The sequence below is a fragment of the Streptococcus equinus ATCC 9812 genome (assembly GCF_000187265.1).
Classification (GTDB): Bacteria; Bacillota; Bacilli; order Lactobacillales; family Streptococcaceae; genus Streptococcus; species Streptococcus equinus.
Genome location: NZ_GL698429.1, coordinates 1,203,698 through 1,261,368 on the forward strand (window position 1 = coordinate 1,203,698; position 57,671 = coordinate 1,261,368).

General features: G+C 38.4%; 54 protein-coding genes, 1 other RNA gene and 3 pseudogenes (1 of these 58 cut by a window edge). 10 read left to right on the top strand and 48 right to left on the bottom strand.

What is annotated here, in order from left to right:
• Positions 1–39: 39 nt before the first annotated feature.
• From rsmA to HMPREF0819_RS05765, 3 genes are all read right to left on the bottom strand, one after another.
• Positions 40–912, bottom strand: a complete 873-nt coding sequence (rsmA, locus tag HMPREF0819_RS05755; protein WP_004233302.1) for a 16S rRNA (adenine(1518)-N(6)/adenine(1519)-N(6))-dimethyltransferase RsmA — start codon at positions 910–912, stop codon at positions 40–42.
• Between the two features lie 110 nt (positions 913–1,022).
• On the bottom strand, positions 1,023–1,592 hold the full coding sequence (rnmV, locus tag HMPREF0819_RS05760) for a ribonuclease M5 (protein ID WP_044023427.1): 570 nt from the start codon (positions 1,590–1,592) through the stop codon (positions 1,023–1,025).
• Positions 1,585–2,355 carry a TatD family hydrolase gene (locus tag HMPREF0819_RS05765; protein WP_004233306.1) on the bottom strand — a complete coding sequence of 257 codons (771 nt, stop codon included), beginning with the start codon at positions 2,353–2,355 and terminating at the stop codon, positions 1,585–1,587. Before HMPREF0819_RS05765 ends, rnmV begins: the two co-directional genes overlap by 8 nt.
• A gap of 170 nt (positions 2,356–2,525) precedes the next feature.
• Between HMPREF0819_RS05765 and HMPREF0819_RS05770 the strand changes: the two genes are divergently transcribed.
• Positions 2,526–4,040 carry an ATP-binding cassette domain-containing protein gene (locus HMPREF0819_RS05770; protein ID WP_255308691.1) on the top strand — a complete coding sequence of 505 codons (1,515 nt, stop codon included), beginning with the start codon at positions 2,526–2,528 and terminating at the stop codon, positions 4,038–4,040.
• Between the two features lie 138 nt (positions 4,041–4,178).
• On the top strand, positions 4,179–5,384 hold the full coding sequence (locus HMPREF0819_RS05775) for an L-lactate MFS transporter (protein WP_004233309.1): 1,206 nt from the start codon (positions 4,179–4,181) through the stop codon (positions 5,382–5,384).
• 121 nt (positions 5,385–5,505) lie between these two features.
• Here the strand turns inward: HMPREF0819_RS05775 and HMPREF0819_RS05780 are convergent, their stop codons facing one another.
• Positions 5,506–6,777: a 2-hydroxycarboxylate transporter family protein gene (locus HMPREF0819_RS05780; protein WP_004233311.1), complete on the bottom strand. Its 1,272-nt coding sequence runs from the start codon at positions 6,775–6,777 to the stop codon at positions 5,506–5,508.
• A gap of 21 nt (positions 6,778–6,798) precedes the next feature.
• Positions 6,799–8,421: a malolactic enzyme gene (locus HMPREF0819_RS05785; RefSeq protein ID WP_004233312.1), complete on the bottom strand. Its 1,623-nt coding sequence runs from the start codon at positions 8,419–8,421 to the stop codon at positions 6,799–6,801.
• A gap of 157 nt (positions 8,422–8,578) precedes the next feature.
• On the opposite strand from HMPREF0819_RS05785, the gene HMPREF0819_RS05790 reads away from it, so the two are divergent.
• Positions 8,579–9,460, top strand: coding sequence for a LysR family transcriptional regulator (locus HMPREF0819_RS05790; RefSeq protein WP_004233313.1), 882 nt, complete (start codon positions 8,579–8,581; stop codon positions 9,458–9,460).
• Positions 9,461–9,503: 43 nt separating this feature from the next.
• Here HMPREF0819_RS05790 and dltD read toward each other — a convergent pair.
• A pseudogene (gene dltD / locus HMPREF0819_RS05795) lies at positions 9,504–10,121 on the bottom strand (D-alanyl-lipoteichoic acid biosynthesis protein DltD); the annotation flags it as partial.
• A 14-nt stretch (positions 10,122–10,135) separates the two neighbouring features.
• Between dltD and HMPREF0819_RS05800 the strand changes: the two are divergent.
• The 3 genes and pseudogenes from HMPREF0819_RS05800 to HMPREF0819_RS09410 all read left to right on the top strand — a co-directional run bounded on the left by HMPREF0819_RS05800 (position 10,136) and on the right by HMPREF0819_RS09410 (position 13,850).
• On the top strand, positions 10,136–11,419 hold the full coding sequence (locus HMPREF0819_RS05800; protein WP_004233315.1) for a GH36-type glycosyl hydrolase domain-containing protein: 1,284 nt from the start codon (positions 10,136–10,138) through the stop codon (positions 11,417–11,419).
• A gap of 128 nt (positions 11,420–11,547) precedes the next feature.
• A pseudogene (locus tag HMPREF0819_RS09460) lies at positions 11,548–11,808 on the top strand (GH36-type glycosyl hydrolase domain-containing protein); the annotation flags it as partial.
• Positions 11,809–11,864: 56 nt separating this feature from the next.
• Positions 11,865–13,850 (top strand): GH36-type glycosyl hydrolase domain-containing protein, encoded by a 1,986-nt coding sequence (locus tag HMPREF0819_RS09410; RefSeq protein ID WP_255308692.1) that lies wholly within the window; start codon positions 11,865–11,867, stop codon positions 13,848–13,850.
• Between the two features lie 198 nt (positions 13,851–14,048).
• Here the strand turns inward: HMPREF0819_RS09410 and bglS are convergent, their stop codons facing one another.
• From bglS to HMPREF0819_RS05900, 20 genes and pseudogenes are all read right to left on the bottom strand, one after another.
• Positions 14,049–14,639, bottom strand: coding sequence for a beta-glucanase (gene bglS, locus HMPREF0819_RS05810; protein WP_004233329.1), 591 nt, complete (start codon positions 14,637–14,639; stop codon positions 14,049–14,051).
• 280 nt (positions 14,640–14,919) lie between these two features.
• The gene (locus tag HMPREF0819_RS09075) at positions 14,920–15,093 is read right to left on the bottom strand and encodes a hypothetical protein (RefSeq protein ID WP_169308677.1); all 174 of its coding nucleotides are present in this window, start codon (positions 15,091–15,093) and stop codon (positions 14,920–14,922) included.
• Between the two features lie 158 nt (positions 15,094–15,251).
• Complete coding sequence (locus HMPREF0819_RS05815; protein WP_004233335.1) at positions 15,252–15,461, bottom strand: CsbD family protein; 210 nt, start codon at positions 15,459–15,461, stop codon at positions 15,252–15,254.
• Between the two features lie 125 nt (positions 15,462–15,586).
• A complete protein-coding gene (gene rpmH / locus HMPREF0819_RS05820) occupies positions 15,587–15,721 on the bottom strand; it encodes a 50S ribosomal protein L34 (protein WP_002885866.1) in 135 nt (44 codons plus the stop codon).
• Positions 15,722–15,827: 106 nt separating this feature from the next.
• On the bottom strand, positions 15,828–16,151 hold the full coding sequence (locus tag HMPREF0819_RS05825; protein WP_237393049.1) for a DUF3021 family protein: 324 nt from the start codon (positions 16,149–16,151) through the stop codon (positions 15,828–15,830).
• An 83-nt stretch (positions 16,152–16,234) separates the two neighbouring features.
• Entirely contained in the window at positions 16,235–16,660 is a 426-nt protein-coding gene (locus tag HMPREF0819_RS05830; RefSeq protein ID WP_004233337.1) for a LytTR family DNA-binding domain-containing protein, read from the bottom strand.
• Positions 16,661–16,703: 43 nt separating this feature from the next.
• Complete coding sequence (locus HMPREF0819_RS05835; RefSeq protein ID WP_004233338.1) at positions 16,704–17,543, bottom strand: ABC transporter permease; 840 nt, start codon at positions 17,541–17,543, stop codon at positions 16,704–16,706.
• Position 17,544: 1 nt separating this feature from the next.
• Positions 17,545–18,396 carry an ABC transporter ATP-binding protein gene (locus tag HMPREF0819_RS05840; RefSeq protein ID WP_044023376.1) on the bottom strand — a complete coding sequence of 284 codons (852 nt, stop codon included), beginning with the start codon at positions 18,394–18,396 and terminating at the stop codon, positions 17,545–17,547.
• 118 nt (positions 18,397–18,514) lie between these two features.
• The gene (jag, locus tag HMPREF0819_RS05845) at positions 18,515–19,525 is read right to left on the bottom strand and encodes an RNA-binding cell elongation regulator Jag/EloR (RefSeq protein WP_004233340.1); all 1,011 of its coding nucleotides are present in this window, start codon (positions 19,523–19,525) and stop codon (positions 18,515–18,517) included.
• Positions 19,526–19,537: 12 nt separating this feature from the next.
• Positions 19,538–20,353 (bottom strand): YidC/Oxa1 family membrane protein insertase, encoded by an 816-nt coding sequence (locus HMPREF0819_RS05850; protein WP_004233341.1) that lies wholly within the window; start codon positions 20,351–20,353, stop codon positions 19,538–19,540.
• The gene (gene rnpA / locus HMPREF0819_RS05855; protein ID WP_004233343.1) at positions 20,337–20,696 is read right to left on the bottom strand and encodes a ribonuclease P protein component; all 360 of its coding nucleotides are present in this window, start codon (positions 20,694–20,696) and stop codon (positions 20,337–20,339) included. The genes HMPREF0819_RS05850 and rnpA overlap by 17 nt, the downstream gene beginning before the upstream one ends.
• Positions 20,697–20,847: 151 nt before the next feature.
• Positions 20,848–22,230 carry an argininosuccinate lyase gene (argH, locus tag HMPREF0819_RS05860; protein WP_004233345.1) on the bottom strand — a complete coding sequence of 461 codons (1,383 nt, stop codon included), beginning with the start codon at positions 22,228–22,230 and terminating at the stop codon, positions 20,848–20,850.
• A 349-nt stretch (positions 22,231–22,579) separates the two neighbouring features.
• Complete coding sequence (locus HMPREF0819_RS05865; RefSeq protein WP_004233348.1) at positions 22,580–23,770, bottom strand: argininosuccinate synthase; 1,191 nt, start codon at positions 23,768–23,770, stop codon at positions 22,580–22,582.
• A gap of 217 nt (positions 23,771–23,987) precedes the next feature.
• The gene (locus tag HMPREF0819_RS05870) at positions 23,988–25,154 is read right to left on the bottom strand and encodes a CynX/NimT family MFS transporter (RefSeq protein WP_004233350.1); all 1,167 of its coding nucleotides are present in this window, start codon (positions 25,152–25,154) and stop codon (positions 23,988–23,990) included.
• A 202-nt stretch (positions 25,155–25,356) separates the two neighbouring features.
• Positions 25,357–26,814 (bottom strand): glutamate--tRNA ligase, encoded by a 1,458-nt coding sequence (gltX, locus tag HMPREF0819_RS05875; protein WP_004233353.1) that lies wholly within the window; start codon positions 26,812–26,814, stop codon positions 25,357–25,359.
• A 178-nt stretch (positions 26,815–26,992) separates the two neighbouring features.
• A pseudogene (locus tag HMPREF0819_RS05880) lies at positions 26,993–27,918 on the bottom strand (aldo/keto reductase).
• Between the two features lie 28 nt (positions 27,919–27,946).
• Entirely contained in the window at positions 27,947–28,444 is a 498-nt protein-coding gene (locus HMPREF0819_RS05885; protein ID WP_004233355.1) for a beta-class carbonic anhydrase, read from the bottom strand.
• 115 nt (positions 28,445–28,559) lie between these two features.
• Entirely contained in the window at positions 28,560–29,921 is a 1,362-nt protein-coding gene (gene radA / locus HMPREF0819_RS05890) for a DNA repair protein RadA (RefSeq protein WP_044023377.1), read from the bottom strand.
• Positions 29,922–29,956: 35 nt separating this feature from the next.
• Positions 29,957–30,403 (bottom strand): dUTP diphosphatase, encoded by a 447-nt coding sequence (locus HMPREF0819_RS05895; protein WP_004233358.1) that lies wholly within the window; start codon positions 30,401–30,403, stop codon positions 29,957–29,959.
• A gap of 26 nt (positions 30,404–30,429) precedes the next feature.
• Entirely contained in the window at positions 30,430–31,197 is a 768-nt protein-coding gene (locus tag HMPREF0819_RS05900; RefSeq protein WP_044023378.1) for an epoxyqueuosine reductase QueH, read from the bottom strand.
• Positions 31,198–31,397: 200 nt separating this feature from the next.
• On the opposite strand from HMPREF0819_RS05900, the gene HMPREF0819_RS05905 reads away from it, so the two are divergent.
• Both HMPREF0819_RS05905 and galU read left to right on the top strand, forming a co-directional pair.
• On the top strand, positions 31,398–32,414 hold the full coding sequence (locus HMPREF0819_RS05905; RefSeq protein WP_004233362.1) for an NAD(P)H-dependent glycerol-3-phosphate dehydrogenase: 1,017 nt from the start codon (positions 31,398–31,400) through the stop codon (positions 32,412–32,414).
• A 65-nt stretch (positions 32,415–32,479) separates the two neighbouring features.
• Positions 32,480–33,394 (top strand): UTP--glucose-1-phosphate uridylyltransferase GalU, encoded by a 915-nt coding sequence (galU, locus tag HMPREF0819_RS05910; protein WP_044023430.1) that lies wholly within the window; start codon positions 32,480–32,482, stop codon positions 33,392–33,394.
• Between the two features lie 49 nt (positions 33,395–33,443).
• Here the strand turns inward: galU and HMPREF0819_RS05915 are convergent, their stop codons facing one another.
• From HMPREF0819_RS05915 to tgt, 15 genes are all read right to left on the bottom strand, one after another.
• On the bottom strand, positions 33,444–34,115 hold the full coding sequence (locus tag HMPREF0819_RS05915; RefSeq protein WP_004233369.1) for a rhomboid family intramembrane serine protease: 672 nt from the start codon (positions 34,113–34,115) through the stop codon (positions 33,444–33,446).
• Entirely contained in the window at positions 34,112–34,639 is a 528-nt protein-coding gene (locus tag HMPREF0819_RS05920; protein WP_004233371.1) for a 5-formyltetrahydrofolate cyclo-ligase, read from the bottom strand. The genes HMPREF0819_RS05915 and HMPREF0819_RS05920 overlap by 4 nt, the downstream gene beginning before the upstream one ends.
• 280 nt (positions 34,640–34,919) lie before the next feature.
• Positions 34,920–36,053, bottom strand: coding sequence for an N-acetyldiaminopimelate deacetylase (locus HMPREF0819_RS05925; RefSeq protein ID WP_004233372.1), 1,134 nt, complete (start codon positions 36,051–36,053; stop codon positions 34,920–34,922).
• Positions 36,054–36,110: 57 nt separating this feature from the next.
• Positions 36,111–36,809, bottom strand: coding sequence for a 2,3,4,5-tetrahydropyridine-2,6-dicarboxylate N-acetyltransferase (gene dapD, locus HMPREF0819_RS05930; protein WP_004233376.1), 699 nt, complete (start codon positions 36,807–36,809; stop codon positions 36,111–36,113).
• A 279-nt stretch (positions 36,810–37,088) separates the two neighbouring features.
• Positions 37,089–38,042, bottom strand: coding sequence for a hypothetical protein (locus tag HMPREF0819_RS05935; RefSeq protein WP_004233378.1), 954 nt, complete (start codon positions 38,040–38,042; stop codon positions 37,089–37,091).
• Between the two features lie 31 nt (positions 38,043–38,073).
• On the bottom strand, positions 38,074–38,466 hold the full coding sequence (locus HMPREF0819_RS05940; RefSeq protein ID WP_004233381.1) for a hypothetical protein: 393 nt from the start codon (positions 38,464–38,466) through the stop codon (positions 38,074–38,076).
• A 39-nt stretch (positions 38,467–38,505) separates the two neighbouring features.
• Complete coding sequence (locus tag HMPREF0819_RS05945; RefSeq protein ID WP_004233383.1) at positions 38,506–38,964, bottom strand: hypothetical protein; 459 nt, start codon at positions 38,962–38,964, stop codon at positions 38,506–38,508.
• Positions 38,965–38,978: 14 nt separating this feature from the next.
• A complete protein-coding gene (locus HMPREF0819_RS05950) occupies positions 38,979–39,473 on the bottom strand; it encodes a hypothetical protein (protein WP_004233384.1) in 495 nt (164 codons plus the stop codon).
• Positions 39,474–39,617: 144 nt separating this feature from the next.
• Positions 39,618–40,967 (bottom strand): glucose-6-phosphate isomerase, encoded by a 1,350-nt coding sequence (locus tag HMPREF0819_RS05955; RefSeq protein WP_004233386.1) that lies wholly within the window; start codon positions 40,965–40,967, stop codon positions 39,618–39,620.
• 324 nt (positions 40,968–41,291) lie between these two features.
• Positions 41,292–41,377, bottom strand: an RNA gene (ffs, locus tag HMPREF0819_RS08550) — signal recognition particle sRNA small type.
• A gap of 31 nt (positions 41,378–41,408) precedes the next feature.
• Entirely contained in the window at positions 41,409–41,915 is a 507-nt protein-coding gene (gene tadA, locus HMPREF0819_RS05960; RefSeq protein WP_004233394.1) for a tRNA adenosine(34) deaminase TadA, read from the bottom strand.
• On the bottom strand, positions 41,915–42,691 hold the full coding sequence (locus HMPREF0819_RS05965) for an MBL fold metallo-hydrolase (RefSeq protein WP_004233397.1): 777 nt from the start codon (positions 42,689–42,691) through the stop codon (positions 41,915–41,917). Before HMPREF0819_RS05965 ends, tadA begins: the two co-directional genes overlap by 1 nt.
• A 75-nt stretch (positions 42,692–42,766) precedes the next feature.
• Positions 42,767–43,309 (bottom strand): biotin transporter BioY, encoded by a 543-nt coding sequence (locus HMPREF0819_RS05970; protein WP_004233400.1) that lies wholly within the window; start codon positions 43,307–43,309, stop codon positions 42,767–42,769.
• Positions 43,310–43,312: 3 nt separating this feature from the next.
• Positions 43,313–43,618, bottom strand: coding sequence for a CHY zinc finger protein (locus tag HMPREF0819_RS08765; RefSeq protein ID WP_004233402.1), 306 nt, complete (start codon positions 43,616–43,618; stop codon positions 43,313–43,315).
• Between the two features lie 138 nt (positions 43,619–43,756).
• A complete protein-coding gene (gene tgt, locus HMPREF0819_RS05975) occupies positions 43,757–44,899 on the bottom strand; it encodes a tRNA guanosine(34) transglycosylase Tgt (protein WP_004233405.1) in 1,143 nt (380 codons plus the stop codon).
• A 264-nt stretch (positions 44,900–45,163) separates the two neighbouring features.
• Here tgt and HMPREF0819_RS05980 point away from each other — a divergent pair, with 264 nt between their 5' ends.
• The gene (locus tag HMPREF0819_RS05980) at positions 45,164–45,916 is read left to right on the top strand and encodes a DUF975 family protein (protein WP_044023379.1); all 753 of its coding nucleotides are present in this window, start codon (positions 45,164–45,166) and stop codon (positions 45,914–45,916) included.
• A gap of 68 nt (positions 45,917–45,984) precedes the next feature.
• On the opposite strand, the gene perR is transcribed toward HMPREF0819_RS05980, so the two are convergent.
• From perR to HMPREF0819_RS06010, 6 genes are all read right to left on the bottom strand, one after another.
• Positions 45,985–46,482 (bottom strand): peroxide-responsive transcriptional repressor PerR, encoded by a 498-nt coding sequence (gene perR / locus HMPREF0819_RS05985; protein ID WP_004233409.1) that lies wholly within the window; start codon positions 46,480–46,482, stop codon positions 45,985–45,987.
• 218 nt (positions 46,483–46,700) lie between these two features.
• Complete coding sequence (locus HMPREF0819_RS05990) at positions 46,701–47,123, bottom strand: CoA-binding protein (protein WP_044023380.1); 423 nt, start codon at positions 47,121–47,123, stop codon at positions 46,701–46,703.
• A 76-nt stretch (positions 47,124–47,199) separates the two neighbouring features.
• Entirely contained in the window at positions 47,200–49,836 is a 2,637-nt protein-coding gene (gene polA, locus HMPREF0819_RS05995) for a DNA polymerase I (RefSeq protein WP_004233414.1), read from the bottom strand.
• A gap of 260 nt (positions 49,837–50,096) precedes the next feature.
• On the bottom strand, positions 50,097–51,041 hold the full coding sequence (locus HMPREF0819_RS06000) for an AEC family transporter (RefSeq protein WP_004233417.1): 945 nt from the start codon (positions 51,039–51,041) through the stop codon (positions 50,097–50,099).
• 134 nt (positions 51,042–51,175) lie between these two features.
• Complete coding sequence (locus tag HMPREF0819_RS06005) at positions 51,176–52,423, bottom strand: YkvI family membrane protein (protein WP_004233420.1); 1,248 nt, start codon at positions 52,421–52,423, stop codon at positions 51,176–51,178.
• A 195-nt stretch (positions 52,424–52,618) separates the two neighbouring features.
• A complete protein-coding gene (locus tag HMPREF0819_RS06010) occupies positions 52,619–53,911 on the bottom strand; it encodes an adenylosuccinate synthase (protein WP_004233422.1) in 1,293 nt (430 codons plus the stop codon).
• A 403-nt stretch (positions 53,912–54,314) separates the two neighbouring features.
• Here HMPREF0819_RS06010 and gshAB point away from each other — a divergent pair, with 403 nt between their 5' ends.
• Positions 54,315–56,564, top strand: a complete 2,250-nt coding sequence (gene gshAB / locus HMPREF0819_RS06015) for a bifunctional glutamate--cysteine ligase GshA/glutathione synthetase GshB (RefSeq protein ID WP_004233424.1) — start codon at positions 54,315–54,317, stop codon at positions 56,562–56,564.
• A 71-nt stretch (positions 56,565–56,635) separates the two neighbouring features.
• Here gshAB and HMPREF0819_RS06020 read toward each other — a convergent pair whose 3' ends face one another.
• On the bottom strand, positions 56,636–57,671 hold the 3' portion of the coding sequence (locus tag HMPREF0819_RS06020) for an AAA family ATPase (RefSeq protein WP_004233427.1). 83 nt of this gene lie beyond the right edge of the window; only the last 1,036 of its 1,119 coding nucleotides appear in the window; the start codon falls outside the window, past its right edge; its stop codon occupies positions 56,636–56,638.

The window sequence follows — 57,671 nt, forward strand, 5'->3', positions numbered from 1 at the left end:
AACTTTTGGGGTGCAGTTCAATATGAGCTGGTTTTTGATTTATAATCCGACTTCTTTTAAAGCGTCAGCTAATTTTGCAAAGTCTGCAATTGAAAGAGCTTCGCCTCGAATAGATGGCTTGATTTCTGCAATTTCAAGTGCCTTTTCAAGTTTGGCTTTTGTTTCCTCTGCTTTTCCGAAGTGACTTATCAAATTGTTCCAAAGTGTTTTACGACGGTGAACAAAACTGATTTTCGCAACGCGGAAGAAGAAGTCTTCGTCTTTGACTTTAACAAGTGGTTCTTCACGGCGAGTCATTTTCAAAATAGCTGAGTCAACATTTGGTGCTGGCACAAATACTGTACGTGGCACGATGAAAGCAACTTTTGCTGTCATGTAATATTGCACAGCAATTGATAGTGAACCGTAAGCTTTAGTGTTTGGCTCTGCTGAAATGCGGTCTGCCACTTCTTTTTGCATCATCACGACAAATTCCGCAAATGGGATTTTTGATTCAATCAAGTGCATCAAGATTGGTGTTGTGATGTAGTATGGCAAATTTGCTACGACCTTGATTGGAAGGTCTGGATTAGCAAATTCTTTGATACGGCTTTGTAGGTCTGATTTCAAGATGTCTTCGTTAATCACTTTGACATTATCAAAATCGCGGAGCGTATCAGCCAAAATCGGAATCAAACGATCGTCGATTTCAAATGCCATGACTTCGGCAGCATTTTCAGCCAAAAATTCTGTCAATGCACCGATACCAGGACCGATTTCAATAACATTGACGTTTTTGTCAATTTCAGCAGTATCTACAATCTTTTGAAGAATGTTAGTGTCTGTCAAAAAGTTCTGTCCAAATGATTTTTTAAAAGTAAAGCCATGACGCTCAAGGACAGCACGCGTCACGCTGTAATCTGCAATTCTCATAGTATTCTTCCTTATCCACAGGTTATCCCCAGAATAAAGATTTCTTTCCTTTCGTTTCTATCAATGCAAGTTAATATTGTATCACATCTGAGTTAAGTGCGAAATGTGAATTATGCTTGGTATTTCTCCATCACTTCTTCGACTTCAGCCAGAGTGACGCCAAAGAGTTCTAAGCGTTTAAGGAGTTGTTTGCCGTTGCTGTAGCCAATACGGAGTTCTTCTCCGAGGTATTCACGACGTTTACGGCTGTCGCCACCCATCAAAAGTCCTAAGCGCATCAAATCAGCTCTTGTGATGTCGAATTGATTGTCATCATCAAAGTTTCCTAAAACACCTTTGAGCGCTTTTTGCAAATCTTCGAAGTTTGCGTGTTCTACTCCTAGCGAGCGACCTTTGCTTTTTGATTTTGGAACGGCTTCGCCTCGATTTAGAAAAGCGTGTTTCACATTTGGAATAGCATTCATGATAATTTTACGAATGCGTTCGCCATTATAATCAGGGTCTGTAAAGACGATAACGCCACGAAGGTCATTTAGTTTTTCAATGCGTTCAAGGTCATCATCATTGATAGCAGAGCCTCGTGTTTCGTAAGTGTCCACGTCGTAAAAGCGGCGCAAATTTGCAGTATCGTCTTTCCCTTCAACGACTAATACTTCTTGAATTTTAATTTTTTCAGTCACAGTTAAATAACCTCTTTGCATTGTCTGATGTTGCTTTTGCTACTTCCTCGCTTGTTAATCCACGAAGTTCAGCAATTTTATCCACTACATAGCGTGTGTAAGCTGTGCGATTTTCACGACCTCGTTTTGGAACTGGGGCAAGATAAGGCGCATCTGTCTCAACCAAAATCTTATCAAGCGGTAATTTTTGCGCAGCTTCTTGAACATCAAGAGCTTTTTTAAATGTGACAACACCTGAAAATGAAATCATCATGCCAAGCTCGACAAAGCGCTCTGCCATTTCTAAAGAACCAGAAAATGAGTGAATAATCCCACCACGTGGTCCAACGCCGACCTCTTTGATAACTTTGTAAGTATCTTCCATAGCATCACGAGTGTGCACAATAAAAGGCAGATTGTGCTCTTTAGAAAGTTGAATTTGACGTTTGAAAACCTCAATTTGAACGTCTTCTGGGTCTTCCATCCAATAATAATCAAGACCAATCTCACCAAGACCAACCACTTTTGGGTGTGAGAGATTTGAAACAATCATGTCCTCAATTTCTTGATTATAAGAACCTGCTTCAGTTGGATGCCAACCGATTGTAGCGTAAATTTCAGGGTATTCTTCAGCTAACTCAATAGCTCGTTTAATAGTTGGTGCATCAAATCCGACAACATTGTGTCGAGTGACGCCCATTTCTTTAGCGAGGGCTAATTCTTCTGCTTCACGACCAGCAAAATCATCAGCGTTAAGATGCGTGTGTGTATCGAAAATTTCCATGCTTTTATTATAACACACACCACAAAAGACACCAAAGCAAGTGCCAGGAAAATCAGGGAAAATTAGATATAATATTCAACAAAAATATTCTTATACAATCGTTTTCTTTATAGCGATATTTCTTTATAATAAAGGTATATTTAACAAAAGGAAATCTTATTTTAATCACTATTATCATTCTTTGGGTTGCAACTAATGTTATGAGTTCACTGTCTTTAACATGGATGCTTGATACCTTAATAAAAAGCAATTGGAACCAATTTATTTTTTGGTCTTGCATTGATGTTCTTTGTTGGGCTGGCTACAGTCTCCTACAAATTTGGAAAGATAGTCTGAAAGAAAAACTCTGCCAAAAAGAAGTGAATTTCATACGAGATGATTTACTAAATTCCTTAATTGTTAACACTTATTCTGGCAATAACCATCACACCAAATCTGAATACAACTCATGGTTGATTAATGATATGAATCTTTTAAAAGATAATGGATTCAAACAATTTTATGATGCTATTGAAAGTATTGTAACAGTCGCTTTAAATGCTTTTGCCATTATCTATTTCCACTGGTTATTACTCATCATCAGTATTATAATGACAACCTTCGTTTATTTTATTCCTAAAGATTTTGAGGGAAAAATCGCTCTAAGAACCGAAGAAGTATCCAATACCTCTAATCAAGCATTAAATAGAACAAGTGACTACCTAGAGGGCTTTGAAATCTTCTATCACAATAATCAAACCGACTTTTTTAAAAATCGTATTTTAACTGATTTTAGTAAACTTATCAAATCTAAAGTCACGCTAACTAGAGAATCAAGTAGCGCTAATTCCCTTTCCATGATGTCAAGTATTATCGCACAAGTTATAATCTTCATTGCAACAGGTTATTTAGTTATCAAGGGTGAAATCACTACGGGGGTTATCTTTTCAATTGCTAATCTAACTAGCTGCCTATTTAATTACACTAGAGGAGCTGCATACAATATCGTCACATATAAAGCAACTGCTAAACTAATTGATAAATACCCTAAAACAATTTCAACCAAAAGAACTATTAGTCTAACAGATTTTAACCAAAACATCACTTGTCATCGGTTAAGTCTCCGTTTCGATAATGGAAAACAAATTACCTTTCCCGACTTTACAATTTCAAAAGGCGAAAAAGTTGCCCTTATTGGCAGCTCAGGTGCAGGGAAGTCAACACTCATTCGTATTTTAACTGGAGAATTAACAGATTATGACGGTGACATTTATTTAGATAGCCATAACTATCAAGAAATATCACTAGAAAGTTTACAAAATATTTTTGCTTTAATTCCGCAGAAAGCTCATCTTTTTAAAGATACATTACGTACTAACCTCACGCTTGGTCGTTCTGTGGGTAAGAATTTTTTTAAAGAGGTTTTAACTTTTGCACATGTGGATAATTTTATCGGCAAAGGCTTAGATACTACTTTCCAAGATGATTTATCTGGAGGTCAAGCTGCCAGAATTGCTATTGCTAGAGAATTACTCGGTAATAAGCCAATTGTCATTATGGACGAAGCGGTATCTAATCTTGATAAGCTAACTGCTATTGATATCGAAAGAAAGCTACTACAAACAAACGAACTCACTGTCATCATGATTACTCACCACTTATACAATGAAAATAGAGCTTTATTTGATCAAATTATAAAACTCTGAACATTCTTAGTTACATCCTTTTTGTTATTCGTTTTTTATGTAAAAAATACTATTTTACTTATTTTGAAAAATAAGATACAATAATATCCTAACATTTATAAAAATTAATTGGTTTAACATTCGTAAAAAGGAGAAAACATGTCAACCAAAAATCGTTACCTCATCGCAAGCTGCGGTGTTATCTTGCATTTAATGTTGGGATCTACCTATGCTTGGAGTGTTTATCGTAATCCTATTATCGCTGAAACTGGCTGGAATCAATCGTCAATTGCTTTTGCCTTCTCACTTGCGATTTTCTGTCTTGGCATGTCTGCTGCCTTTATGGGACAAGTTGTTGAGAAATTTGGTCCTAGGGTGACTGGAACCATCTCAGCTATCTTGTACGCATCTGGAAATATCTTAACTGGAGTAGCACTTGCTAATCATAGTCTTTTACTACTTTATCTAGGCTATGGTGTTCTTGGCGGTATCGGGCTGGGTACTGGCTACGTGACACCAGTCTCAATGATTATCAAATGGTTCCCTGATAAGCGTGGACTGGCAACTGGATTGGCAATTATGGGATTTGGCTTTGCCTCTCTTCTAACAAGTCCAGTCGCACATTTCTTAATCACCAAATATGATGTTATCAACACCTTTTACCTGTTGGGGGGAGCTTATTTTCTGGTCATGCTTGTCGTCTCACAGTTTCTCAAATTTCCATCCTACAGTGAACAGGATGCTGACGACAGTCATAAGCAATTAAGTCAAGGTATTGGAGCTAAAAAAGCCTTAAAAACAGTTGAATTTTACCTGCTCTGGCTAATTCTCTTCATCAACATTTCTTGTGGACTTGCCTTAATCTCTGTCGTCTCACCGATGGCGCAAGATTTAGCTGGCATGTCTGCTAACCAAGCTGCGATTATCGTTGGGCTTATGGGAATTTTCAATGGCTTTGGCAGATTGCTCTGGGCTAGTTTATCAGACTACATCGGACGTCCCTTAACTTTCTTGATTTTATTTGTCGTTAATATCCTCATGACGGTATCTCTCATCTTCTTCCATGCTCCAGCATTATTTACTTTTGCTATGGCTGTTCTCATGACCTGCTATGGCGCTGGTTTTTCACTGATTCCACCTTATCTGAGCGATATTTTTGGTGCCAAGGAACTAGCAACCATGCATGGTTATATTTTGACCGCTTGGGCAATGGCTGCGCTAGCTGGTCCGATGCTATTAGCTGTAACCTTCTCAGCAACCCAATCATACAAGACAACTCTTATTCTCTTCATTGTCCTATACCTTGTTGCCTTAGCTATTATGCTCTGGTTGAAACAACAAAAAGCCAATAAATACCTGGATTAACCAAACAGAACCCCTTAACCTATTCTTAGGTTAAGGGGTTCTGTTTTGTCTAGTTTTTTTCAGAGTTGATAAAATTTTAAAAGTTATCCAAACACATTTTTAAGGAGTAAAGATTGTTGAATCAATGTAAGAATTGGATCAAGATTCCACCTAGAATGAGGACAATAGCCCCACCTAGTCGATTCGCCATCTGAGCAAAGGCAATCATTTCCATGCGGTTTGCGGCTGAAAGTACAGCAATATTTCCGGTACCACCCATAGAATTATTAATCATACCAGCACCAATAGCTGTTTCAACTGGATACATACCTAGAACCTTACCAAAAATCCAGCTAGCAAGTCCCATTGAAACAACAGATGTTAGACTGATAAGAACAAATTGCCATGTCATAGCTTGCGCAAGAGACGTTAAATCAATCATGGCAAGACCAATACCAGCAAGAACGGCATGCGTAAGATTTGTCATGATAACTCGGTTAAACATCACAACTGTTTCTTCCAACTCTTTTGGCACAATATCAAGGGCTTTGAGGATAAACACAATGATAATCATAAAGGCATAGCTGTGCACTTTTGGCACAAAGGCATTGAGGATGACACCGACAAGGAAAAGGGCAAAAGCAATCATCATCCCAACACCAATTTTGGTAGGGTCAAGTGTTACAGTTGATTTTTTCAAATCGTCTTTATCCACAGGGATAAGCACACCGTGTCCATTGAATTTTGTATTGGCAAAGCCACGCGCAAGCACAATAGCACCGATAATAGCAAAAATGTTACCAAGTGTTGTTGCTGGCGCTAATTGTGACAAGATGCTTGAAGCATCTGTGTGAAGTCCTGCTGCGTAGATTTTTGATAAAGGAACAATACCTGCTCCCATTCCACCTGCCATTTGTGCAAAGGAGACATACATGACAGAGTGACCAAAGCCCTGACCAAGAAGGGCACCTACAGCACCTGTTGCAAAGAATCCGACAACCATAGATAAAAGAGCAACAGGAATGAATTTAGCAGAAGCTTTCACCAAAAGTTTGCGGTTCATTCCCAAAATAGAACCACAGATTAAAGCAGCAATGTAAAAATCTAAGAATCCCCAGTCACTCATAAAGCTTGATGTTGCTTCAACAACAGATTTTGGTACAAGACCTGTTGCAGCAAGCACTGCTGCTAGGAGTAGGGTAAATACTGAGCCACCACCAAGGTAAGTATTCCAAAACGGCAATCTCTCACCAAGGAAATAAAAAAGGTGACCTAAAACAACTAACATAAAGGTAATTCCCACCATGTTCAGTGGCAATTTTCCCATAGCAATAACAACAGCTAAAATGATAACCAGAGCCGTATAAAGCGGTAGAGAAAGACCTGCAATTTTAATATCTTTTAATTTTTTCATACGAATGGTTATCCTCCTAAATTAATATTTTGGATACCATTTAAGGTCGCGAACAGCTTTAGCCATATCTTTTTCTTCAGCTTGAGCCAAACCTTGTTCTTGAGCCTTTTTAGCAACTGCTTCTGCAACTTTGATAGAAACTTCAGCAACGTATTGGAATGGTGGAAGAACAGGTGCACCTGGTTGACCTGGATCTACAAGACCGCTAAGTGAGTGAGCAGCCGCACCAATCATTTCATCTGTAAGAAGTGAAGCTTCAGACGCCAACATACCAAGACCAAGACCTGGGTAGATCAAAGCGTTGTTTGCTTGACCGATTTGGTAATCAACACCTTTGTAGCTTACTGTACCTGAAGGCACACCAGTTGCAACGAATGCTTTACCGTCTGACCATTCAATAACTTGCTCTGCTGTAGCTTCTAATTTCTTAGTTGGGTTAGAAATTGGGAAGATAACTGGGCGTTCAGTGTTTTCACACATTGCTTCAACCACTTCTTTAGTGAAGGCACCAGCATCAGTTGATGTACCAACCAAGATTGTTGGTTTAACTGTTTTAATAACGTTAAGAAGGCTAGTCATGTCACCGCAGTCAGCGAAGTCTTCACGTTTTTTAGCAAATGGTTTTTGAGCAGGTGTCAAATCTTCCATGTCATCGAAAAGAAGACCTTGTTTGTCAATCATGAAGAAGTGTTTGTAAGCTTCTTCTGGAGTCAAACCTTCTGAAACCATTTCAGCGTGAACGCGGTCAGCAATACCAGCACCAGCAGAACCACCACCGTAGCAAAGGTAAACTTGGTCAGTTAGTTTTTCACCAGTGATGTCCATAGCACCGAAGATACCACCAAGAACAACGATACCAGTACCTTGGATGTCATCGTTAAATGTTGGAATTTCTTTTTTGTATTTGTTAAGAATGTTAGCAGCATTTGAACGACCGAAATCTTCCCAGTGAAGGTACAATTTAGGGAACATGTTTTCTGCTGTTTGAACAAATTTGTCGATAAATTCGTAGTATTGGTCACCAGTGACACGTTCGTGGCGGTTACCAAGATACATTGGATTTTCCAAAAGTTCTTTACGGTTTGTACCAGCATCAATAACAAGTGGCATAACTGAAGCAGGGTCGATACCAGCTGCAGCTGTGTAGATCATCAATTTACCAACAGAGATATCCACACCTTGGACACCCCAGTCACCAATACCAAGGATACCTTCAGCATCTGTTACAACGATCAAACGGATGTCACGGTCACCAGCAGCATTGCGCAAAGTTTCTTCAATGTTTTCTGGGTGGTTAATATCAAGGTATGCAGCGTATTGTGGGTCAACGTACAATTCACTGTATTCTTCGATTGTTTCAGCGATAACTGGATCGTACACAATTGGGTTAAATTCAACGATGTGTTGGTTGAATAGGTAGTAGAAAAGTGTACGGTTAGTGTTGAAGATTTCCATCAAGAAATGACGTTTTTCAAGATTTGATGGTTTACGCAAGAAGTGTTGGTAAGCTTGTTCAGCTTGTTCTTCGATTGTTTGAACGTAAGGTGGCAAAATACCAAGCAAACCAAGTTCTTTACGTTCTTCCATAGTAAAAGCAGTCCCTTTATTTAAAAACGGGTTATTTAAAATTTCATGTCCACGCATGACTTTTCCTCCTAATAGGCTATTTAAATATGTAGAAAGATCTTATGCTGGTCATTATAAACTGCCAAACTTCTTATAGTCAAATGCGTTAGTTTTAATAAAAAAAATTATAAGTAGATTGAAAAAGATTATGGTAAAATAAGGCAAGGAGGTAAGCATGAATTTACGTGATTTAGAATATTTTTACCAGCTTGGAAAATTGAAATCTTATACTGGTGCTGCACAATATTTCAAAGTCAGTCAACCAACGATTTCTTACGCTATCAAGCGCTTGGAAAAAGAATTAGGTTGCGATTTAATCATCAAAGACCCATCACACCGAACGGCTGAGTTAACCTTGCAAGGAGATATTTTTCAAAGTCACGTTGAAGATGTCTTACTGCAAATCAAAACGGCTGTTAATGAGGTGCACCAGTCACTCAATCCTATGATAACCGTTGGTTTCCCACCGATTATCTGCAATTACATTTTGACAGAATTATTGCAGCAAAATGAAGACTTAGCACCATTTTCACAAGTTAAAGCCATTCGTGGTGGTTCAAATAGTCTCATGATGAAATTACTTGATGGGCAAATCGATTTTAGTTTGTTGGGCTCACTTGCCCCAATCAAAAACGATTTACTGGTTATCAAACAACTTTTCAAAAAAGAATTCTACGTGGTACTTTCTAAGAATCACCCACTAGCAGACCGAAAAGAGCTTGCATTTCAGGATATTCTCTCTGAAAACTTTATTCTACTCGATGAGCACAATATGCATCTGACAGCATTCAATCAGCTCAACCACCGCTACCACGACCAAGCAAACATCCTTTTTAAAATCGATGATGTCTCAGTCATCAGACAAATGGTCGCAGAAAATATGGGAATTTCACTGCTATCTGACATCGCTCTTAGCAGTGACTCTGACCAACTGGTCAAGATTCCTCTTGCCAAAGAAGATAGCATTTCATTTTATGTCAGCTACGCTCACTCAAAATATGCTGGCTTATCAGAGGAAATCAAACAACTTGTTACCTTAATTGAAAAAGTTTCATAAAAATAAACCTCAACCCAAAAGGGTTGAGGTTTTCGTTTCATTTTTAATAAAATGAACTAGGATTTTTAGTGTATTTAGCCCATTTTTTGCTTAGAAATCGGTTGTTAATCTGATAAGTTGGTCTTGTATTTCCTTTATCCAATAAAGGTTTCACAGCTTTATCCATAGCAACCCAACCATTCCAACCCATGTGGATAGTGTCTTGCATGAAGTAAGCTTTGTCACCGTCTTTTGAAAAATCAGCAATATGATTAAATCCTTGACTTTTCAGCTGGTATTTAATCTTTTCAACTGATTTTTGATACATATCTTGATTAAGACCTGTGTAGTCAGACCACTTGCTATTAACTGGTGGAATAATAAAAAGTACGTCCGTATTATTTTGGGCAAATTGATTTAGCACGAGCTGCAAATCGTTGTATTCTGGTGATTTTAGATAGTTAAATCTCGTCTGAGAATTTTTTAAACGCTTAGATTGTGGCTTGATACGCAAATTGTAAAAGGTATTATCAATGCCAAAACTGTTGCCACTACTTGCTTTTTTTCCATCTGCAGTCGCTATTTTTTCAAGTTGTGGATAAGTCAAATTTTCTGGTAACAATTTAGCTTGTGGTTTGACGGTTCCATCATAGTTATCCACAATTGACAAATGGCTGAACAGGTGACGTCGATATTTTGACCAAAGAAGTCTCATACTTCAAAGACCCTCACGTCAAACGTGGCACTGAAATCGACCAAGATTGGAATGATAACTATGGCAATGAGCAACGCACTTCTGACAACAGCGTCTACACTGGTAGCATCCTCGAACACTTGCTTATCCAACATTTGACTGGATTTTACGAAGTTGGTGACCATAATATCTACCGCCTACGCGGAGCTGATTGGAACGATGCGCTCGATATGGCTAATGACAACGGAGAAAGTGTTGCCTTTACTGCTGCTTATTCTGGAAATCTGATGGACCTTGCAAGCCTCATTCGTCTACTAGAAAGTCAAACTGGCACAGATTCTGTTGAAATCCTCGAAGCCTACACTAACCAATGTCGCCACAACGTTACTGGACGTAAAATCAGAATTTCACTTTCTGAGTTGGCACTAAATCTCATTCAAAAAGCTGCTTGGCTTCGCCAACATCTACAAAAACAAGAATGGCTTGATTTTGATGAACACGAAGGTTGCTACAACAGCTACTACGACAATAGTGGTAAACCAACTGATGGCTACTACAACGACCGTATGCACATGATGTTGACTGGACAAGTCTTTCCTATCATGAATTTTGTTGCTACAGATGAACAAATCCGCAAAATCACAGCTAGTGCTGACCACTACCTCTACCGCCAAGAAATCGGTGGCTATCGTCTAAATACCGACTTCAAAGAAATCAAAACTGACCTTGGTCGCATGTTTGGATTTGCTTATGGTGAAAAAGAAAGCGGCGCAGTCTTTTCTCACATGACAGTCATGTACGCCAATGCCCTTTATCGTCGTGGCTTTGCAAAAGAAGGCTGGAAAGCTCTTAAATCCTTAGCAGACACAGCTCTCAACTTTGAAACAAGTCGAATCTATCCAGGTATTCCTGAATACTTCCGTGCTGACGGTCGTGGTGTTTACCACTACCTAACTGGAGCTGCCAGCTGGTACATGCTGACAATGGTGACAGAAGCTTTCGGTGTTCACGGAAAAGCCGGTGACCTTGTCCTTTATCCAAAACTTCTTGCAGAACAATTCGATGACAAAGGGCGCGCAAGCATCACCGTACAATTTGCCGATAAGACATTCCATATTCACTACGATAACCCAAATCAAAAAGACTTTGGAAAATATATCATCAAAAAAGCTATCTGTGATAACCAAGAAATCGACATCACTGATGACGCATTTGCTTTTATCACAAAAGATAAACTCACAGAACTCTCTGACGATACCCACGAAATTATCATTACACTAGCTTAAAAAACAGAAAGGACTCTCTCATGAAATACGGCTACTTTGACGATGCCAATCGCGAATATGTTATCACTCATCCAAACACTCCAAAACCTTAGGTCAACTATCTTGGCTCACCTGAATACGGCGCCATCATTTCAAATAACGCTGGCGGATACAGTTTTGCAAAATCTGGTGCTAACGGACGTATTTTGCGCTATGTTTTCAATAATTTTGACCAACCAGGTCGCTATATTTACCTACGTGACGATGACAACAAAGACTTCTGGTCGGCATCATGGCAACCTGTTGGTAAAGATTTAAATGGCTATCATAGCGAATGTCACCACGGGATGGGCTACACTAAGATGATTGCTGATTACTCTGACATTCATTCAAAAGCTAGCTACTACGTTCCAAAAGATAAAAGCTATGAAGTTTGGGCAATCACCGTTACTAACCGCTCTGAGCAATCTCGTCATCTCACACTAAAGGCTACGCTGAATTTACCAACCACAGCAACTACGAGCAAGTCCAAGTCAACCTTCAATACTCCCTTTTCATCACGCGCACACTCTTCAAAGACAATCGTATCGTCCAACAAATTCATGGGAATCTTGATACTCTTGATGATAGCGAACAAGTGGACGAAAAAAATGTCACTGAACGCTTCTTTGGACTTGGTGGTGCAAAGGTTAACTCATATTGTGGAGATAAAAAAGGATTCTTAGGTAACTACAATGGCTACGACAAACCTGAGGGAGTTACATCTGGAAATCTTGGTGACCAAACAAGCTACAACGAAAATGCTTGTGGTGCTCTTTCAAGTAAAGTCACATTTGAACCACAAGAAAGTAAAACACTTGTCTTTCTCCTTGGTGAAAAACCATCCCAAGAAGCTGCTGACATTATCTCTCATTACGCTAATCCAGCAAAAACTGTTGAAGCTGAAATTCAAGGACTTCGAGATGAATGGGAAGCCCGCTTGACTAACCTTCAAGTCCAAACACCAAGCCCAGAATTCAACACCATGCTCAATACCTGGAATACCTACAACTGCTACATGACCTTCATCTGGTCACGCGCCGCTTCATTTATCTACTGCGGACTTCGTAACGACTATGGCTACCGCGATACTGTCCAAGACATCCAAGGTATCATTCACTTGAAACCTGAAATGGCAGCTGAAAAGATTCGTTTCATGCTATCAGCTCAAGTCGATAACGGTGGAGGACTTCCTCTTGTAAAATTCACCCACAACCCAGGTCACGAAGACACACCAGATGACGCATCCTATGTTCAAGAAACTGGTCACCCAGCCTATCATTCAGACGATGCCCTCTGGCTATTCCCAACAGTCTACAAATACATCTCTGAAACAGGAAACCTTGCCTTCCTTGATGAAGTAATTCCATTTGCTAATAAAGGAGAAGCAAGTGTCTACAAACATTTGAAAGCCGCTGTTCAGTTCTCACTTGACCACCTCGGACCTCACGGCATGCCTGCTGGGCTTTACGCTGACTGGAATGACTGTCTTCGCCTCGGTGCCAATGGTGAATCATCATTTGTCGCTTTGCAATTCTACTATGCCCTAAGTGTCTTGCGTGAATTTGCCAAAGCCAAAAACGATACTGACTACCTTACTTTCCTTGACTCTGAACAAGAGAAAATGGGACAAAAAATTCAAGACCTCTGCTGGGATAATGACCGCTTCATTCGTGGTTTCACCGAAGCAGATGAACGTATCGGCGCAGCTGATGACCCAAAAGCTAATATGTGGCTAAACCCACAAAGCTGGGCTGTCATCAGTGGCTTTGCTGACAAAGAACAAGCAGACCTCGCTATGAATAATGTTTTTGAACAGCTTAACACAGATTATGGTACTATCCTCATGAACCTACCATATCACGCTCACGCTTTCGACGGCGCTCTTGCTGTTATCTATAACCAAGGCACCAAAGAAAACTCTGGTATCTTCTCTCAATCACAAGGTTGGCTAATCCTAGCTGAAGCCCTACGCGGACAAGGACAGCATGCCTTTACTTACTTTATGGAAATTGCTCCCGCTGCCCAAAACGACCGCGCAGACATCCGTCAACTCGAACCTTACTGCTACGGTCAATTTACAGAAGGTCCTGCTAGCCCACACTTTGGACGCTCACACGTCCACTGGCTAACTGGTACAGCTTCAACTGTTATGGTTGGCTGCGTAGAAGGGATCCTAGGACTTCGACCTGACTTAGGTGGTCTAAAACTCTCACCAGCCATTCCAAAAGAATGGGATGCTTTCAGCATGACCAAAATCTTCCGTGGCAAAGAACTTCACATCACTGTGGAAAATCCAGAGCATAAGGAAACAGGCTTTACAAAACTCATCCTCAATGGTCAAGAACTTGACCAAACCTACCTTCCTGAAGAACTCTTACAAGACACTAACCAAATCACTCTTACCCTATAAGAACAAAAGCTGAGACTAAGTCTCAGCTTTTTAGCTATCAAAAAAAGGACTGAAATCATTCAGTTCTTTCTTCTTTTAACGTTTTAGTAAGAGTGATTTTAAAGAGTTATTTTTGGGGGAGTTAACCGATTTGTTTGGGGAGTGTAGTTTGAATCAGTTAAGTAAAAACAAATTGTTATGTCACTAACAATAACTTAATTAAAATTTATCATAACTAATCCAGTCATAATAAGCATATAAAGGATTCCAACCATTATAAGCACCTAACCAAGAATCTACTTCATGAGTTCCAGGCCAAGCACTCATCATAATCTTACCTGGTGTGCTAGGAATATTGTTATAAGCTGTGTAAACAGCTCTTCCATCAACATACCAAGTAATATGGTCTGCTTGCCAATCAAAACCATAAGTATGGAATCCTTGAGAAGCATCGAATCCTAAATTATAAAGGTATTCGTGATTTCCTTGACCACTAGTATAGTAGTTAAATTGAACTTTAGTAGTATCTTTACCTAAAAATTCAATGTCAATTTCATCCCACTTTGTTCCATCACTTGGACCAGTATAAGTAAAGAATGAAGAAACAACACCTGGATTTTTAATGGGTTTCATATTCACTTGGAAAAGACCATATCCAAAGCGTTCTCTACTACGCCATTCATCACCAGTATAGTCTCCGCGGCCATCACTTCCAATTTTGAGGCTCATAAGACTATTGTTAAAACCAACGTTTGCGGGATCCCAACGGCAATTAAACATACCGCCAATCGTTCCGCTACGAAATTCCATGGTACCACTTCTCTTTTTCTAACCAACAACGATTTTTAAAAATGGGCCAAATTCTTTTTCATAATCCTGAAAAGATGCTAGTCACACAAATTTTTGTTTCCCTTTAAAATCCTCCGTTTTTCCGTTATGTCAATAGTATAGCGCTTTCATCGAAGCTGTCATATTACTTTCTCTAAAAAAATATCAGATTTATGACATCAAGATAAAAAAGAAAAAAGTCTTCTTAGAACCATTTTAAGTAAAATAGCTCTAAGAAGACCTTTTATAAAGGTTAAGAAAATCAAGACTGATGACTTAATTTTACTCGCTTATAAGACAAAATCCCCTGCAGTAAAGCTGACAAGAATAAAATAACTGCTGCTAAAATAAGTACACTTTTAATACTACTATCTAAAAGCACTAAAACCAGCAAAATAAAATTAGTGATTCTGATATAAAGGCTAACTTCTTTCATCAACTCACCCTCCCAAATTCTATATCTTGCATTTTTCATAAAACGCTTACATTTATATTATACTACATTTTCACCAGATTTTTATACTTTTTTTCAAAAAATATGAAAAAAGTTTATAAAAAACCACAATTTCATTCATGAAACTGTGGTAAATCGTATTATTTCTTTTTATCTAATGATTTCTTGATAGTATCGATAGCTTCTTCTGAGCCTTCTTTGAGGTCATCAACCAATTCTTTTCCCTTAGCAATTGTCTTTTCAACAAAGCCTTCAGCTTCTAGCTTTTTATTACCAGTTACTTTTCCCAAACCTTGTTTGAGACCGCCTTTAACTTGATCTAATTTTGCTTTATATTTTTCGTCAGACATACATGTGCCCTCTAATCTTTAAGTTACTTAAAGACTAGCATTTTTGATTAAATAAGTAAAGCATCCGCTTTCAAAAAACACAAAATAAAAGCCGCCAGACTCGAGCACTGGCGGATGATTTATCATTATGCAGATAAAACTTTACGTCCTTTACGACGACGAGCAGCAAGCACGCGACGTCCGTTTTTAGTTGACATACGGTGACGGAATCCGTGTTTACGTTGACGACGGATTTTACTTGGTTGATAAGTACGTTTCACGATGAATACCTCCTCATAGATTTTCGTATTCGTTTAGCCGGCTATATTTGATCAGTTACTAAACATACTCTACTATTTTATAATAAGTATGGCTAGCTGTCAAGCACTACTTATTTTTTTCCTGTAGTTTCTGATTAATATTTTTCACACGATAATTAAAATTAATATAAATCACAAGCCAAATAACTAGGTAAATCAAGGTAAATTCTACCAAAAAACCCCATGACCAAAAGAAACTTATCGTGATGCCATTCATCAAATTTAACCAGCTATTAATGCTGTAAACCAAACAAAAATGAATTATAATTTTCCAAGTCATAGCAAAAGCTTCTGCCTCAAAAATCATACTAACTAACCCAATCAAACCACTTGTAAAAACAACATTAGCAATCTGCTGAACCGTCTGTGTCTTTGCACCACTTTGCCACAAAAAGAAAAGATAACAAAGACCCCCAAAACCTATTCCAATTAATATAAACAATCGCACGTTTAATAAATTTCATCAGGCACATCTCACAATCCCAAAGCTTTTTCTAAATCTGACAAATAACGACGACTGACGTCTGTCTTAATATCATTTGTCAAAAGAGCCAACATATTGCCCGAGAGACTACTCTCTAAAGCTTTTAAATGATTGATATTAAGCACAGCATGCTTTGATACTTGTACAAAATCAGGGTTGTTCAGGCGAGAACGAAACTTGTAGAGTCGGTCGTTAGTCACAAGCCTTCCGTGTCTTGTCTCTAAAATCAAAGAACTTCCGTCAACATCTATCAAAATTAAATCTAACACGCGCAACAACTCTGTACGCATAGTCGTTTTTACTGGTAAAACTTCCGTTTTTTCCTGATTAAATCTTGCTAAATAATCTAAAACATCTTGGACAGCTTGATCGTATTTTCCACTTCGGACCAAAACTTCAATAGTCTCCTTTGGCAAACTGCTATCCTCTTCAAACTAGTAGTGCACCCTTCAACTCCTCTTATTTATTTTTAGTCAACGAGAATCGCTCAAGATATAAACTTAGCGCCAAAAGAACGATTATCCCACAAATAACAAGGCTCACTAGGAGCATTTCTTGATTTAAGGTCGTTAAGTTTTTTAATTTCAAACCAATTCCTAAAAATTCCTTGGCATCTGCGTTTACAGCGTCTTTTGCAATCAAAAGCTGACGATAAGCAGCTGATACATAGGCTGCAGGTGTTAATTTGACCACTTTTTGTGCAAAATCAGGCAAAGCCCCAATCGGCATATAAACCCCAACAAGAAAACCTGAAACTGTTCCTACAATGGTTGAGAGAGCTTCGTCTGTCGTTAAAGTTTTGACAAATTGCAAAACAAGTAAAGCAAAACCTGCTCCCATGATTGAACTCAAAAGCATGATTAAAAGCATTTGAGGCAAGTGTTCAAACCCAAAACTAATGCCATCTTGCCAGTAAAAATAAAGTTTCATGATAGCTAACATGACTAGCTGCATGATAAAACCAATCAAGCTAGATGAAATGAGATAGCCAAGATAAAGTTTTAATTGTGAAATATCTGTCAACAAGAAATCTTCCAACTTATGACTCGCCTTGTCTTGCACCAAGCAAGAAATCCCTGTCCACGTTGTTGTCATGCTGGTCACTGCAAGTGTACCGCCCAAGACCCAATTATCAAGCAGCTCTTCCAGATTTGGTGTTCCAGCAAAAGAATCCTGCATATTTTTCTGCAAAAAAATCACATAAAGAATAAAAGCAATCAAAGCTCCCAAAAGTGAGAAAAAGACACTTGCTTTATTTGAAAAATAGAGCTGTAAATTGCGTTTTGTCATCGCCCACATATTAAGCCATCTCCCTTCCCGTAATACTCAAAAAGACATCATTGATATTTGCTTTAACATAATCAAAATCATTAATCGCTGCGCGCTTATCAGATAAAATTTGCAAAGCTTCTTTTGAATCATTAATAACAAGCTTCAATTGGCCATTTCCCAAAAGCTGATACGCTACGTCCGAAAATGCTGATATATCACTCGCATCAACGAGCAAGTATGGTTTAGAATAAGCTTCCTTCAGCTCCTTAGCAGAGCCTTTAGCCAAAACCTTACCACGGTCGATAATATAAGCCATATCGGCATTTTCAGCCTCTTCAAGATAATGAGTAGTCAAGAAGATTGTCAACTTTTCTTCACGCTGCAAGCGACGTAACAACTCCCAAATCGCCTTGCGTGTCTGAATATCAAGACCAGTCGTCGGCTCATCCAAGAAAAGAAGATTAGGTTTGTTCAAGAGTGCTCGCACAATATCAACTCGACGACGTTGGCCACCTGATAGCGTTCCATAAGCTTGATTGAGAAAATCCTCAATACCAGTCAGATGAATCAGCTTTTCCATCCAATTCTTATCACGATTGCGATAAAGCGATTGGCGGCTCTTTAAATTGTCCAAAACACTTAGCTCAGCATCAAGCACACTGTCTTGGAAAACCATTCCGATTTTCAGATTTGGAGATAATTCAATCTCACCAGATGTTGGTTTTAACAAGCCTGTCAACATCTTCATCGTTATTGATTTTCCGGCACCATTTGTCCCGATATAAGCCAGTAATTTTCCTTCTTCTACCTCTAAATTCAAGTGGTCAATAACCGTTTTATTTCCGAATGTTTTAACCAGATTCTTTGTCCTAATTAACATAGCCGTCCTCCCTTTTGACATTATTTTATCAAATAAAGACCTGAAATGAAAGCTTTTTCAGTAAGCGGTTAAAAATAATTGCTAAGCGGTAAAATAAAAAGCCCTTAAAGGGCTTTTTTTATCTAACAGCTGTCACAACAACGTAGCGATTTGGGTCATTTCCTTCTGAATAGCTGTCTACGCCTTCGATACCAGTAATGGTTTTGTGAACAATTTTGCGCTCGCTATTGCTCATTGGATCCATGACATAATCTTTACCTGTTTCAAGCACACGGCTTGCTGCTTTACGAGTAAATTCAATCAATGTTTCTGTGCGGTGTTCAACGTAATCATGAACATTTAAAATCACAGAGAAATTCTTTGAGTAACGGTCATGTAGGAAATTTTGTGAAAGTAATTGAAGAGATTTCAAAACCTTACCATGATAACCAATCACACGACCAGCTTCTGGTGTTTCGATTTGCAAATTGATTTGGCGACGATTGTGGCTAGTCTCAACAGTTGCCTCAATGTCCATTTCGTAAATGATTTTTTTAACATATTCAGCAACTTCTTCAGTCGCTTTTTCAATGTCTTTACTCAATTCACGTTGATCTGGAAACTCACTTACAACAAATTCTTCAAAGCTTTGTTCAGAACGAACAGGTTTTGGAACATCTGAAACTTCGACAACTTCAGGTGTTTTTTCAGTTTCTGCTTCATTAACTTTTTCAAGAGCTTCTAAGACTTCTGTGTGACCTGCTTCCTCAAGAATAGTTTGTGTTTTTTTCTTGTGCATAACGATATCTTCTTTGACAGAATCATCGATGACTTCGCCACGCTCTTCCATTTTCTTGATGATACCAGTTACTTTTCGAAGTTCCATAGTATCTTCAAATTTTGATGAAACAGGTTCATTTTTTTGATTAACTTCTTCAGGCACACCTTTGACAGCTTTTTGGTTAGCACGGTGTGCAGTCACTTCGTTAATGCCTTCAATATCTACTTGAGCAGGTTTCTTCCCAAAACCAAAGAAACCTTTTTTCTCACGAGAAACAACTTTAATATGAGCTTTGAGACGTGAAAGGTTTAATTCCTTCAAACCTTTTTCAATAGCATCTTCAACAGTTCGACCTGTGAATATTACCATATTTTTATCCTCTTACTTTCTTCTCTTTTGCGCTTTCTTCTTAGCACGACGAATTTTAGCGGCACGTTCTTTTTCAGCTTCTTCTTCTGCTTTACGCTTAGCAATAATTTTAAACGGATTGTTCAATACAAGAACTTGGAAAACTTGGAAAGCGTAAGAAACTGACCAATAAAGCACAACCCCTGATGCCAAACGGAAAGCTAGGAAGAAAATCATGATTGGCATCACGTAAGTCATCATCGTCATTGCCATGTTTTTCTCGCGCGCAGCTTTATTACTCAACCAAGTTGAAAGGAAAGTAAAGAAAGCAGCCAAGACTGGCAAGATATAGTATGGGTCTGGTTGTGACAATTCAATCCACAAGAAAGTTCCAGTTTTTAGGAAAGCAACACGAGTTAATGCTTGGTACAAAGCCATCAAAATTGGCAATTGAATCACTAATGGAAGCATTGTCGCATATGGATTAACACCATATTCTTTATAAAGAGCTTGACTTTCCTCAGTCAACTTCATGCGGCTGTCAGTATCACGACCAGGATATTTTTCTTGTAATTTTTTAAGCTCTGGCTGCAAATCTTGCATTTTTTGACTAGATTTGATTTGCATATTAAACAATGGCATCAAGATTGCTCGAATGATAATTGTAAAGAGAATAATCCCCACACCAATACGACCATTAATTGAAAGCCATTGAATAGCCTTGGCAAAGAAGTAAACGATTTGTTCCCAACCATTTGTTGAGGAAGCGGTTACTTCGCTGCGCCCACAAGCAGCCAAAAGACCTAAAGTAAGACTACTTAATCCTAATAATTTAATCTTTCTTTTCACTATTGAGACCTTCCTGATATAAATTAGCAAGTTTTAAAACGTGCAATAGATTTTTTTTCACTTCATGGTAATCAAGTTCCTCGACACCTTTACGCGCAATGATGACAAAGTCCTGATTAATCAAGTTTGGTGACAATTCCATGATAACGTGTCGAATTTTTCGTTTAATGTTATTACGAGTGACAGCGTTACCAAGTTTCTTGCTCACAGAAAGCCCTACTCGATAGTGGCTCTGATTTTTTTCTAAATGATAAAGGACAAATTTTCGGTTAGCAACACTTGATCCTTTGCTAAAAATCGCCTGAAAATCTTTGTCACTTTTGACACGATAGGTTTTCTTCAACGTACGACTCCATTCTAAATTATTTTTATTATACCATAAAAATCGAAAAAAGCCCTAACCTCTAAGAAGTTTGGGCTTATTATCTTTAAAATATTTTTATTGGAATCTATGCTCAGCGTTTTTTTAGTCAAAATGACAGTCGATTGAGTTTTTATAAAGCTTTTTTTGCTAATTCAATTTGCCATTTTACTTGGTCAAAACCAGTTCCGCCAAGAGAGTGACGGCGTTCAACTGCCGTATGAGATTTGAGAGTTTCATAGATATCTTCCTCAATCAAATCAGAAATTTCTTGGTAACGTTCAAACGGCACATCTTGCAAATAATAACCTGCTTTTGTGCATTCAAGAACTAATTTACCAACAATTTCATGCGCTTGACGGAAAGGAAGTCCTTTGCTAGCAAGATAGTCAGCCAATTCTGTCGCATTTGAGAAATCTTTTTCAGTCGATTCTGCCATGTGTTCTTTATTAACGGTCATGGTTTTTAGCATGCCAGCTAAAATATCAATAGCCACCGTAATGGTTTCAACCGTATCAAACATGCCTTCTTTATCTTCTTGAAGGTCTTTATTATAAGCTAATGGCAAAGATTTCATAACTGTCAAAAGCCCAAAGAGATTGCCATAAACACGACCTGATTTCCCACGAATTAATTCTGCCATGTCAGGATTTTTCTTTTGTGGCATGATAGATGAACCCGTTGAGAACGTATCTGAAAGAGTCACAAATTTGAATTCATTTGAACACCAGCTGATGATTTCTTCACAGATACGACTCATATGCATCATCAAAATCGAACTATTTGCCAAAAATTCCAAGATAAAATCACGGTCAGACACAGCATCGAGGGAGTTGCTGTAGGGTTTGGCAAAGCCCATAAGCCGTGCTGTCATTTCACGGTCAATCGGGAAAGTTGTCCCAGCAAGAGCAGCCGCACCAAGCGGTGACAAATCAGCATGATTCACGTTAAACTCAAAGCGCTCGCTATCACGGGTAAACATATTGTAGTACGCCATCAAGTGATGCCCAAATGAAATCGGCTGTGCATGTTGCAAATGCGTGTAACCTGGCATGATTGTGTAAACGTGCTCTTCAGCCAAATCAACTAAAGTCTTACGCAAATTGCCAAGTTTTCCAATCACTTCATCAAGCTTAGCTTTCAAGTACAAGTGCATATCAGTTGCAACTTGGTCATTACGCGAACGTGCTGTGTGCAATTTCCCAGCCACAGGACCGATTTTTGCTGTCAAAAGACTTTCCATATTCATGTGAATGTCTTCATTTGACACGTCAAATTCAATCTTTCCAGCCTTGTATTCTTCAAGAAGTTCTTCAAGACCTGCCTTGATTTGAGCTGCTTCATCTTTTGTGATAATTCCTGTTTCACCAAGCATTGTCACGTGTGCAATGGAACCTTTCAAATCAAATTCTGCCATTTTTTGGTCAAAAGAAATCGATGCACCAAATTCCTCAACCCATTTTTCAAGACCAGCTTCAAACCGCCCGCCCCATAATTTATGATTTTCTGTTGTCATATCACTGATACAATGAACCACCAAAGCTGGCGTTCAAAGCCTTTCTCTTTTCTTATTTCAATTAACAAATAAGTCCTAGGAGCTACCAAGGACTTATGATGTGTTGCCTCACTGGGCGAATGTCTTAAATAAATCTCACAGGATATCATTATTTAAGCTCGATGCCACTCTCTGTTGACACTAACGAGTGTTTGGTAAGTTATAAGAAAAGAGTCTCAGATGGGGCTCCCTGTCCCCTTTTATCTGAAATTTTCTTTTCTTTTTATACTTTTATTGTTTATTTGGCTGTGACTTGTTCACGCCCATGTTTTTCTTTTCTTTTTCATAATCGACTGCTTAATCAGATGATTTATTTGTTGTTAACTTGTGAGTTAACTTGAGTTGGTAGTCCCCAAAGTTTGATGAAGCCTACAGCTGCATCTTGGTCGAAGCTATCAGCTGATGTGTATGTTGCCAAGTTTTCGTCGTAAAGTGAATTTGGTGATTTACGAGCAACAACTTTTGCTGAACCTTTGTACAATTTGACTTTTGCAGTACCATTAACAACTTTTTGTGTTTCTTTGATGTAGGCAATAATAGCTTTTGTTGCTGGGCTGAACCACAAAGCATTATAGATAAGATTTGACAATTCATTTTCAAGAATTGGTTTGAAATGAGATACTTCACGAACAAGTGTGATATCTTCGATTTCTTTGTGAGCTGTCAAAAGAGTAATCGCACCTGGGCACTCATAAATCTCACGTGATTTGATACCAACCAAACGATTTTCAACGTGGTCGATACGACCGATACCGTGTTTGCCAGCGATAGCATTTACTTCTTGGATAAGGACAGCAAGTTTCATTTCTTTGCCATTAAGAGCGACTGGCTTACCTTCTTTGAATTCGATATCGATAAATTCTGGTGTGTTAGGAGCTTCTTCTGGTGAAGTTGTGATACCAAAAGCGTCTTCTGGAGCTTGATTCCATGGATTTTCAAGGACACCACATTCGTTAGCACGACCCCAAAGGTTTTGGTCAACTGAATATGGATTGTCAAGGTCAGCAGGAACTGGAACACCATTTGCCTTAGCATATTCAATCTCTTCTTCACGAGACCATTTCCATTCACGAACTGGAGCAATAACTTTCAATTCAGGGTCAAGCGCAGCGATTGCTACTTCGAAACGAACTTGGTCGTTACCTTTACCAGTACAACCGTGAGCGATTGTTGTCGCACCAGTTTTATGAGCGATTTCTACCAATTTTTTAGAAATCACTGGACGGCTAAGCGCTGATACCAATGGGTATTTTTGTTCGTAGTAAGCATGAGCTTGAAGTGCTGGAAGAACATACTCTTCAGCGAATTCATCTTTAACATCAAGAACATAAGATTCAACCGCACCAACTTTAAGAGCTTTATCATGAATAAAATCAAGGTCTTTACCTTCGCCGACGTCCACACAAACCGCAACGACATCATAATCTTTCATAAGCCAAGTAATAGCAACTGAAGTATCAAGACCACCTGAGTACGCAAGGATAACTTTTTCTTTTGACATAGGAATACTCTCTTTTCTTATTTTGTGTTTTTATCAACTTTATGTGTATAATTATACGCACACCAAATATCTTTGTCAAGAATTTTTTTGAATATTTTTTCAAAAAACTTGTGATTTTTATGGTTTTATAACAAATATACAGTATATATACAAATGTTCAATGATTTTATGCAAAAAAATCTCCCCAGCTGAGCTAGGGAGATATGTATTATTTCAATTATAGAATTTTTTCAAATCGTTCTGTGTAGAACAGTGCTGCTGTCATTACTATTGTACAAACGAATAGGCAAAGTGCTGCTACTGTCCATGAACCAAAAAGGTCAAAGCTATAACCAAAGAGCGTTGGTCCGAAGGCTGCTAGCAAGTAACCACCTGATTGTACCATACCTGATAATTGTGCTGTTTGACTTGGTGTATGTGATTTCATTGAGAAAGCCACAAGCATGTATGGGAAAAGGGCGCTAACTGCGATACCAATAAGAATATTCACAATCAACCAGTAAGTAAAGCTGCTAGTTTGGAACAAGAGCATACCAGTACCTGCAATACCGCAAATTGATACGATGGCAAGCATGATTTTACGATTTTTACTTGAAAGACTAGTTGTCAATGTTGGAATAGTCAATGAGAATGGCAAGCTCATCAATGAGTAAATTGAAGCTAAAATTCCCGCTGCTTCGCTTGAAACGCCTGCTTGGCTAGCCATTGTTGGCAACCATGTCATCCCTGTGTAGAAAAGAAGTGATTGCAAACCACCAAAGATAAGAAGGGCAATTGCCGCTTTGTTTTTCCAAAGAGATGCTGAGTGTGTGTGTTCATCCTTTTCTGTCATATGATTATGGAAAGTATTTGGAAACCAAACAGCTAACGCAAGCAAAATCAAGAGACTAAGAATAACGATTAGCCCTTTCCAAGAAGTCATTTTAACAATCGGCACAGCGACTGATGAGGCAACTGATGAGGCAATCCCCATAGCTGTTGTATAAACCGTTGTTAACAACCCAATACGACATGGTTGGTTTGCTAAAATGATACTTGGGAACAAAACGTTCATCATGGCAATGCTGATACCGATAATCATCGTACCAATGTACAGACTTGGAAGGTTAAATACACGCATGATTGACCCTGCGAAAAGTGCAACCAAAACCATAGTGAATAATTTTTCAAGTCCAAACTTGTCTGCTAGACGCGGTGCCAAAGATGAGCAAAACGCAAACATAATCAATGGAATACTAGTTAAAATCCCTAATGAATTCACAGAGACACCCAAACCATCTGCCACATCACTTAGGACAGTTGGAATAGTAGTAAAAGGAATACGCATTACGGCACCTACTAGGATAATCCCTGGAACAAAAAAGATTGAATGGTCTTTTTTCATGTAACCCCTCTTAACTTATAAATAACAATTTTTTAAAGCCTATTATAGCAGGAACTGAGGCTTTTTAGAATAGGAAAAATCAAAGAGAACGTTTTTCACAAGCAATTAAAATCTTTCTAAAAATTCACAATATAATATATAGATAAAAATACATTTTTTAAAATAACAAAAAAACCTGAGAAAAACTCAGGCTTTTTATCTATTATTTCAAGCTGTTAAGCATGTTTTCAATGTGTTCAATTGATTTTTCACGACCAAGAAGGTAGATAGTATCTGGAAGTTCTGGACCGTGCATTTCACCTGAAACGGCGATACGAATTGGCATGAAGAGATTTTTACCTTTGATACCAGTTTCTTTTTGAACAGCTTTGATTTGTGGGAAGATGTTTTCTGATTTGAAATTTTCATCACTCATAGCTTCAAGTTTAGCTTTGAAAGCTTCAAGAACCGTAGGAACTGTTTCACCAGCCATAAATTCTTTTTCAGCATCTGTCAATTCTGGGAAATCTTCAAAGAACAAGTCAGTCAATGGAATGATTTCATCAACAGATTTCATTTGTGGTTTGTAAAGTTCAACCAATTTTTCAGCTTTGTCAGTTAAACGACCAGCTTCTTCCAAGAATGGTTTAGCCATTGCAAAGATTGTATCGAAATCTGCGTTCTTGATGTATTCGTTGCTCATCCAGTCCATTTTCTTTTGGTCAAATGCAGCTGGAGATTTGCTCAAACGGTGTTCATCAAAGAGTTTGATTAATTCTTCACGTGAGAAGATTTCATCTTCACCACCAGGGTTCCAACCAAGAAGAGCGATGAAGTTGAATACTGCTTCTGGCATGTAACCTTTTTTACGGTAGTCTTCGATGAATTGAAGAGTGTTTGTATCACGTTTTGACAATTTTTTACCAGTTTCAGAGTTGATAATCAATGTCATGTGACCAAATTCTGGTGCTTCCCAACCAAGTGCTTCGTAAACCATCAATTGTTTTGGTGTGTTTGCGATGTGGTCATCACCACGGATAACGTGAGAGATTTCCATCAAGTGGTCATCGATAACAACGGCAAAGTTGTATGTTGGGTAACCATCTTTTTTCTGGATAACCCAGTCACCACCGACGTTTCCACCTTCAAATTCGATGTCGCCTTTAACGATATCATGCCATTTGTAGATACCTGATTCGTTAACAGCCAAACGAACTGTAGGAATGATTCCTTTTGCTTGACGCTCTGCGATGTAAGCTGCTTTTTCTTCTTCAGACATACCAAGGAATTCGTTGATGTAACGAGGTGTTTCACCAGCAGCTTCTTGGCGTTCACGTTCTGCAGCTAATTCTTCTTCAGTAACGTATGATTTATAAGCTTTACCTTCAGCCAACAATTGGTCGATGTATTTTTGGTAGATGTCCAAACGTTCTGATTGGCGGTATTTTTCGTGAGTTTGTGGGCTTTCGTCCCAATCCATTCCCAACCATTTAAGGTTTTCCAATTGTGAACGTTCACCGTCTTCGACATGACGTTTACGGTCAGTATCTTCAATACGGATAACAAAATCACCACCGTAGTGACGAGCGTAAAGATAATTAAAGAGCGCAGTACGCGCATTTCCGATGTGTAAAAGTCCTGTTGGACTTGGTGCATAACGCACGCGAATTTTCTTAGGCATTTTTGTCTCCTGTTAAAATTTCAATCGTTTCTATTATAGCACAATCTTTAGTCTTGAAACAAAAAATCAGCTGAAAACAGCTGATTTCTAACATATCTTTCTATAAATTATCACTGTCTAAAGGCTGTAAAACTTTTAAAGCACTTTCACACTTTGCCAGTTTATCATCACAAACATCCTATGGCAAATCATTGCCTGCAGCTAAATAGATTTCGTACCATTCTTTTCGTGTTAGAACAATGTCTGCTGCTTTAGCTGCTTGGGCAACTCGCTCAGATTTTGTTGTCCCGATGACAGCTTGCATCTGCGCTGGGTAGCGAAGTACCAAGCAATAGCAATCGCTGACGGCGTCACTTGATATTTTTCTGCTAAGCGTTCCAAAACGCGATTCAATTCAGGGTATTTTTCTGAACCCAAGAACACACCGCCAAAATAGTCAAACTGAAGCACTGACCAAGCTTGAATCACTACATCATTTAAGCGACAATATTCAAAAATACTGCTGTCGCGGACAATTCCTGCATCTTGCTTCATATTGACATGAAATCCTGCATCAAAACTTGGCGTAAATGCTGCGCTCAACTGCAATTGATTAGCTACCAAAGGTTGCTTGACATCTTTTTTAATCAACTCCATCATCATCGGATTTTGATTTGAGACACCAAAATCAATCACTTTACCTTGAGCTTTCAAAATATCAAAAGCTTCAGCGATTTCTTCTGGTTCCATGAGGGCATCAGGTCGATGCAATAAAAGCGAGTCAATGTAATCCACGCCAAGACGTTCTAAAATCCCATCAACAGCTTCTAGGATATGCTCTTTTGAAAAATCAAAATAAGTAAAGTCTTCCATTCGGATGCCACATTTTGATTGAATCCACATCTTTTCACGCAAATCGGGACGACGCTTCAATACTTCACCCAAAATACGTTCACATTCTCCGTGCCCATAGCAATCCGCAATGTCAAAAGCATTGATACCAACAGCTAAAGCTGACTCAATCAATTCTTCAACCTGATCGACAGTCATCTCTGAAATACGCATCAAGCCCAAAACAACTTCTGAAATTTCCACCTGACGTTCACCAAATTTAATATATCTCATCTTTTTCCTCTTCTAAAAAATTTACAGTCTAAACAAGGACTTCACTAATACGACCTGTATCGACATCATAAATAGCACCTGAAATCTCAATATCATCAGGAATCAAAGGAGAATTGCGCAGTTTCATAACATCCTCACGAACACTTTCTTCCACATCAGAAAACGGCAAGAAGTCTTTTCCATGAACATCAACACCTAAATCACGCTCAAGCTGTTTGGCAAAATCTTCATTGCTGAGTCCTTGCATGCCGCAATCTGTATGGTGCAAAACGACAATTTCGCGTGTACCAAGTTGCTGCTCTGAAATGACCAACGAACGAATGGTATCATCTGTCACGCGCCCACCTGCGTTCCGCAAAATATGGGCATCACCAAGCGCCAAACCAAGCGCATGCGCAACGTGCAGACGTGAGTCCATACAAGTCACAATGGCAACATGAGTTTTTGGTTTTTGTGGCAAATGCGCCGTACCATGTAAATCTGCATAAGCTTGATTGGTCTTTAAAAATTTTTCAAAATAAGACATAAAAGTCCTCCTAACATGTATCTATGAGAGCGTTTTTATCATCTTATCATTTTTAGAACAACTTATCACTTAAAACGACTTGGCACAAAAAAGAGGAGTAACCTCCTCTGCATTTCTATTTAAAAACTTTCTTAAGAACTTCTCCAACAGTTGTCACACCAACAACTTCAATAGATGATGGCATATCAATACCAACTAAAGAATTTTTCGGTGCGTAAACTTTTGTAAAGCCAAGCTTAGCTGCTTCATTGATACGTTGTTCAATACGAGTGACGCGACGAATTTCACCTGTCAAACCAATTTCGCCGATAAAAGCTTCTTGTGGATTTGTCGGCTTTTCTTTGTAGCTTGACGCAATAGCTACCGCTACTGCCAAGTCAATCGCTGGCTCATCAAGTTTGACACCACCAGCAGATTTGAGATAAGCATCTTGATTTTGCAATAAAAGCCCACAACGTTTTTCAAGTACCGCCATAATCAGACTAACGCGATTGAAATCAAGCCCAGTCGTTGTGCGTTTGGCATTTCCAAAAACAGTCGGTGTCACCAAAGCTTGAACCTCCGCCAAAATCGGACGACTACCTTCCATGGTTACCACGATAGCTGAACCAGTCGCGCCATCCAAGCGTTCTTCCAAGAAAACTTGGCTCGGATTAAGCACTTCAACCAGCCCACCAGATTGCATTTCAAAAATGCCGATTTCGTTAGTTGAACCAAAACGGTTTTTCACTGCACGCAAGATACGGAAGGTATGATGGCGTTCACCCTCAAAATAAAGCACCGTATCCACCATATGCTCAAGCATACGCGGACCAGCAAGCTGTCCTTCCTTAGTCACGTGACCAACGATAAAGGTTGCGATGTTATTAGTCTTAGCTAACTGCATGAGCTCTGCCGTCACTTCGCGCACTTGAGATACCGAACCTTGGACTCCTGAAATATCAGGACTCATAATCGTTTGAATCGAGTCAATAATTAAGAAATCAGGCTGGATTTGCTCAATCTGCGCACGGATAGCTTGCATATTTGTCTCAGCATAAAGGTAAAATTCATTATCAATGTTGCCAAGACGTTCACTACGTAGTTTAATCTGCTCAGCTGATTCTTCCCCAGAAACGTAAAGAACCGTTCCTTTCTCTGCCAGCTGAATTGATACTTGCAAAAGCAAGGTTGATTTTCCGATACCTGGGTCACCACCGATAAGCACCAAACTGCCTGGCACCACACCGCCACCAAGCACGCGGTTAAATTCATCCATGCCAGTCTTTGTGCGTGAATAATTAATCGAGCTAACGTCCTTCAACTTAGTTGGTTTGCTCTTTTCACCTGTCAAACTGACACGCGCATTTTTAACCTCTTGTACTTCGACTTCTTCAACAAAAGATGTCCAAGACGAACAGTTTGGACAACGTCCTAGATATTTAGGAGAATGATAGCCGCACTCCTGACAAATAAACGTTGTTTTCTTCTTAGCGATAGCTCATTACCTCCTTTATATTTTTACCCTAAACCTTATTTTCCTGTTGAACCAAAGCCACCAGTACGAACGCCATCTGCTTCGTCACCATCAGCAACCAAGAAAGGCATGAAAACACCTTGAACAATGCGTTCGCCAGCTTTAATCACAACAGTTTCATCTGTGATATTTTTCATTTGCGCAAAGATATGACCTTCATTGGCTGGATTGCCATAGTAATCACCATCAATGACGCCAACAGAATTAATCAAAACCAACCCTTTTTTACGTGGGTTTGATGAGCGGTCAAAAAGATAAAGCACTTCGCCAGCTTGCATGTAAGCTTTAACCCCAGTTGGCACCAATTTGATTTCGCCAGGTGCGATTTCTGTCGTTTCCGCAGCTTTCAAATCATAACCAGCCGCATGTGCTGTTTCACGTTTTGGTAGCAATGCTTCATCTGTGAATTGTGAAACCAATTCAAACCCTCTAATTTTACTCATTTTGTCTCCTTAACTATTTATTCGTATTAAATTTCTTTGCCGTCAAATGTAAAGCGGATGTGTGGAAATTCTTTTTCACCGTCTTTTCCTACCATGAATTCCTTAGCTTCTTTTTTGATTTGATTCAAATCAACGCCTTGAATTTTTGCTGCAAAGACACAGCCACAGTAGCATTGACGATAGATGTCATACTCCTCACACATTTCAACTGAACGGCGGTAGCCATTATTTTTCTTGAAATCACTTGGCAAATACTTAGTCGCATAAACTTTTTGGACTTCGATTCCCACGCTGTTGATGACTTGGGAATTTTTGTGCGGGCTAATTGTCAAAGCACTGGCAAAGTAATCATATCCAAGCTCAACCGCCATTTTTGCCGCTTTATCCAAACGATAATCAAAACAAACCGTACAACGTTCGCCACCTTCAGGTTCGTCTTCTAGACCGTGAACCTTTTGAAAATATTCTGATGGGTCATAAGGTGCCTCAATGAAGTCAACATTATTTCCTGTTTTTTCATTAAAATCCGAGATGAATTTTTGCACCACATAAGCACGACGAAGGTACTCGTCTTTTGGATGAATATTTGAATTGGCAAAATAAACTGTCAAGTCAGCATACTGCGTCAAATATTCCAAAGTATATGTAGAGCACGGTGCACAGCAAACGTGGACAAGAATTTTTGGTCTTACTTCTTCTTGCGCCCAACGTTTAGCCATTTGTTGCATGACTCGGTCATAGTTGATTTTTTGATTGGGATTCATCTTAGATAGAATCTCTTCTAAATCAATCACAAAAATAGTCTTCCTTTCCAGTACTGATGAGGTCACCCCATTATACCATAAGTTATTTTTCAAAAAAATGGCAAAGATTTCTAATTAAAATAGAGCAAAAAAATGACAATTATCACCTGTTTTTTATAAACAAAGACAAACATAGACGTCTTATGATATAATGGAGATTGTAATCTTGCTCGTTTAAGAGAGGAGTAAAAATGACAAGACAAAAAGTTGCTGTCTTAGGGCCTGGTTCTTGGGGAACCGCTCTTGCACAAGTATTAAACGACAATGGACATGAAGTTTGTCTATGGGGAAATATCCCAGAACAAATCGAAGAATTAAATACGAAACATACTAACACTCGCTACTTCAAAGACATCACAATCTCTGAAGATATCAAAGCGACACTTGATTTAAAAAAAGCTCTTACAGACGTTGATGCTATCTTGTTTGTTGTTCCAACAAAAGTTACACGTTTGGTTGCAAAACAAGTTGCTGAAACACTTGATCACAAAGCAGTTATCATGCACGCTTCTAAAGGTCTTGAACCTGGAACACACGAACGCCTTTCAACTATTCTTGAGGAAGAAATTCCTGCCGAATTGCGTTCAGATATCGTTGTTGTTTCTGGACCAAGTCACGCTGAAGAAACAATCGTTCGTGATATCACTTTGATCACTGCTGCTTCTAAAAATCATGAAGCTGCTAAATACGTTCAAAAACTATTTAGTAACAACTACTTCCGTCTCTACACTAATACTGATGTTATCGGTGTAGAAACAGCTGGTGCTCTTAAGAATATCATTGCTGTTGGTGCCGGTGCACTTCACGGTCTTGGTTTCGGTGACAATGCTAAAGCAGCCGTTATCACACGTGGACTTGCTGAAATCACACGTCTCGGGGTTAAATTGGGAGCCAACCCACTCACTTACAGCGGACTTTCTGGTGTCGGAGACCTTATCGTAACAGGAACATCAGTTCACTCTCGTAACTGGCGAGCTGGTGATGCTCTTGGTCGTGGTGAAAAACTCGAAGACATCGAGAAAAATATGGGAATGGTTATCGAAGGCATTTCAACAACTAAAGTTGCTTATGAATTAGCTAAAGAATTGGATGTCTACATGCCAATCACAACTGCTATCTACAAAGTTATCTACGAAGGTGCTGATGTTCGTGATAGCATTCTTGGCATGATGTCAAATGATTTCCGCTCTGAAAACGAGTGGCACTAAAATTAGAATTGTAGTATAATTTAATTTAGCATAGTTTATTTATGAAAAGGAGTTCTCGTATGAATATGAGAAAAGTTAGAAAAGCCGTTATTCCCGCAGCTGGTCTTGGAACTCGTTTCTTGCCAGCTACAAAAGCACTCGCTAAAGAGATGCTTCCAATTGTTGATAAACCAACCATCCAATTTATCGTTGAAGAAGCCTTGAAATCAGGTATTGAAGATATCTTGGTTGTTACTGGTAAATCTAAACGTTCTATCGAAGATCATTTTGACTCAAACTTCGAACTAGAATACAATTTGGACCATAAAGGAAAAACAGACCTTCTTAAACTCGTTAACGATACAACAGCTATCAATCTTCACTTCATCCGTCAAAGTCACCCTCGTGGACTTGGTGATGCTGTCCTTCAAGCTAAAGCTTTTGTAGGCAACGAACCATTCGTCATTATGCTGGGTGATGACCTTATGGATATCAACAACGATAAAGCTGTACCACTTACAAAACAATTGATTAACGACTACGAAAACACGCATGCATCAACAATTGCTGTTATGCCTGTGCCACACGAAGAAGTTTCATCATACGGTGTTATCGCACCTCAAGGCGAAGGAAAAGACGGTCTTTACAGTGTTGAAACATTTGTTGAAAAACCAGCACCTGAAGATGCACCTAGTAATCTTGCTATCATCGGTCGCTACCTTCTTACTCCAGAAATCTTCAGCATTCTTGAAACTCAAGAACCTGGAGCTGGTAATGAAATTCAATTGACAGACGCTATCGATGCATTAAACAAAACTCAACGCGTCTTTGCACGTCAATTTAACGGTGACCGTTATGATGTCGGTGATAAATTCGGCTTCATGAAAACATCAATTGACTATGCCCTTCAACACCCCCAAATCAAAGATAACATGAAACAATATCTTATCGATTTAGGTAAAAAATTAGAAGGTCAATCAGACAAAAAAGATTCTAAATAATATACTATAAATTAAAAAAATTCCTCTAGATAATATCTAGGGGAATTTTTTAATGCAATGAAATCATAATCAAAAGCATACTCAGCACAACATATGTTGCCAACGCTAGCCAACGTTGCCATGGTTTAAACATATGTTTTTCCACAAGAGTTGGTAAAAAGATGGCACACAAAACACCACCAACAAGTCCACCAATGTGCCCTGCAATCCCGACACTTGGTGTGAATAAATTAAACAGCAAGTTAATCAAAATAAGCACTTGATAATTGCGACCTAGCTCTTTCAAATAAGGATTTCTTCCAAAATACCCAGCAACCATAATCGCCGCAAAAACACCGAAAAGCGATGTTGAAGCCCCCGCAGCAATCACGTTTGGCGTAAAGGAAAGCGTAAAGATATTCCCAACAATCCCTGATAAAACATACAAAGCTAAAAACTTATGATGTCCCCAAATTTGCTCTGCCAATTGTCCGACAAAATAAAGCGTCAACATATTAAAGAAAAAATGTTCCCATCCAATGTGCACAAAAATCGGTGTCACCAAACGCCATAATTGACTATGGTCGTACATGACATAGGAGCCATACATACCACCAGAATTAAAAATCGCTTGGGTAGATGTTGCATTGCCAAAATAAATCAATTGCATGGCTACAAAGACAAGTGTCGTCAGTACCAGCAAAAAAAGTGTCACAGGACTTTCCTTGATAACTTTTTTCATCGACTCAATACCTCCTTAACAGCTATGTCATGACTATCCGGCTGAAAATCAGCCTTTTGAAAATCATAAATCGTACTAATCGTATTTCCTTTATAATCTTTTAAATATCTATCGTAAAAACCACCGCCATATCCAATACGGTAACCATCATGATTAAACCCCACACCTGGCACATGAATCAAATCTATTTCAGATTTATCCACAGGTTTTCCACAATTAGGCTCCCATAAACCAAACTTGGTTTTAACCAGATGTTCGGGGTCATAAGCACAAAAAATCATTTTTCCTTTAGGATACGTTTTAGGAATAAGAATTTTTTTGCCGTCTTTTTCTGCTTGATTAATCAACAGTTGGGTGTCATATTCAAAATCAAAAGCCAAATAGGTCGCAATTATCTTTGCCTCTTTGTAAGCTTTTGTCTGTATAAAATCATCTAATAAAGTCTTATCTACCAAGGCTTTTTCACGTTTATCTTGTCCTTTCAAATTGGCAAGAATGTTCTTTCGTAAGGCTGCTTTTTCCATGCTTTTATGATAACACAAAACCGATATTTTACTCAGCAAAAACCTTAAAATTTACTTTGAGGTTTCTTTAAGGTTTCTTAGATATACTATATCTATCCTAAATAGCGGTTCTCCCAAACCGCTGGGAATTGGCTCTTTTGGAGTTATTCCCTTTTCATAAATCTCCTGGACATGATTGAAAAATCATGTCCTTCCCTTTTTAAGCCGCTAGCTCTCAATAGCGGCTTTTTTTATTTTTCAAATACAAGAAAGGGAGCAAGGCTAAAAACTTGCTACCTTTTTACTGACTTACTTTTTCTTTCAAGAAAGCTGAGATTTCACTAACCGCAAACGAAAGGGCTGCTTCATTTGGACTCATCTTAGGATGGTGAAGAGCGTAAGGTGTTTCAACGCCTAACCAGAACATCACTCCTGGAATTTTATTTAACAAATACCCAAAATCTTCTCCAGTCATAGCTGGTAAGCAGTCAATCAGATGTACAGCTTCGCGATTTCTAAAGAAATCCATAGCCTCACGCGCCAATTCAGGATTATTTTCCACAGGGAGATAACCACCCTGTTTCAAATTGACCTCTACTTCCATTCCAAAACTTGCTGCTACTCCTTTAGCAATCTCAGTTACACGTTTTTGAATTAAAAGGCTCATGTCTTGCGTCAAAGTACGAACAGTACCGTGCAGCTGCGCTGTTTCTGCAATGACATTATTCGTTGTCCCCGAATGAAATGACCCAAAAGTGACGACGCCACCTTGAATCGGGTCGACATTTCGACTGACAATTGTCTGAATCTGCGTGACAAAATAAGCTGCAGCAACCAAGGCATCGTTTGCTTCATGTGGAAAAGCCGCATGACCACCTTTTCCTTTGAAAGTTATCAACACCTCGCAAGTGCCTGCAAAAAGAGTCGAGGTATTTGTCGCGATATCCCCAACCTTAAAATCAGGTCGCACATGTAACCCGTAAAATTCATCTGGTTTCCAATCGCCAAATGCATTTTCTTGATACATGAGCATGCCACCAGCCTCATTTTCCTCAGCTGGTTGAAAAAGAAAGAGTAGATTGTTCTTTGGTTGTGTTTGCACCAATTCATCTAACAAACCAAGTGCAACGGTCATGTGCATATCATGTCCACAAGCATGCATACGCCCTTCATGTTGACTTGCAAATGAAAGACCAGTCTCTTCAACCACTGGCAGAGCATCTATATCTGTACGCCAACCAATTGTTTTTTGAGGAGCAGAACCTTTTAAAAAGACTAAAATCCCAGTTCGCCAAGTTCGTTGTTCCACAAAGTCTTTTCCCGCTGTGATTTCTGCGATACGCTCTAAAAGGTAAGCTTGCGTTTTAAATTCTTCCAAACCAATTTCTGGAATCTGATGTAAATCACGACGAATTTTAATTAAATCTAAAGTCATATGTTTTCCTTTATTTGTGAAAAGCTTGAGAAAACTCCCAAGCCTTTGAATCTCTTATTACAAATTGCGCAAAGCGTCTTCGAGTGCTGTTTTTTGTTGTGTTTTGGCATCAATTTCTTTAATGACACGCGCTGGAACACCTGCTACAACAACATTTTCAGGGACATCTTTGGTAACAATAGCTCCCGCAGCAACAACAGAACCATTACCGACTTGAACCCCTTCGATAACGACCGCATTAGCACCGACAAGAACGTTGTCTCCGATACGAACTGGATCAGCTGAAGCTGGTTCAATTACACCTGCAAGAACGGCACCTGCACCGATATGGCTATTTTTACCAACAATGGCACGACCACCAAGAACAGCACCCATATCAATCATTGTTCCTGCACCGATTTCAGCACCGATATTAATCACAGCTCCCATCATAACAACCGCATTGTCTTCTATTGTCACTTGGTCACGAATGATAGCCCCCGGTTCGATACGAGCGTTAATATGGCGTTTATCAAGCAATGGCACAGCTGAATTGCGACCATCTTGTTCAACAACGTAATCTTTATTTTCAGTCAAGTTTGCCAAAAGTGGCTCAATGTCTTTCCAATCACCAAAAAGCACATTACCAAGCTTAATGACACTTTCTGGAACAGCTGCTGCTAATTCACCTTCAAATGTCACTTTAACATTTGTTTTTTTCTCCGCATTTCCGATAAATGCGATAATTTCTTGAGCAGTCATTTTTTGTGCAGTCATATTTAAGATACCCAGAGCGTTGAAGCGGCTCACAGAGCCTTTCAATCGAAAAAAGTAAAGCAGAACATCTACTACTAACCAGTTTTCCCTTTTAGCTCAGATACAGTTATTCAAAACTCCCCTTGCTAAACACTCAAATCCTTCTAATTCAAATTTTATTATATAATTTACTATTATAACAAATATTCAGAAAATTTGGAAAGAAATTTGGTTATTTATTCACCTCGAATAATTTTTTCACGCAAAAAAGACCTCCTTCAGGAAGTCTTTCAAACAAACTCAGTTACTTACTGGAGTGAAAATCAATTTTGCTGAATCTGCTGGTACTGTATCATCTGTATTATAAAAAGAGGTTGTGATAATTTCTCCTTCAGATAGTTTAACAGCAACGTCCATATTACCTGGACTTAGAGATTGACTTCGTTCATCATCAGATTCCTCATTATAAATTCCTATATCCCAACCCAAGTTTTCAAATTCAGTATCCATCGTCATGTTTGTGCTTAAAGTATATGTCCCAGATGGAATATCTCTACCGACAACATAATTGCCAATGCCAATTTCATTTGATTGTGAAACATTCTCAACTGCTGTAAGTTTGATTTTAGAAATATTTGAAAAGTCTAAAGTGTCACCTTCAAATAATATAACTCTGATTACTGACGGAGAAGTTGTATCCCCACTGTCTGTCGAAGCACCAATCCAGTTGATATATAGTCCAGAATACATCTTACTTCTATCACCCACGATATTGCCATTGCCACCAGTAATCTCTAAATCATAGATTCCAGGCTTAATATCACCAGATTCCCCAACAGTAATTTTTCCAGTTATATATAACTCATCAGTAGAAACCGAAGAATCTGCCAATTTATTAATTTCTTCTAAGAAACTTGCTTCCTTGCTTGATTTAGTTTTAGAAGTAACTGTATTTCCTGTTTTATCTACACTTGTTGAATTATTCATAGCAGAATCAATCGCTGCACCATAGGCAGATTGAGTTATCAAAACAATGATAAATGCTAATATTGCAACAATAATGGAAACTAGTGATAAAACCTTTTTATTTTTTCTATTAATTATTACTGATATAACGCCTAGAACAAGAGCTACTAAAGCTAAAGCAGCTGAACCATTATTGATAAATGGCATCCAAGAAGTTAAAAGCGCTATTCCTCCTACAACAACCGCAATTATCGCAACAACTTTATGTTCATTATTTTTCTTTTCCATATTTTATTTCCAACGTTCTAAATTCTTACAATTACTCTTGAAACTTTTTCAAACTAGCAAGGTATAGTGAACCACCAATAATAGCTAAAATTCCACCAACCCAGCCTAAAAATGGGATAATTGCCAAAGCTCCTCCAACAATCAGCAATACATTAGGTGCTGAACCAATACGGTCGTCATCTTTATAATATACAGAACCTACAATTCCAAGAACTAAAATAGCAATTTTAACAAATAAAGCTAAAGTGCTAGCTAGTGTCGTTGAAGTGATTGAAATTGCTGAACCACCATTGTAAGCAGTATCAAGTGTAGTTGCAACATCATTTAATGCGCTTGCTGTGATAATAAAGACCGCTATTAGCAGAAAAATTCCTCCGACAAGTCCTACAATCCCGTTAATTAAAGCTAATTTTTTTGTTGTCATAATCGTACTCCTTTAAGTTATAAATTACACCATAAAATATTAATCATTATTATTCTTGGTTTCTTGTAATTTTTTCCATTTTAAGAATTCTTGAAATTCTTGATAATCTTCCTCACCAATAAAGCTTGAATCCTCTACACTTTTAGTAGTTTTATCATCTTCCATTGTTGGGGAAACAAAATCAACAACATTATTCACAATGGAATTTTTAGTCTCTATTTTTTTCTTTTTAAATGTTTTTCCAGACTTTATTGCAGCATCAGCATTAATCTTATTGTTAAATACATTACCTAAAATAGCACCTAAACCAACCCATTTTCCTGCTTTGGTAAGTCCATCGATAATTTGTGCTAAAACAGCTACCATAAGCATCAGAAACATGAGACTAAACATCATTGCAAAATCTCCAAATAATAGTTTGAGAAGTCCTGAAAAAATGATAACAATCGCTAAAATTCCAGAACAACCAAGTAAAGCTTTACCAACATTATTATTCATTTAGTTCACCATTCTTATTGTAAGGCTATTGCCATTTGATCTGTATATGATTTTAGACTGTCACGATAGTCCTTTAAATACTCTACTATACTGTCTTTTCCAGTAATTCTAGCATTTCCTAAAGAACCATACACTTCTTTTTGTGTTTCTACACTAGAAGTTACAGAATCTCTCATTGATTGATAAGATTCGGCATCTCCTAAACCATATTGTGAGACGACTGCTTCATAATTCGAAATGTATTCATTTACGATAGCTTCATACATTTTCAAATAGTCATTATAGGTTACAATACTTTCGATTGTTGAATCAGACGTATCTGTTGGATTAAAATCACTATTAACTGCTTCTGTTGAGCTTGATGAACTAGCCACAGTTTCAGTTGAAGAAACTAAATTAGTTGATTCAGTAGTGCTACTTGTTGAAGTGGTATCTTCCTTAGAAGAACAAGCAGAAAGAAATGAAACAGACAGTGCAGTTATAGCAATTAATGCTAGTTTATTTCTCATATTTTCATATCTCCATTTTCCTTAAAATTTTCCACAACCATTATATATATAATTTTGTCAATCGGTTTCAGAGAATTTTTTAAGGAAATTTTTCACGCAAAAAAGCTCCCTTACGGAAGCTTTTTTATCTATGTTAATGATGAATTAAAGACGTGCGTTCAATTCAGCTGACAAGTCTTCAAATCCTGGTTTACCAAGAAGAGCAAACATGTTTTTCTTGTATGCTTCTACACCTGGTTGGTTGAATGGGTTAACAGCATTAAGGTAACCTGAAAGACCGATAGCCAATTCGAAGAAGTAGATTGTGTAACCAAGAGTGAATTCATCTTGTTGAGGAAGTGTCAAGAACATGTTAGGAACACCACCGTCAGTGTGAGCAAGAAGAACACCGTCAGTTGCTTTTTTGTTTACGAAGTCAACGTCTTTACCTTGAAGGTATCCAAGACCATCAAGATCTTCTGACAATTCAGGGATAACAACGTTTTTACGTGGTTTATCAACACGAACAACTGTTTCGAAGATGTTACGGTAACCTTCTTGGATGAATTGTCCAAGTGAGTGAAGGTCTGTTGAGAAGTTAGCAGATGTTGGATAGATACCTTTTTGGTGTTTACCTTCTGATTCACCAGCTAATTGTTTCCACCATTCGCCGAAGTATTGAAGTGATGGTTCGTAGTTAGCCAAGATTTCAGTGATGTAACCTTTACGGTAAAGTACGTTACGAACTGCAGCGTATTGGTAAGCGATATTTTCTGAGATTTCAGCAGAAGTCAATTCTTTACGAGCAGCGTTAGCACCGTTCATAAGAGCTTCGATATCGATACCAGCAGCAGCGATTGGAAGAAGACCTACAGCAGTCAATACTGAGAAACGTCCACCAACGTTATCTGGAACAACAAATGTTTCCCAATCGTTAGCAACCGCTTCAACCTTAACAGCACCTTTAGCTTTATCTGTTGTAGCGTAGATACGTTTGTTAGCTTCTTCTTGACCGTATTTTTCAACTAGAAGTTCTTTGAAGACACGGAAAGCGATAGCTGGTTCAGTTGTAGTACCTGATTTAGAAATGATGTTAACAGAGAACTCTTTATCTTTAACATATTCAACAAGGTCTGCAAGGTAAGTTGAAGAAATTGAGTTACCAGCGTAAAGGATTTGAGGACCTTTACGATCTGCAGATGCTTGAAGGTTATAGAAGTGGTTGCTCAAGAAATCGATAGCAGCACGTGCTCCAAGGTATGAACCACCGATACCGATAACAACAAGAACTTCACTGTCTGATTGGATTTTAGCAGCAGCTTTTTGGATACGAGCAAATTCTTCTTTGTCGTAGTTTTCTGGAAGGTCTACCCAACCAAGGAAATCAGAACCAGGACCAGTACCTTTACGCAAATATTCGTCAGCAACGTTGACTTGTGTTTGCATGAAGTCGATTTCTTCTTGTTCGACGAATTGACCCAACAATTTTGAATAATCAAATTTAATATGTGTCATTACAAATACTCCTCAAAAAAAATTAAATTTCTCTTCTATATTACTCTTTTATGCATGATTTTTCAATGATTTTTACTAAATTATCTCAATTAAATAAAGCGTTTACCAAGTTACTGAATACTTTCATGAAACAACCATTTTGTGATGAAAATTTCACCGATTTTTACAGTTATAGCCACGTCACAACACAGATGACACTTGATTTATCTAAACGATTAAACACGATTAAAATATTTTAATTCCTGCCCCTATTCGCCCCTTTTAGTCTCTTAAATAAAAAAATAACCCTCTGAAATGATTGATTTCAAAGGGCTTTAGTTTTATATACAAAAAGAGCACACACCTACAATCGCTTAGGGCTGCTGGATTCCTCCCCTGACCCACTTCACGCGCAGATGTTGCTCCGAAGAATATTATATCATAAAAATTGAATTATGCAAATCAGCAATGTTCTTTAGCAGCACGTTTAACTGCTTTTTTCTTTTCACGATTTTTACGGAAAAAATCTTGCATGATACCTGCACATTCAGCCTCGAGAATACCCGTCTCAACTTCCACACGATGATTAAGACGAATATCTGTCAAAATGTCGTAAAGACTTCCAGCACCGCCGAATTTCTGATTGGCTGCTCCGTAAATCACTTGTGGAATTCGGGCAAGCCCAATCGCTCCGCTGCACATCACACATGGCTCGATAGTCACAAAAAGCATGCTGTCTAGTAAACGCCAGTTACCTTCGTTTTCATTGGCTTCGTTGATTGCCATGATTTCAGCATGTAAAATAGCCTTCTGCTGCTCTTCACGCGCATTGTGCCCACGTCCAATAATCTCACCATCTTTGACAATAACACAGCCAATTGGAATTTCTTCTTTTTCTAGCGATTTTTGCGCTTCCTTGAGTGCTTCTCGCATGAAAAACTCTTTTTCTTCCTGTGTAAATTCAGCCATTAGAGCTCCCCGATTTGCCATGATTTGTGAGGCTCTGCCAAATCAACAGGAACATCTGCAGCAAAACCTTGTGCTTCTTCTTTGAGCACTTGAAGGTGGTTTTCAGGAGAGATACCTTGTGGTGGAACTGGTGGTGTATGTGTCAAAACAAGTGATTTCACACCTGCAGCTTTGGCAATTTGCCCTGCTTCTTTGGTTGTCAAATGCGCTGGGTGATTTTCATTTCCTGCATAAAGGTAAACATCTGCCAAGAAGAGGTCAGCACCTGCGGCGAATTTTTCCAAGCCATCAAAATAACCTGTATCACCAGTAAAGACAAGGGTTTGACCAGTAGCACGTTCTACGATACGAAAAGCGTAGCAAGGCACTGGGTGAACAGTTTTGATAAATGTAATATCAAATGGACCAATGTGTTCAACACCATTGACATCATAAACTCTACCTTCAGACACCCCAGGCAAAGTCAACTTAGCAAATTCAACTTCGTCTTCTTTATGCCCATAAATCGGCAAAACTTTCGGTGTCCAAAGGTGTTTTGGATAAAGTTGGAAATAATGGCGGAGCACGCCAAGATCCGCAATATGATCAGGATGATAGTGTGAAATAATCACCGCATCCAAATCCAGTGGACTGATTTCTTTTTCAAGTTCTGTGACAGCGCGGCTTCCACAATCCATAAGCAATTGAAAACCATCTTCACTTGTAACAAGATATGAAGTTGTTCCGCCGTCTTTGTAAGGGTATGCGCCCCAGCAACCAAGTGTTGTGAGTTTCATAGTAGTCTCCTTCTCTAGTATTACTTACTCACATTATAACAAAAAATGAAATCTTTTTTCAAAAAGGTAAATCACTTAACACGCTACTTGAGACGGGATTAATTTATCTTTGAATTTATAGGCAATCGTTGCTGCGACAACTGATTTAATCGTATCTCCTGGAATAAAAGCTAGATTTGATAAAAGTGAAGCTACTAACGGTGTATGTGTGTAAACTGACAAATAAACCGCACCAACAACATCCACAAAAATCATGCTGCCAAGTAAAATGGCAATAAGATTTGCCACAAAGCTTGTCTTTTTAAAAATGGCTAAAATTCCTGAAACTACCATCGGCACAAACAACCAAGCAACGACATAGCCAAGCGTTGGTCCAGCAAAAACAGCAAACAAAGTGCTACCTGAAAATGCTGGAATGAACATCCCTAAAAGATAAAATAGAAGAATCGACAAGGTTCCCTTTTTCCAACCCAATAAAATTCCAGCCAGCATGACTCCCAAATTTTGCAACACAATCGGAACTGGAATAAAGCCCAAAGGTATAGCAGGAATGAATCCCAAAATCACTAAAATCGTTGACATCATCGCAATGTAGAGCAAATCTCTCACGTTTTTCATAAACTACTCCTTAAAATAAATGGTCTCGTGCACCTGGCACTTCGGATTAAAGGCATGGCGACAATATGGACAAGCTCCCTTTTTATACTCAACAAAACTAAAAAAATGACGACAGCTCCCACAAATGACGGGCGCTACATCTTCTTTTGACACTGGTTCAAAAGGGTGATTTTGCAACTGATTGTGACACTGATAGCAAGCAAAATATTCCTTACATTTATTGCATTTTAGGGCAACGACATCACACTTTGTATGATAATGCAGGCATCTTCCCTCACTATCAAGTCCAATTCCATAAATCATAATCATCACCAACCTTTTAACAAAGTTTACTACTTCATTAATTTTTAGTCAACTTATTTTCGAGATTGGGTTAACACTTTTTAAAAACTAAGATCACTAAAACTAAAAAAGCCTAGAACAAAACTGTTCTAGACTCTGTAGTTATTAGAAATTACGGTCGCTACAGTTGTAACCATAACGTTCGAAGAAATCTTCACGGAATTCCAAAAGATTGTCATCCATGATTGCCTGACGAACTTTTTTCATCAAGTTTACAAGGAAGTAAAGATTGTGGTAACTTGTCAAACGAAGACCAAATGTTTCATCAGCTTTAAGCAAGTGACGAATGTAAGCACGTGTGTAATTACGGCAAGTGTAGCAATCACAATCGTGATCAAGTGGTGTAAAGTCTTCAGCGTAAGCAGCATTTTTAACAACCAAACGACCTTCACTAGTCATACATGTTCCGTTACGAGCAATACGTGTTGGAAGGACGCAGTCAAACATATCAACACCACGGATAACACCATCAATCAAGCTATCCGGTGCACCAACCCCCATAAGGTAACGAGGTTTATTTTCTGGCAACATTGGCACTGTGAAATCAAGTACCGCGTTCATTTCTTTGTGTGATTCACCAACAGCAAGACCACCGATTGAGTATCCTGGGAAGTCCATACTTACCAAATCATTAGCTGACTGACGACGAAGGTCTTTGAAACCAGCACCTTGAACGATACCAAAAAGTCCTTGGTCATGCGGACGACGGTGTGCTTTCAAACCACGTTCAGCCCAGCGGCTTGTACGTTCAATTGATTTTTTAACGTAATCGTATGGCTGATAGAATTGTGGGCATTCGTCAAAACTCATCATGATATCTGAACCCAAGTTATTTTGGATTGAGATAGCTTTTTCTGGTGACAAGAACATTTTTTGACCATTGAGGTGGTTTTTAAAGGTAACCCCTTCTTCGGTAATATTACGTGTCTCAGCCAATGAATACACTTGGAAACCACCACTATCTGTCAAAATAGCTTGGTCCCAATTCATGAATTTGTGAAGACCACCAGCACGAGCGATTAATTCATCACCAGGACGCAACCATAAGTGGTAAGTGTTTGACAAAATGATACCTGAACCCATTTCTTTGAGTTCTTCTGGTGATTGTGTCTTAACTGTGGCTTGTGTTCCAACAGGCATGAACATTGGTGTTGGAAATGTGCCGTGTGGTGTGATAATTTCACCCAGACGAGCACCTGTGTGTTTTTCTTTCTTAATTAAACGATATTTAATCGGATAATCTGTCATCTTTTTTCTCCTTGCTATCACAAAAAACAGTTGTGGGCATTTTTTATTATCGTCATGATTAAACAGTAATCAGACTGAGAAAATCTGAAAAAACTTCCAGATTTTTACAATGCATTGCTTAAATAGCGCAACCCTTACGATTTTACCAAAAATCACATTTTTTGTCATGTTTACCTCTTATCGTGTGACTTATCTAATACAACGTGATATAATGAAAGCGTGGAAGTAATACATTTTACGGAATTTTTTAAGGAGGTTCATATTATGAAAGCTTCAGAAACTCGTCAAAAAGCTAGAGAATTTTTGAAAACCCTCTCTGGTAAGTACCAATTGTTTCTTGTTTCTATCATTTTAGCTATTTTAACAATTTCAATTAGCTATACAGAAACATATCGTATTAATGGTACTACAGTTAATGCTACTGTATCTGTTCCAGGTATTGTTTCAATTCTATCAGCATTATTCCTTGCTTCAGCAAGTTACGCCGTGCTTGATGTTATTCGCCACAAACGCGACCATGTTGAAGTAGGAGATAACATGCTAGTTTTCTCAAATGAAATATTTGGAAAATATGTAGTAACTGCTATTGTCAAATGGGTGTTCCTATTCCTATGGTCTTTAATCGGTATTGTAGGTTCTATCATCTTTGTTGTAGGAGTTACAGCAACTACTTCAAATAATTCTAACGGTGGCACCTTTGTCACTATCATTGGATTTGTTCTTATGGTTGCAGGTTTTGCTCTTTCAATCATCAAACAATACTCATATAGCATGACAACATACGTCCTTTATGACGCTGTTCAAAATGGCACTTATGAAGGTCCACGTAGTGTTATCAACAAGAGTACAGAATTAATGCATGGCAACAAATGGCGCCTATTCTGTCTACAATTTAGTTTCATCGGTTGGTACATTTTAACTGCACTAACTTGTGGATTGCTTTACTTCTACACATTACCATATACAACTACAGCAGAACTCTTCTTCTACGAAGATTTAATTGCTAAAACTGAATAAATGAAATAAACCCCAGCTTAGCTGGGGCTTTTTGTGTACAAAAAAGAAGATGTTAAGACACCTTCTTTTTATTTTTCTTCATGATAAGCCATGAATGATTCACCAGCTGCTCTGAGCTTTTCTTGGCAATTTGGGCAAATACCGTAAGCAGTCAACTGAACCTTGGTAATCATATAACCAGTTTGTTCATAAGCTTCTTTACCGATGTCAATAGCGTCCACATCCATAAAGTCTGCAATATCACCACAACATTTACAAACGATGTTGATATGCTGATGTCCCATAAAGTCATAGTAAGTTGTTGTGTCGTTAGTCACTTTCAACTCAGCAACAAACCCTTCTTCAACAAGGACTTTCATGTTGTTGTAAACCGTCGCTAAACTCATATTTGGATGTTTTGGCAACAAGTCTTTATATATCTTTTCAGCACTTGGGTGCTCATGACTATTTATGATATAAGCAATAATGGCTTTACGAGTCTCCGTAATACGAATGTGCTTTTTCCTGAGATGCTCAATGACATTTTCATAGGCATCCAAAGGACGGTGATGGGTATGAATGTCCATTATGGCTCTCCTGTTCTATTTATTTAAAATCATTATAACATAGTTTAATTTTTGCATGCCTTGACACGCTCATTCATTTTATTATAAAAATCAGACGATTTCAAGTTTTCATAGCAAATCTTCACTTTTTTAACAGGGAAAGCCACAATTTCAGTATTTTCATGACAACAAAAATGAGAATATCCATTTTGAAAGAATCTTCTCATTTTCAATGTTATTTACAAATTTTGATATTCAATCTTGATACACTTGTTCATGACAATTTTGTCACGTCCTGCGGCTTGTAAGATGTCAGCCGCTTCTTGGCTTTCTAGACCTAGCTGAGCCCAAAAAACATCAGCATCCGTTTCGATAAAATCTTTGGCAACATCTGGGAGAAACTCACTTCGTCTAAAAACATCAACGATATCAACGTGAACGGGAATGTCTTGGAGTCTAGCATAGGCTGTCTCACCAAGTACCTTCTCACCCGCTAAACGTGGGTTAACTGGGATAATCGTATAACCTGCTTCTTGCATCACCTTAGAAACACCGTAAGCTGGACTATTTTCACGCTTGGAAAGTCCCACAACAGCAATGTTTTTGGCACTTTTTAAATAATCAGCAATCACATCTTGGCTAGGATTTTGAAATATTGTCATCTGGCTGCCTCCTAAGAACGATTTTTTCTTAAGTATATCACATAAGATGACAAAAACATGCCACCTTATTTTAATATTATTTTGCTTCGTACCATGTTTGTCCAGCACTTTCATCTGCCACTAGTGGGACTGAAAGTTCGATGGCTGATTCCATGGTTTCTTTGACTAATTTTTCAATAGCTTCTAGCTCGTCTTTTGGCACTTCAAGGATGATTTCATCGTGTACTTGGAGAAGCATTTTGGTCTTGAATTTACCTTCAACTAAAGCTTTATCAAGGTTAATCATAGCAATTTTGAGAATGTCGGCTGCGCTACCTTGAATTGGCGAGTTAATGGCTGTACGCTCAGCAAATTGACGCACATTAAAATTACGAGCATTGATATCTGGCAATTCACGACGACGGTGGAAGAGCGTTTCAACATAGCCTTTATCTTTAGCATCACGCACCACGCGCTCCATGTAGTCTTTAATACCTGGATAGCGTTCGAAGTAAGTCTCGATGTATTGTTTAGCTACTTTACGTGGAATACCTAAGTTATTAGCAAGACCATAGTCTGAAATACCGTAAACAATACCGAAGTTTACTGCTTTTGCGTTACGACGGTCATTTGGTGTGACGTCTTCTGGTTTTTCAATGCCAAAGACACGCATGGCTGTTGACGTATGAATATCTGCTCCTTCGTTGAAAGCTGCAATCAAATGTTCATCATTTGAAATGTGAGCAAGCACGCGCAGCTCGATTTGTGAGTAGTCAGAACTTAGAAGGACTTCGTCTGCCGTCTCTGGGACAAATGCCTTACGAATCAAGCGCCCTTGTTCCAAACGCACTGGAATATTTTGCAAGTTAGGGTCAACACTAGACAAACGTCCTGTCTGCGTCAAATCTTGAAGGTAGCGAGTGTGAATTTTTCCGTCTTTTAAGATGAAATCTTGCAAACCAACGATGTAAGTTGATTGGAGTTTTGCAATTTGGCGGTATTCCAAAATCTTAGATACGATTGGTGAGATTGGTGCCAAGCGTTCCAAAACATCAACTGCTGTTGAATAACCAGTCTTGGTTTTCTTAGTATAGCTTGTTGGCAACTGCATCTTGTCAAAGAGCAGTTCACCCAATTGTTTTGGCGAGTTAATGTTAAATTCCATACCAGCAAGGTCATAGATTTCTTGTGTCAAGTTGTCAATGGCTGCTTGGTTGGCTTTTTCCATTTCTTGGAGCGTTTCTTTTTTTACTGAAATACCCGCAATTTCCATCTTAGCAAGAACATTTGCTAGAGGTTGCTCCATGTCAAAGAGAAGGCTTGCTTGTTGGTGTTCTGTCAATTTGCCTAGCATGACTTTCTCAGAATGGTTCAAAACCACAATCTTACGTGCTAAATGGCTGAGCAGCACCGCTTTTTCAGGAACGGCACGCTTAACCCCCTTGCCATAAACAGCTTCGTCACTATCTAAAACATAATCCGTGTAAAGTTGTGCAATAGTTGACAGTTCATTGTCATCAACCGTTGATAGGAGGTATTTTGCCAAACGACTGTCAAATGCTGGCGCTGGTAAATCAACACCCAGATGACTAAGCAAGACTTTGCTACGTTTGAAATCGTAAGTTTTGATTGGTTTAGCTAGCGCTGCTTTGAACAAATCGTCCTTGAGAAGGTCAAGATTGGTTGACACATAAATCGCCTTGTCATTTCCCCAAGCAAAGCCAATGATATTTTCAACGTGATAATTATCACCTAAAATTTCAAAATAGAAAAATTGGTCATCCGTGAACATATCCGCACTCAATCTATCCACCTCGGTGTAGCTAACGTCGAATTTTTCTTGTTTCTTCGCAGCACCTAGATTGTCTTTAAATTGCTTGAAGCCCATTTCATCGTAAAATGGTACTAATTTGTCCAAATCTGGTCCTTGATAGTTGATGTCGTCCAAACCAATGGTAATCGGTGCAGTGATATTGATAGTCGCCAAAGTCTTAGACAAGAAAGCTTGTTCTTTATCGTTAATCAAGTTTTCTTTCATTTTAGATTTCTTCATGCCGTCGATGTTTTCATAAACACCTTCAAGACTGCCGTACTCTAAGAGAAGTTTCAGACCTGTCTTTTCACCGACCTTAGTAACACCTGGAATGTTATCAGATTTATCACCCATGAGAGCTTTTAGGTCAATGAATTGTTTAGGGGTGATTCCCATTTTTTCCATGAGGTAGGCTGGGGTGAATTCTTCAAATTCTGCCACACCTTTTTTGGAAATTTCAACAGTTGTGTTGTTATCAGCTAATTGGATAAGGTCTTTATCTCCGCTGACAATGGTAACATCGTACTCGTCCTCATTTTCAGCTAATTTATCCAATGTTCCGATGATGTCATCAGCTTCATAATTTTCCAACTCATACCAGCTAATACCAAGTACTGTCAGCATTTCACGGATGTATGGCAATTGCTCACGGAATTCATCTGGCGTTTTGGCACGACCTGCCTTGTAATCTTTGTACATTTCTGTACGGAAAGTCGTCTTACCAGCATCAAAAGCCACCAAAACGTGTGTTGGCTGAACTCTTTCTAATAAATGATTGAGCATGAGATGAAAACCGTAAATGGCATTGGTATGCAAACCAGCACGATTTTTAAAGCGATCAATCTGATTATATAGTGCAAAAAAGGCACGATAAGCAACGGATGACCCGTCAATTAAAAGTAATTTTTTCTTGTTTTCCATGGCTTTATTATAACATATATTGACCACATCTGATTTTTAAGAGATTAATTCTTTTACTTAAGATTCATTTAAGCAAGTCTCCTTATACTATACTCATTCCTAAAAAATTTCACAGCTAGCATTGCTAGCTTGCATTCACCCGAAACCTCCCAAAACAACTGGGTGGATGCATCCTTTTTCATAATCTCCTTAAAGTCTAGCCGCCTCGGTTAGGCTTTTTGAAATTTAAAAACAGCAATCTTTTAAAGATTGCTGTTTTATTATAATCCATTTAACAAAAGCATTAAAATCGGAATAACAAGCATGGTTAAAATGGTTGATTCGGTTACCATGATTGCTGCATAATCACTGTCTGCACCGTAAAGTTTTGCAACAACTGGGGCATTTGTCATAACTGGCATAGCTGACTGAATGATGAAAACCTCTTTCATCAGTTGTGGCATTTGAGCATTTTTAACGATTAACATCATCAAAAGCGGAGCAACTACAAAACGTCCAACAAGTACCAAGACATTGTCTTGTGTGAAACGCAAACGTGACAGCCCTGCATTTGCCACCGAAATCCCGATAAAAATCATTGACAAAGGTATCGTCAAATTTCCCAGATACTGGAAATCACTGAGCAAGAAAGCTGGTAGTTTGATGTTTAGAAGAACTAAAATCACGCCAATAATGAATCCCATAAGTGGCGGAGAAAAGATTTTCTTTAGCGTGCCTCGAAAATCAAGAGTAACTTCTTTACGCCCATCCTTTTGAATCAAATACGTTCCAATCGTCCAAAAGAATGTGGTGTTGCACATGTAGTAAACCAAGACATACGGAATGCTTTTATCCCCAAAAAGTGCTTGGTTAATTGGCAAACCAACAAAAATCGTGTTGGAATTAAAAAACATAGAAACAAATAAGCCTCGGTGCTTTTCATCAATCAAAAACAACTGAGCAACTGCCATAGCAATAGCAAGTAAAATCACCATTGAAATTGCTGGAAAACGCAGTTGGGGCAACATTTCAAGCATTTCTTTCGCCGTAAAACGTCCGACAATCGTTGATATCATGTAACAAGGAAGAGCTACTTGCGTCACTAACTTAGCTATCAAATTTGGTGCTTTGTCGTCAAACCATCCTTTTTTCGTCAAAACATAGCCAACAATAACCATGACTAGAATAATTAAAACACCCGAAAAACTGCTCACAAACCGTGTCATTGCTCACTTTCCTTTTCACCTTTTTGTTTCAGTATAACATATTTTTAACGCTTTCTTAAACACTTTTAGTAATATTATTTATTTCTAACAAAAAAGCCCGAGAACTTCGTCCCAGACTCTTTATCTATTCAATCTTATTCTTTATTTTCTGAATCGAAAACTTGCTCGACATGGTCATGAATATCTTCTTTGATTTCTTTTGTTTCAACGACTGACTCTTCACCTAATTGTTGATATTCTACTTTATCTTTCTTAGTAAATTTCTTATCATCGTCATATTTTTTAGAAATCAAGGAAATCATGCGGCGACGCAAATGTTTTTCATCTTGGACATTACTCTTTTCGCGAATCCAAGCTTGAAGTAACACAACCAGCATAACCATACCGATGTAACCAAGAACTGGGTACATAATAGAAACAAGTTGTTTGAAACCAAGGAATGATAAGGCATAACCACTAATAACAAAAATAATCAAGTAACGTTTGAATTGACTTTCACCTTGAGTTTCAGAAAATCGTTTAGCTAGTGCATAGTACAAACTAAAAGCCGTATTGAAGATAAGCCCGAACACCACAAGTGCGTAAGCTAAGGCAAACCACGGATGAATCTCATTAGCAAGTACTAGCATTGGATTATCTGCTGAAGCAAGCTTTCCAACATTAACAAATAAGACAAGCGATGTCACAGCGATAATAAGACCGACAATCGCACCACCAAGGGTACCACCTTTTTCAGCCACACCAATACGAATAATTGAACCACCAAGGACAAAAGCCATTGATACCCCAGTCATCACACAGATGGCAAAGTAATTAAGAACTGATACCCAAATATTTGGCATATTTGTTGGCAAGGTCTTAGCAACTGCATTCAACTGAGTAAAATCAAATGATTGTCCGATAAGCGTATGACCAGCAATAATCAGCACCATGATAATAACAATCGGCGTAAAAATCCCGATAATCTGAGTAATTTTCTCAAAATCAAGAAAGCTGACAAAAATCACAAGGAGAGCACAGATTAAAGCTCCTAACCAAGTCGGTAATCCAAATTGTTGATTAAGGTTAGCCCCCAATCCTGCTAGCATGACAAAGCCGATAACATAACAAGAAACAATCAAAGCAATATCAAGCACGCGATTTGTAAATGGGTGAGCGATTTTAGAAAGCACTTCTGAGTGATCATTTGAGCGATAATAACTACCAAGTGTTATAATAATACGTCCAAAAATCGCATTCAAAATTCCCAAAACAACAACGCCAATCATTCCCCAAACACCGAATCCGACAAAATATTGCATCAAATCCTGTCCTGAAGAAAGCCCAGCACCAACAATAATACCAACATAAGCCAGTGCAATTGATAAAATTCGTTTAACCACTTTTCCTCCTTTTTAAATCAGGCAACATTAATAGATTATCAAAAGCAGATTAAACAAACGTTACTTTTGTAACACGGGAATAACAGTTATTATTTTTTGATTAATTATTTCTCAGCTTTATTTTAACACAAAACCCCGCTAGAACGGTAATTCTAGCGAGGCTTTTTAGTATTGTATATTGAATAATTTGTAAGCTTAGATATTTGCCCAAACTGATTCAAGAATGTTAGTTTGGTCGCGATCTGGTCCAACTGAGAATGTTGAAATGTGGACACCAACAAGTTCACCAACACGACGAACGTAGTGACGAGCATTTTCTGGAAGCTCATCTAGGCTACGGCAGCCTGTGATATCTTCTGACCAACCTGGCAATTCTTCGTAGATTGGTTTACAACGTTTCAATTGTTCAAGACTTGCTGGGTAGTGGTCAATACGTTTGCCATCAAGGTCGTAAGCCACACAGATTTTAACAGTATCAAGTCCTGAAAGAACGTCGATTGAGTTAAGTGACAAGTTTGTGATACCTGATACACGACGGCTGTGACGCATTACAACTGAGTCAAACCATCCAACACGACGTGGACGTCCAGTTGTTGTACCATATTCGTGACCGATTTCACGAATACGATCCCCAACTTCGTCTAGAAGTTCTGTTGGGAATGGACCATCGCCAACGCGACTTGTGTAGGCTTTACATACACCAACGACTTTGTTGATCTTGCTTGGACCAACGCCTGAACCGATAGTTACACCACCAGCAACTGGGTTTGAAGATGTAACAAATGGGTATGTACCTTGGTCAATATCAAGCATGACACCTTGTGCACCTTCGAAAAGAACACGTTTACCAGCGTCAAGTGCATCATTCAAGATAACTGATGTATCTGTAACGTAATCTTTGATTTGTTGACCATATTCATAATATTCTTCAAAAATGTCTTCGAATTTGATTGGTTCGCATTCGTACATTTTTTCAAATAAACGATTTTTTTCTTCCAAGTTCACGCGCAAGCGTTCAGCAAAGATTTCTTTGTCCAAAAGGTCAGCAATTCGGATACCAACACGTGCTGCTTTATCCATGTAAGCAGGGCCGATTCCTTTGTTTGTTGTCCCAATTTTGTTAACACCTTTAGAAGATTCTTGCAAACGGTCAAGTTTGATGTGATATGGCAAAATAACGTGAGCACGGTCTGAAATACGAAGACTATCTGTCTTAACACCTTCATCGTGCAAATATTTCAATTCAGTTACCAATGATTTTGGATTGACAACCACACCATTTCCGATTACAGAGATTTTCTCTGGGAAGAAAATACCTGATGGAATCAAATGCAATTTGAATTTTTTACCATCGATAACGATAGTGTGTCCTGCATTATCTCCACCTTGATAACGTGCAATCACTTCAGCATCTTGTGACAAGAAGTCAGTGATTTTACCTTTACCTTCATCACCCCATTGGGTACCAACAACTACTACTGATGTCATATTCTTTTCGATATTGATACGAAATCATATAGCAAGCAAACAAAAGACGATACTAACTTATTAAGCCCGTCGTCTCTATCTCCAAGCCATAAAATCGTATCTTCGTCCTTTCTCTACAACTTGGCAGGAATCTCACCTGCGAGTTTGTCTTACAGTTCATTATATGACTTTTCCGTCATTTTTTCAATATTTGACGTTAAAATTTTATTTTTCCCGAACTTTTTTCAAAAAAAACTATGATATCTCAGATTTTATAGCAAAGTCTGAAAATTCTAAAAACTGTATCTTGCCGTCTTTAAGCTCCGTAGCAATTCTTTGCATTTTCACAAAGTTTTCCATAGAATGAGATTACGACACTAATGGTAGCATTATCATTAAATAAAAATCACTATGAGGAAATAAAATGACCGTCAATGGTTTATTACAAAATACATCAAAATATTCGCCGATTTTGCAAGCAACATTCGGTCTAGAAAGAGAAAGTTTGCGCATCAATCAAGAAAACAAAGTGGCGCAAACTAACCACCCCGATAAGCTTGGTAATCGCTCATTTCATCCATACATTCAGACGGATTACAGTGAAGCTCAGATAGAACTTATCACTCCTATTGGAAAAACAACCCAAGATGCCCTTCGTACCTTAGGAGCTATCACAGATGTAGCTGGGCGCTCAATCAATCAAGATGAGTACCTTTGGCCGCTATCTATGCCGCCAAAACTTGGTGAAGACGATATTCATATCGCCAAATTAGACGACGCTTGGGAACGCCAGTACCGCGAACATTTGGCTGAAAGTTATGGCAAAATTCTCCAATCTATGTCTGGTATTCATTATAATGTAGAACTCGGTAAAGACTTGGTTGCAACCTTATTTGAAGAAAGTAACTATGACTCTCTTGTTCACTTCAAAAATGACCTCTATCTTAAATTAGCCCAAAACTTCTTACGCTATCGTTGGCTTTTGACTTACCTCTATGGTGCTTCGCCAATCGCTGAAGAAGGCTTTTTAAATGCTCCTTGGAAACAACCCGTTCGTTCAATTCGAAATAGCCATCTTGGTTATGTCAACCATACTGATATCAAGGTCTCTTACCAAAGTCTTGACCATTATATCGCTGATATCGAGCGCTATGTTTCAAGCAATCAGCTTATCGCTGAAAAAGAATTTTACTCTGCTGTTCGCCTTCGTGGTAGCAAGCATGTTCGTGACTATTTGACAAAAGGTGTCACTTACCTTGAACTGCGCACTTTTGACCTCAATCCTTTTGATAACCGTGGAATTACTCAAGAGACACTTGATACTGTGCACCTTTTTGTTCTTGCGCTTCTTTGGCTAGATAGTAGCTCTGCTATTGACCAAGACATCACAGAAGCTAGCAAGTTAAATGACAAAATTGCACTTAGCCACCCTCTAGATAAATTACCAGAAGATGCTCCTATCGAAAGCATTCTGTCAGCTATGCAAGGAATTGTTGATTACTTTGAATTATCTGATTATTACCAAGGGCTTATCGATGCTATCAAAAATCAGATTGACCATCCTGAACAAACTATCGCTGGACGTCTGCTAGATGAGATTGACAATTTATCATTAGAATCTTTTGGGCAAAAACAAGGTCAAGCTTTTCACGATTATGCTTGGCAAGCCCCTTACGCACTCAAAGGCTATGAAAACATGGAATTATCAACACAATTATTGATGTTTGATGCCATCCAAAAAGGTGTTCACTTAGAAATTCTCGATGAAAACGACCAATTCATTAAACTTTGGCACGGTGAGCACGTTGAATACGTTAAAAATGCCAACATGACCGGAAAAGACAGCTACATCACTCCACTTATCATGGAAAATAAAGTTGTCACTAAAAAACTATTGTCAAAAGCTGGTTTCCCAGTTCCAAAAGGCGAAGAATTCGCTGATAAAGCTGCCGCGCTCCGCTATTTCTCACAAATCAAAGACAAAGCTATCGTCGTCAAACCAAAATCAACTAACTTTGGACTTGGTATTTCTATTTTCAAGGAATCTGCCGACCTGACAGCCTATCAAAAAGCCTTGGATATCGCCTTTGCTGAAGATGACACTATTCTTATTGAAGAATTCATTTCAGGTACGGAGTACCGCTTTTTCGTCCTAGATGGCAAATGTGAAGCTGTGCTACTGCGTGTTCCTGCTAACGTCGTCGGAGACGGCAAGCACACCATTGCCCAATTAGTAGAGTTGAAAAATCAAGACCCACTGCGTGGACGTGGCCACCGTTCTCCACTTGAAATCATTGACCTTGGCGATGTTGAAAAGCTCATGCTAAAACAACAAGGTTACACGCCTGATGATATTCCAGCTGACAGAGTCCGAGTTGATTTGCGACGTAACTCTAACATTTCAACAGGTGGAGATTCCATCGATGTGACAGACATCATGCCAGACGATTATAAAACATTAGCTGCGCAAATGGCTAGCGCTGTAGGTGCTTGGGTCTGCGGGGTTGACTTAATTATTCCTGATAAGAGTCTTCCTGCAAGCAAAGAAGAGCCAAACTGTGCTTGTATTGAACTCAATTTCAACCCTGCTATTTACCTTCACACTTATTGTCACGAGGGGCCAGGACAAGCACTCACTCCAAAAATCATCGCTAAACTATTTCCTGAGATTTAAGAAAGTTAAAAAATCAAATCCCTCAGCAGAAAATGAAAGATATAAAAATAACGGAGAGCATTTGCTCACCGTTATTTGTTTACGTCTTCTGTTTTTAAAGTATAGGTTGGAATATCTGATTCAATGATTTGCATCAGTTGTTTACGACTTGGTGTAGCTGTTTCTTTTGATAACCTTTTAGATTGAGCTAATACAACATCATCAAAGAAATTTCTAACTAAGCGACCATTTGAGAAGTTTTCATCCTGTTCTTTCAGCTTGCAATCAAACCACTCTCTTACTTTTAAAAGTGCTGTCTCAGTAGGTCTATACTCATAAGAATTACAATCAAATGTAAAGATATCAACCAACTCATCTAGTGTATAATCTGGGAAATCAATAAAAGTATTGAATCTAGATTTCAAACCCGGGTTAGATTGGAAAAACTTATCCATCAAATCAGAATAACCTGCCACAATCACGACTAAATCATCACGATAATCTTCCAAAGCTTTAGTTAATTCTGTTAAACATTCTCTACCATAGCTATCACTTTTTTCATTTTCTGTAATGCTATAAGCTTCATCAATGAATAACACTCCTCCTTTAGCACGGTTAACCAGTTTTTTAACCTTAATCGCTGTTTGTCCCTGATATTCTGCAATCAAATCTGTCCGACTAGCTTCGATAAAGTGTCCTTTACTCAATAAGCCAAGTGATTTATACATTTTTCCAACAATACGAGCGACCGTTGTTTTAGCTGTTCCAGGATTTCCTAAAAATGCCATGTGTAAAGTTTTATTAGATTTCTTCAATCCTGCTTTAACACGAGCTTGTTGAATTTTATTAAATGTAATTAAATCATTAACTTGCTCTTTTACAGCTGTCAAACCTACCAGTTTATTCAGATCTTCTTGTAAGTCATCTAATGATTTATTTGACGATGTCTTAAGTCGCTGATAACTTTCATCAATTTGCTTTGAACCTAGATAAAGATAAAGTAATTGAAGAATTATTGCCTGATTTTTTGCAAATGTTTCCTGATGATGTTTCAAATGTCCCAATTGATTAATTAATGCCAACACTGCAGCATCATTTTTATTATCAACAATATCCAAAGCAATTTTT

Coding starts and splice junctions, on each gene's coding strand:
- bglS (WP_004233329.1), bottom strand. CDS start 14,639: ATGGAATTTCGTAGCGGAACGATTGGCGGTATGTTTAATTGCCGTTGG.
- HMPREF0819_RS05945 (WP_004233383.1), bottom strand. CDS start 38,964: ATGAATAATAATGTTGGTAAAGCTTTACTTGGTTGTTCTGGAATTTTA.
- HMPREF0819_RS05950 (WP_004233384.1), bottom strand. CDS start 39,473: ATGAGAAATAAACTAGCATTAATTGCTATAACTGCACTGTCTGTTTCA.
- gltX (WP_004233353.1), bottom strand. CDS start 26,814: ATGCCTAAGAAAATTCGCGTGCGTTATGCACCAAGTCCAACAGGACTT.
- HMPREF0819_RS05835 (WP_004233338.1), bottom strand. CDS start 17,543: ATGTGGGCGATGACAAAACGCAATTTACAGCTCTATTTTTCAAATAAA.
- tadA (WP_004233394.1), bottom strand. CDS start 41,915: ATGGCTGAATTTACACAGGAAGAAAAAGAGTTTTTCATGCGAGAAGCA.
- HMPREF0819_RS05895 (WP_004233358.1), bottom strand. CDS start 30,403: ATGAGTAAAATTAGAGGGTTTGAATTGGTTTCACAATTCACAGATGAA.
- argH (WP_004233345.1), bottom strand. CDS start 22,230: ATGACAACAGAAAATCATAAATTATGGGGCGGGCGGTTTGAAGCTGGT.
- HMPREF0819_RS05815 (WP_004233335.1), bottom strand. CDS start 15,461: ATGTCTGACGAAAAATATAAAGCAAAATTAGATCAAGTTAAAGGCGGT.
- HMPREF0819_RS05765 (WP_004233306.1), bottom strand. CDS start 2,355: ATGGAAATTTTCGATACACACACGCATCTTAACGCTGATGATTTTGCT.
- HMPREF0819_RS06000 (WP_004233417.1), bottom strand. CDS start 51,041: ATGACACGGTTTGTGAGCAGTTTTTCGGGTGTTTTAATTATTCTAGTC.
- HMPREF0819_RS09075 (WP_169308677.1), bottom strand. CDS start 15,093: ATGAAAGAAGTTAGCCTTTATATCAGAATCACTAATTTTATTTTGCTG.
- polA (WP_004233414.1), bottom strand. CDS start 49,836: ATGGAAAACAAGAAAAAATTACTTTTAATTGACGGGTCATCCGTTGCT.
- HMPREF0819_RS05870 (WP_004233350.1), bottom strand. CDS start 25,154: ATGAAAAAAGACCATTCAATCTTTTTTGTTCCAGGGATTATCCTAGTA.
- HMPREF0819_RS08765 (WP_004233402.1), bottom strand. CDS start 43,618: ATGATTATGATTTATGGAATTGGACTTGATAGTGAGGGAAGATGCCTG.
- HMPREF0819_RS05935 (WP_004233378.1), bottom strand. CDS start 38,042: ATGGAAAAGAAAAATAATGAACATAAAGTTGTTGCGATAATTGCGGTT.
- HMPREF0819_RS05915 (WP_004233369.1), bottom strand. CDS start 34,115: ATGAAAAAAGTTATCAAGGAAAGTCCTGTGACACTTTTTTTGCTGGTA.
- rsmA (WP_004233302.1), bottom strand. CDS start 912: ATGAGAATTGCAGATTACAGCGTGACGCGTGCTGTCCTTGAGCGTCAT.
- HMPREF0819_RS05940 (WP_004233381.1), bottom strand. CDS start 38,466: ATGACAACAAAAAAATTAGCTTTAATTAACGGGATTGTAGGACTTGTC.
- HMPREF0819_RS05965 (WP_004233397.1), bottom strand. CDS start 42,691: ATGAAACTCACAACACTTGGTTGCTGGGGCGCATACCCTTACAAAGAC.
- HMPREF0819_RS05955 (WP_004233386.1), bottom strand. CDS start 40,967: ATGACACATATTAAATTTGATTATTCAAAATTGTTGGGTCAATTCGTC.
- HMPREF0819_RS05840 (WP_044023376.1), bottom strand. CDS start 18,396: ATGTTAATTAGGACAAAGAATCTGGTTAAAACATTCGGAAATAAAACG.
- HMPREF0819_RS05790 (WP_004233313.1), top strand. CDS start 8,579: ATGAATTTACGTGATTTAGAATATTTTTACCAGCTTGGAAAATTGAAA.
- gshAB (WP_004233424.1), top strand. CDS start 54,315: ATGACCGTCAATGGTTTATTACAAAATACATCAAAATATTCGCCGATT.
- HMPREF0819_RS05775 (WP_004233309.1), top strand. CDS start 4,179: ATGTCAACCAAAAATCGTTACCTCATCGCAAGCTGCGGTGTTATCTTG.
- perR (WP_004233409.1), bottom strand. CDS start 46,482: ATGGACATTCATACCCATCACCGTCCTTTGGATGCCTATGAAAATGTC.
- jag (WP_004233340.1), bottom strand. CDS start 19,525: ATGGTAATATTCACAGGTCGAACTGTTGAAGATGCTATTGAAAAAGGT.
- HMPREF0819_RS05780 (WP_004233311.1), bottom strand. CDS start 6,777: ATGAAAAAATTAAAAGATATTAAAATTGCAGGTCTTTCTCTACCGCTT.
- HMPREF0819_RS05925 (WP_004233372.1), bottom strand. CDS start 36,053: ATGACTTTAGATTTAATTAAAATTCGTCGTGATTTACATCAGATTCCA.
- HMPREF0819_RS05905 (WP_004233362.1), top strand. CDS start 31,398: ATGACAAGACAAAAAGTTGCTGTCTTAGGGCCTGGTTCTTGGGGAACC.
- tgt (WP_004233405.1), bottom strand. CDS start 44,899: ATGACAGATTATCCGATTAAATATCGTTTAATTAAGAAAGAAAAACAC.
- HMPREF0819_RS05970 (WP_004233400.1), bottom strand. CDS start 43,309: ATGAAAAACGTGAGAGATTTGCTCTACATTGCGATGATGTCAACGATT.
- HMPREF0819_RS05990 (WP_044023380.1), bottom strand. CDS start 47,123: ATGACAATATTTCAAAATCCTAGCCAAGATGTGATTGCTGATTATTTA.
- HMPREF0819_RS05920 (WP_004233371.1), bottom strand. CDS start 34,639: ATGGAAAAAGCAGCCTTACGAAAGAACATTCTTGCCAATTTGAAAGGA.
- dapD (WP_004233376.1), bottom strand. CDS start 36,809: ATGACTGCACAAAAAATGACTGCTCAAGAAATTATCGCATTTATCGGA.
- HMPREF0819_RS05885 (WP_004233355.1), bottom strand. CDS start 28,444: ATGTCTTATTTTGAAAAATTTTTAAAGACCAATCAAGCTTATGCAGAT.
- HMPREF0819_RS05980 (WP_044023379.1), top strand. CDS start 45,164: ATGAAAGCTTCAGAAACTCGTCAAAAAGCTAGAGAATTTTTGAAAACC.
- galU (WP_044023430.1), top strand. CDS start 32,480: ATGAGAAAAGTTAGAAAAGCCGTTATTCCCGCAGCTGGTCTTGGAACT.
- HMPREF0819_RS05865 (WP_004233348.1), bottom strand. CDS start 23,770: ATGTCAAAAGAAAAAGTTATCCTTGCGTACTCAGGTGGTCTTGATACT.
- HMPREF0819_RS05785 (WP_004233312.1), bottom strand. CDS start 8,421: ATGCGTGGACATGAAATTTTAAATAACCCGTTTTTAAATAAAGGGACT.
- HMPREF0819_RS06010 (WP_004233422.1), bottom strand. CDS start 53,911: ATGACATCAGTAGTAGTTGTTGGTACCCAATGGGGTGATGAAGGTAAA.